Source organism: Natrialba swarupiae (assembly GCF_008245225.1).
Lineage (GTDB): Archaea > Halobacteriota > Halobacteria > Halobacteriales > Natrialbaceae > Natrarchaeobius > Natrarchaeobius swarupiae.
Genome location: NZ_VTAW01000014.1, coordinates 1 through 57671 on the forward strand (window position 1 = coordinate 1; position 57671 = coordinate 57671).

46 protein-coding genes and 3 pseudogenes (1 of these 49 running past the window's edge) are annotated in these 57671 nt (G+C 53.7%); 22 read left to right on the forward strand and 27 right to left on the reverse strand.

Annotation, left to right across the window (positions count from 1 at the left end; all coding sequences use genetic code 11):
* Positions 1 to 257: 257 nt before the first annotated feature.
* Positions 258 to 896 carry a winged helix-turn-helix domain-containing protein gene (locus tag FYC77_RS11755; protein WP_149081697.1) on the reverse strand — a complete coding sequence of 213 codons (639 nt, stop codon included), beginning with the start codon at positions 894 to 896 and terminating at the stop codon, positions 258 to 260.
* A gap of 321 nt (positions 897 to 1217) precedes the next feature.
* On the opposite strand from FYC77_RS11755, the gene FYC77_RS11760 reads away from it, so the two are divergent.
* Both FYC77_RS11760 and FYC77_RS11765 read left to right on the forward strand, forming a co-directional pair.
* Positions 1218 to 1541, forward strand: coding sequence for a hypothetical protein (locus FYC77_RS11760; RefSeq protein ID WP_149081698.1), 324 nt, complete (start codon positions 1218 to 1220; stop codon positions 1539 to 1541).
* Positions 1542 to 1591: 50 nt separating this feature from the next.
* Positions 1592 to 1843 (forward strand): helix-turn-helix domain-containing protein, encoded by a 252-nt coding sequence (locus FYC77_RS11765; protein ID WP_149081699.1) that lies wholly within the window; start codon positions 1592 to 1594, stop codon positions 1841 to 1843.
* Positions 1844 to 2516: 673 nt separating this feature from the next.
* Here FYC77_RS11765 and FYC77_RS11775 read toward each other — a convergent pair.
* The 4 genes from FYC77_RS11775 to FYC77_RS21040 all read right to left on the reverse strand — a co-directional run bounded on the left by FYC77_RS11775 (position 2517) and on the right by FYC77_RS21040 (position 4519).
* On the reverse strand, positions 2517 to 3191 hold the full coding sequence (locus tag FYC77_RS11775; RefSeq protein WP_149081700.1) for a DUF7521 family protein: 675 nt from the start codon (positions 3189 to 3191) through the stop codon (positions 2517 to 2519).
* Complete coding sequence (locus FYC77_RS11780) at positions 3188 to 3544, reverse strand: winged helix-turn-helix domain-containing protein (RefSeq protein ID WP_149081701.1); 357 nt, start codon at positions 3542 to 3544, stop codon at positions 3188 to 3190. Before FYC77_RS11780 ends, FYC77_RS11775 begins: the two co-directional genes overlap by 4 nt.
* Positions 3545 to 3696: 152 nt before the next feature.
* Positions 3697 to 4119 carry a hypothetical protein gene (locus tag FYC77_RS11785; RefSeq protein ID WP_149081702.1) on the reverse strand — a complete coding sequence of 141 codons (423 nt, stop codon included), beginning with the start codon at positions 4117 to 4119 and terminating at the stop codon, positions 3697 to 3699.
* Between the two features lie 7 nt (positions 4120 to 4126).
* A complete protein-coding gene (locus tag FYC77_RS21040) occupies positions 4127 to 4519 on the reverse strand; it encodes a DUF4870 domain-containing protein (protein WP_149081703.1) in 393 nt (130 codons plus the stop codon).
* 100 nt (positions 4520 to 4619) lie between these two features.
* Between FYC77_RS21040 and FYC77_RS11795 the strand changes: the two genes are divergently transcribed.
* Positions 4620 to 5615: an ABC transporter ATP-binding protein gene (locus tag FYC77_RS11795; RefSeq protein ID WP_149081763.1), complete on the forward strand. Its 996-nt coding sequence runs from the start codon at positions 4620 to 4622 to the stop codon at positions 5613 to 5615.
* Complete coding sequence (locus tag FYC77_RS11800) at positions 5612 to 6505, forward strand: ABC transporter permease (RefSeq protein ID WP_149081704.1); 894 nt, start codon at positions 5612 to 5614, stop codon at positions 6503 to 6505. Before FYC77_RS11795 ends, FYC77_RS11800 begins: the two co-directional genes overlap by 4 nt.
* A 269-nt stretch (positions 6506 to 6774) precedes the next feature.
* On the opposite strand, the gene FYC77_RS11805 is transcribed toward FYC77_RS11800, so the two are convergent.
* The 9 genes from FYC77_RS11805 to FYC77_RS20465 all read right to left on the reverse strand — a co-directional run bounded on the left by FYC77_RS11805 (position 6775) and on the right by FYC77_RS20465 (position 15664).
* On the reverse strand, positions 6775 to 7002 hold the full coding sequence (locus FYC77_RS11805; protein ID WP_149081705.1) for a hypothetical protein: 228 nt from the start codon (positions 7000 to 7002) through the stop codon (positions 6775 to 6777).
* Positions 7003 to 7168: 166 nt separating this feature from the next.
* The gene (locus tag FYC77_RS21175) at positions 7169 to 7321 is read right to left on the reverse strand and encodes a DUF7837 family putative zinc-binding protein (protein WP_449406746.1); all 153 of its coding nucleotides are present in this window, start codon (positions 7319 to 7321) and stop codon (positions 7169 to 7171) included.
* 273 nt (positions 7322 to 7594) lie between these two features.
* Positions 7595 to 8815: a Fic family protein gene (locus FYC77_RS11810; protein WP_149081706.1), complete on the reverse strand. Its 1221-nt coding sequence runs from the start codon at positions 8813 to 8815 to the stop codon at positions 7595 to 7597.
* A gap of 178 nt (positions 8816 to 8993) precedes the next feature.
* Positions 8994 to 10373, reverse strand: coding sequence for an ATP-binding protein (locus tag FYC77_RS11815; RefSeq protein WP_149081707.1), 1380 nt, complete (start codon positions 10371 to 10373; stop codon positions 8994 to 8996).
* 980 nt (positions 10374 to 11353) lie between these two features.
* A complete protein-coding gene (locus tag FYC77_RS11830; RefSeq protein ID WP_149081708.1) occupies positions 11354 to 11680 on the reverse strand; it encodes a hypothetical protein in 327 nt (108 codons plus the stop codon).
* Between the two features lie 369 nt (positions 11681 to 12049).
* Positions 12050 to 12922: a hypothetical protein gene (locus tag FYC77_RS11835; RefSeq protein WP_149081709.1), complete on the reverse strand. Its 873-nt coding sequence runs from the start codon at positions 12920 to 12922 to the stop codon at positions 12050 to 12052.
* 121 nt (positions 12923 to 13043) lie between these two features.
* Positions 13044 to 14096, reverse strand: coding sequence for a restriction endonuclease (locus FYC77_RS20710; RefSeq protein WP_238386916.1), 1053 nt, complete (start codon positions 14094 to 14096; stop codon positions 13044 to 13046).
* A gap of 78 nt (positions 14097 to 14174) precedes the next feature.
* The gene (locus FYC77_RS20460) at positions 14175 to 14906 is read right to left on the reverse strand and encodes a hypothetical protein (protein WP_202911821.1); all 732 of its coding nucleotides are present in this window, start codon (positions 14904 to 14906) and stop codon (positions 14175 to 14177) included.
* Positions 14903 to 15664 (reverse strand): hypothetical protein, encoded by a 762-nt coding sequence (locus FYC77_RS20465; protein ID WP_202911822.1) that lies wholly within the window; start codon positions 15662 to 15664, stop codon positions 14903 to 14905. The genes FYC77_RS20460 and FYC77_RS20465 overlap by 4 nt, the downstream gene beginning before the upstream one ends.
* A gap of 495 nt (positions 15665 to 16159) precedes the next feature.
* Between FYC77_RS20465 and FYC77_RS20715 the strand changes: the two genes are divergently transcribed.
* The 4 genes from FYC77_RS20715 (at position 16160) to tcmP (ending at position 22548) form a co-directional block, all read left to right on the forward strand.
* The gene (locus FYC77_RS20715) at positions 16160 to 16426 is read left to right on the forward strand and encodes a winged helix-turn-helix domain-containing protein (protein ID WP_238386918.1); all 267 of its coding nucleotides are present in this window, start codon (positions 16160 to 16162) and stop codon (positions 16424 to 16426) included.
* A 336-nt stretch (positions 16427 to 16762) separates the two neighbouring features.
* Positions 16763 to 20491 carry an Eco57I restriction-modification methylase domain-containing protein gene (locus FYC77_RS11865; RefSeq protein ID WP_149081711.1) on the forward strand — a complete coding sequence of 1243 codons (3729 nt, stop codon included), beginning with the start codon at positions 16763 to 16765 and terminating at the stop codon, positions 20489 to 20491.
* A gap of 351 nt (positions 20492 to 20842) precedes the next feature.
* Positions 20843 to 21538, forward strand: a complete 696-nt coding sequence (locus FYC77_RS11870) for a hypothetical protein (RefSeq protein WP_149081712.1) — start codon at positions 20843 to 20845, stop codon at positions 21536 to 21538.
* Positions 21539 to 21678: 140 nt separating this feature from the next.
* Positions 21679 to 22548 carry a three-Cys-motif partner protein TcmP gene (gene tcmP, locus FYC77_RS11875; RefSeq protein ID WP_162354513.1) on the forward strand — a complete coding sequence of 290 codons (870 nt, stop codon included), beginning with the start codon at positions 21679 to 21681 and terminating at the stop codon, positions 22546 to 22548.
* Between the two features lie 3 nt (positions 22549 to 22551).
* Here tcmP and FYC77_RS11880 read toward each other — a convergent pair whose 3' ends face one another.
* The gene (locus tag FYC77_RS11880) at positions 22552 to 23601 is read right to left on the reverse strand and encodes an SPL family radical SAM protein (protein WP_149081714.1); all 1050 of its coding nucleotides are present in this window, start codon (positions 23599 to 23601) and stop codon (positions 22552 to 22554) included.
* A 142-nt stretch (positions 23602 to 23743) separates the two neighbouring features.
* On the opposite strand from FYC77_RS11880, the gene FYC77_RS11885 reads away from it, so the two are divergent.
* Entirely contained in the window at positions 23744 to 25087 is a 1344-nt protein-coding gene (locus tag FYC77_RS11885; protein ID WP_238386921.1) for an SPL family radical SAM protein, read from the forward strand.
* A gap of 427 nt (positions 25088 to 25514) precedes the next feature.
* A complete protein-coding gene (locus FYC77_RS11890) occupies positions 25515 to 26846 on the forward strand; it encodes a restriction endonuclease (protein ID WP_149081715.1) in 1332 nt (443 codons plus the stop codon).
* Positions 26847 to 27318: 472 nt separating this feature from the next.
* Here FYC77_RS11890 and FYC77_RS11895 read toward each other — a convergent pair whose 3' ends face one another.
* Positions 27319 to 32007, reverse strand: a complete 4689-nt coding sequence (locus tag FYC77_RS11895) for a bifunctional RecB family nuclease/DEAD/DEAH box helicase (RefSeq protein WP_149081716.1) — start codon at positions 32005 to 32007, stop codon at positions 27319 to 27321.
* A gap of 257 nt (positions 32008 to 32264) precedes the next feature.
* On the opposite strand from FYC77_RS11895, the gene FYC77_RS20470 reads away from it, so the two are divergent.
* A complete protein-coding gene (locus tag FYC77_RS20470; RefSeq protein WP_238386931.1) occupies positions 32265 to 32333 on the forward strand; it encodes a transposase in 69 nt (22 codons plus the stop codon).
* A 313-nt stretch (positions 32334 to 32646) separates the two neighbouring features.
* Here the strand turns inward: FYC77_RS20470 and FYC77_RS11905 are convergent, their stop codons facing one another.
* The 3 genes from FYC77_RS11905 to FYC77_RS11915 all read right to left on the reverse strand — a co-directional run bounded on the left by FYC77_RS11905 (position 32647) and on the right by FYC77_RS11915 (position 37185).
* Positions 32647 to 35049, reverse strand: coding sequence for a helix-hairpin-helix domain-containing protein (locus FYC77_RS11905; protein WP_162354514.1), 2403 nt, complete (start codon positions 35047 to 35049; stop codon positions 32647 to 32649).
* A 366-nt stretch (positions 35050 to 35415) separates the two neighbouring features.
* Complete coding sequence (locus FYC77_RS11910; RefSeq protein ID WP_149081718.1) at positions 35416 to 36324, reverse strand: alpha/beta hydrolase; 909 nt, start codon at positions 36322 to 36324, stop codon at positions 35416 to 35418.
* A gap of 231 nt (positions 36325 to 36555) precedes the next feature.
* The gene (locus FYC77_RS11915) at positions 36556 to 37185 is read right to left on the reverse strand and encodes a TetR/AcrR family transcriptional regulator (RefSeq protein WP_162354515.1); all 630 of its coding nucleotides are present in this window, start codon (positions 37183 to 37185) and stop codon (positions 36556 to 36558) included.
* A gap of 246 nt (positions 37186 to 37431) precedes the next feature.
* Between FYC77_RS11915 and nrfD the strand changes: the two genes are divergently transcribed.
* Both nrfD and FYC77_RS11925 read left to right on the forward strand, forming a co-directional pair.
* Positions 37432 to 38796, forward strand: a complete 1365-nt coding sequence (gene nrfD / locus FYC77_RS11920) for an NrfD/PsrC family molybdoenzyme membrane anchor subunit (RefSeq protein WP_149081720.1) — start codon at positions 37432 to 37434, stop codon at positions 38794 to 38796.
* A 213-nt stretch (positions 38797 to 39009) separates the two neighbouring features.
* Positions 39010 to 39549: a DUF7342 family protein gene (locus FYC77_RS11925; RefSeq protein WP_149081721.1), complete on the forward strand. Its 540-nt coding sequence runs from the start codon at positions 39010 to 39012 to the stop codon at positions 39547 to 39549.
* Between the two features lie 489 nt (positions 39550 to 40038).
* Here FYC77_RS11925 and FYC77_RS11930 read toward each other — a convergent pair whose 3' ends face one another.
* Complete coding sequence (locus tag FYC77_RS11930; RefSeq protein WP_149081722.1) at positions 40039 to 41382, reverse strand: RNA-guided endonuclease InsQ/TnpB family protein; 1344 nt, start codon at positions 41380 to 41382, stop codon at positions 40039 to 40041.
* A 45-nt stretch (positions 41383 to 41427) separates the two neighbouring features.
* On the opposite strand from FYC77_RS11930, the gene FYC77_RS11935 reads away from it, so the two are divergent.
* Positions 41428 to 41655 carry a hypothetical protein gene (locus FYC77_RS11935; protein WP_149081723.1) on the forward strand — a complete coding sequence of 76 codons (228 nt, stop codon included), beginning with the start codon at positions 41428 to 41430 and terminating at the stop codon, positions 41653 to 41655.
* A 171-nt stretch (positions 41656 to 41826) separates the two neighbouring features.
* Here the strand turns inward: FYC77_RS11935 and FYC77_RS11940 are convergent, their stop codons facing one another.
* Entirely contained in the window at positions 41827 to 42294 is a 468-nt protein-coding gene (locus FYC77_RS11940) for a hypothetical protein (RefSeq protein ID WP_149081724.1), read from the reverse strand.
* Between the two features lie 671 nt (positions 42295 to 42965).
* Between FYC77_RS11940 and FYC77_RS11945 the strand changes: the two genes are divergently transcribed.
* Positions 42966 to 45119, forward strand: a complete 2154-nt coding sequence (locus FYC77_RS11945; protein ID WP_162354516.1) for a DEAD/DEAH box helicase — start codon at positions 42966 to 42968, stop codon at positions 45117 to 45119.
* Positions 45120 to 45150: 31 nt separating this feature from the next.
* On the opposite strand, the gene FYC77_RS11950 is transcribed toward FYC77_RS11945, so the two are convergent.
* Both FYC77_RS11950 and FYC77_RS11955 read right to left on the reverse strand, forming a co-directional pair.
* Entirely contained in the window at positions 45151 to 45432 is a 282-nt protein-coding gene (locus FYC77_RS11950; RefSeq protein ID WP_149081726.1) for a PadR family transcriptional regulator, read from the reverse strand.
* Positions 45433 to 46253: 821 nt separating this feature from the next.
* Entirely contained in the window at positions 46254 to 46832 is a 579-nt protein-coding gene (locus FYC77_RS11955; protein WP_149081727.1) for a hypothetical protein, read from the reverse strand.
* Positions 46833 to 47096: 264 nt separating this feature from the next.
* Between FYC77_RS11955 and FYC77_RS20720 the strand changes: the two genes are divergently transcribed.
* Positions 47097 to 48200, forward strand: coding sequence for a winged helix-turn-helix domain-containing protein (locus FYC77_RS20720; protein WP_238386923.1), 1104 nt, complete (start codon positions 47097 to 47099; stop codon positions 48198 to 48200).
* 93 nt (positions 48201 to 48293) lie between these two features.
* On the opposite strand, the gene FYC77_RS11965 is transcribed toward FYC77_RS20720, so the two are convergent.
* Both FYC77_RS11965 and FYC77_RS11970 read right to left on the reverse strand, forming a co-directional pair.
* Positions 48294 to 48788 (reverse strand): zinc ribbon domain-containing protein, encoded by a 495-nt coding sequence (locus FYC77_RS11965; RefSeq protein ID WP_149081728.1) that lies wholly within the window; start codon positions 48786 to 48788, stop codon positions 48294 to 48296.
* The gene (locus FYC77_RS11970; RefSeq protein ID WP_149081729.1) at positions 48785 to 49150 is read right to left on the reverse strand and encodes a hypothetical protein; all 366 of its coding nucleotides are present in this window, start codon (positions 49148 to 49150) and stop codon (positions 48785 to 48787) included. The genes FYC77_RS11965 and FYC77_RS11970 overlap by 4 nt, the downstream gene beginning before the upstream one ends.
* Before the next feature lie 159 nt (positions 49151 to 49309).
* Here FYC77_RS11970 and FYC77_RS11975 point away from each other — a divergent pair, with 159 nt between their 5' ends.
* Together FYC77_RS11975 and FYC77_RS11980 are read left to right on the forward strand one after the other, a co-directional pair.
* A complete protein-coding gene (locus tag FYC77_RS11975) occupies positions 49310 to 50311 on the forward strand; it encodes a hypothetical protein (protein WP_149081730.1) in 1002 nt (333 codons plus the stop codon).
* Positions 50308 to 50618: pseudogene (locus FYC77_RS11980) on the forward strand (calcium-binding protein); the annotation flags it as partial. The gene FYC77_RS11975 and the pseudogene FYC77_RS11980, both read left to right, overlap by 4 nt.
* Positions 50619 to 50691: 73 nt before the next feature.
* Here FYC77_RS11980 and FYC77_RS11985 read toward each other — a convergent pair.
* A pseudogene (locus tag FYC77_RS11985) lies at positions 50692 to 51393 on the reverse strand (RNA-guided endonuclease InsQ/TnpB family protein); the annotation flags it as partial.
* Between the two features lie 251 nt (positions 51394 to 51644).
* Here FYC77_RS11985 and FYC77_RS11990 point away from each other — a divergent pair.
* The 3 genes and pseudogenes from FYC77_RS11990 to FYC77_RS12000 all read left to right on the forward strand — a co-directional run bounded on the left by FYC77_RS11990 (position 51645) and on the right by FYC77_RS12000 (position 56424).
* Positions 51645 to 53495, forward strand: coding sequence for a methyl-accepting chemotaxis protein (locus FYC77_RS11990; RefSeq protein ID WP_149081769.1), 1851 nt, complete (start codon positions 51645 to 51647; stop codon positions 53493 to 53495).
* Positions 53496 to 53651: 156 nt separating this feature from the next.
* A pseudogene (locus FYC77_RS11995) lies at positions 53652 to 54117 on the forward strand (DNA polymerase domain-containing protein); the annotation flags it as partial.
* Positions 54118 to 54996: 879 nt separating this feature from the next.
* The gene (locus FYC77_RS12000) at positions 54997 to 56424 is read left to right on the forward strand and encodes a Cdc6/Cdc18 family protein (RefSeq protein ID WP_149081770.1); all 1428 of its coding nucleotides are present in this window, start codon (positions 54997 to 54999) and stop codon (positions 56422 to 56424) included.
* A 256-nt stretch (positions 56425 to 56680) separates the two neighbouring features.
* Here FYC77_RS12000 and FYC77_RS12005 read toward each other — a convergent pair whose 3' ends face one another.
* Positions 56681 to 57004 (reverse strand): hypothetical protein, encoded by a 324-nt coding sequence (locus FYC77_RS12005; protein WP_149081731.1) that lies wholly within the window; start codon positions 57002 to 57004, stop codon positions 56681 to 56683.
* Positions 57005 to 57142: 138 nt separating this feature from the next.
* Here FYC77_RS12005 and FYC77_RS12010 point away from each other — a divergent pair, with 138 nt between their 5' ends.
* Positions 57143 to 57671 carry the 5' portion of a MarR family transcriptional regulator gene (locus FYC77_RS12010; RefSeq protein WP_149081732.1) on the forward strand. Its footprint extends 395 nt past the window's final position, so only the first 529 of its 924 coding nucleotides appear in the window; it begins with the start codon at positions 57143 to 57145; the stop codon falls past the right edge of the window.

Here is a 57671-nt window from a genome sequence, read left to right on the forward strand (position 1 = left end):
TTAAAGTGACTATTCCTGATAGTAGTGACCACACTGTGATAGGTCGGAGCTAATTTCGAAACCGTGCAACGGGCTATCGTTTTATAGACGAATTTTTCGATGAAGTTTCACCGGGTGTTGGTATACTTGTTTCTTCAAAGCTGGAAGGTAAGTCATGGGATGATACTCAATTGACGGATACTCCCTATGGTCCAAGGGTACACTACTACCGTACCGGGGATGGTATTGACTTCAAAGAGATTAAATGACTGATTCAATCAGATATGAATGACGATCGATTCATCAGAATATGTTATAACTCTGGAACCATTGACAATTTGGAGTTCGATGTTGGGATGGGTAGTTAGCTGCTGTTTGATTGCAGTAGTGTACTGCTGGATATCTCGAAAATCAGTATCGGAAAGGTGTTCGCCAATACGGGTTCCTGCATCACGAAGTTCTTTATTCGACAGACTGCCATCTTGCAGGAGCGACCAGAGGAGATTATGGAAAACCGACTCCAACACCTCCTGTTCTTCAGCAGTGCCTGACTGATTGATTTGTGAAGCTGCCGTTTTAATATCTGGAGTTTTAAATTCGATCTGCACTGCGAACTCAGCTGGGATCTCCTGTTGGGGTTGACGATCAGGAGAAGCTAGCGCCTCGGATGCAGTAAGTAACTCTTGTTTGTCTAGGGACTCGGCCTTTTTGGCTGCAGATATCGTCCTCTCTTCGATCCTGGCATGTTTGTACAGGCCTCGATGGATACGAACAACATACTCTTCCTCGCGAAGACGTTTCAACCGCTGGCTGATGTACGATTTATCTCGAGAAAGTTCGTCAGCTAAATAACGTGGTGTACATCGCCCTTCTCGAAGTTTTGCAAGGACCTGACGATCTGTCGCATTCAATTCCATACGGTGATGGCTTACAACGAGATAACAACTAATTAGTTGTTAGATTTTCGGATTGCGATGAGGTATCTAATGACTAATTAGTTGTTAGATATCTATACTATCACCCTCTTCCGCGACGACAACTATACCCGGGCACCGCCTAGTTGACGGCCTTTTCACCACTCTATTCATTCTCCATACACTCTGGGGACCTAGCAGACTCTCATAGCATCAGTTCTCAAATAGACCAGTTTCGAGTAGTGTTACAGGTATCGTTTCTGCCCAACTTAACCAACAAAACTTTGCATCAAGGACATGTGTTGGTTAACAGGAGGATCGCTGATGCCCTACGAACCACCAACCCCACCGGCTGACCTCTCTACGGAGTTCGTCAACAGCCTCAACGAGTCCTCCCCGGACCGGCTCCAGGACATTGCCCGCTACGCCGAAGCGTTGGCCGAATACAAGGTGCGCGAAGCCCGTCTCGAGGAAGAGTCTGCTGAGGACGACATTGACGACCGACCAGACGATCTTCCGGAGGACGTCCCGATGAAGGCCACGATCACGATCAAAGAGATCAACGACAATCGCTACTACTACTGGCAGTGGAGAGAAGGAGACACGGTGACCTCGAAGTACAAAGGACCGGTCAACCCGGACGAATGAATTCGACTGGGACGACACCCACTCTACGTTTCCTCCGTAACTGGGCATAAGTGGCAGGGGAAAGAACGAGCAACCAGAACCGACTCGTCGAGGATCCGAACGTCGTCCGCGAAACGGTCCCCAAGGACTACTACGAGACAGTGCTCCATCACGGCCAGCTCTACCCGAATCTCGACACACTGGTTGACAAAGACTTCGTCGAGAAGAGACAGGCCAATATCGCACAACCATCTGGTCACCTGTCGGAGCGCTCTTCTGGACTCGAGGAAGTTGTGCCCACCAACGGTTGCAGCGTGGTGTAACACCCCATGACTTACCTGTGTGCCGGCATGCGGATGCATGATGGCAGCACCAGATGTTCACCAGCCGCTGTCGGCGATCGGATGTGAGGCGTGCAAGTCTGCCGTCCAGTCTGACGGGCAGCAAGACGTAGCGTTTCTCCTCCTGGATCAGCTGACGATCCCTGTCCTCAGCTGTGATAGACACCTCAAGCAGTTCTCGTCAGTCTGTGGATTAGCGTCCGGGGACACAGCCGATCTCCTGCATCATCGACCAGCCGGCGGAGTATCGTGTCCCGGTTGCCGTCTCGCGCCGTACAATTCGTCACACCCCATGATCAGGTCCAGGATGGGGTTCTCATCCCGATGGCGTGTCCGGAGCATCAGTCAAAGATCGTTCAGCGGTTCCATACAGGGCTTCAGACGCAACAGCAGTTGAGAACTGATCTCGATACCACTTCCTCCCTGTAAGTCGTTGGAGTTGGTGCCACCGGAATATATCGACGGTATTTCCGAGGCTACCTCTGTTCTTGCCTTTCCAGTAAAACAGCGTACTGTCCGGTAACTGGTGGGACAGGCCATGATGAATACAGACCAAGAGTTACCGAAGCGACTATCGATATGTCCGAATTATGACTAAATTCGCCTGCTGACTATAGAGCATAGGTTCAGCACAGGAGACAGTATACCCTTCTTGTTAGTCCCGAGTTAGCGACCGGAGGATCAAGACGAGGCCTGTGAGTTCGGTAACCCCCACCACGGCCAACACCCCTGCATCGGATGCCTCCGAGAACGTATCAACCATGATAGCCCCGACAAAGGATCCGACAGTCAACAGTAGTACTCCGGCAGCAAGCAGCAACATTGGACGGCTGTTGTATCGTCGGTAGCCTCGATATGCCTGTGTAGCGACGAACCCGCCGATGACTGCTGCGAGTCCGTTAACTCCGTCTTCTGCGGTTGTCGGATCCACAACCGTTCTTTCGACGGCAATGATTGGTGTAAGGAATACAAAAATCCCTCCAAGCATTACTGCTCCCAGGATGCGGACATCTGCGTGTTCAGGTCGTCCATAGACCGCGTAGAGGATAAATCCTAATCCGACGATTTGAATCGTAACTGCAGCAGTATCCGTGAGGGGAGACACTGCACCCGCCGTTGGGAAGACAATCCTCGCGAACGTATGCACCGCAAACGCCAATGCGATGCCGGCCGCCAGGAACAGTGCTGGCCGGTCACCCGATTGTCGATATCCCTGGGACGCAACATATGTGACCCAAATCCCAATAATGATCGTCGCCATTGCAAGACTCATTGCGAGTAGTCCCGCCGCGAGCGAGCCGCCTTCTACGGTGAGTTCTGACCCATTCATCGGAGTCCCTCGTAGAGGTTAGTGAAGCGTTCAATCGCGTCCTCATCAGTACGATCAACTGATACCTCATAGCTACCATCCGTCAGTTCGATCGTTAGCCGTTCGAGCCTGGCAGAGAATAGACGATGGTGATGGCCGTCTGGATCTAATTTCTGTTCAGATTCAAGCAGATTATGCTCTTGGAGACGTTCAACACGGCGATAGACTGTTGGCGAGGATGCGTTACACCGGTCAACCAATTCTGCAGCCGACAGTGGCTGTGTACTTGTTTCTGCAAGGATCGAACGGGTATACTCGTCCTCTAATAACTCGCCGACCGTTTCGGCGGTCATGCCATCTCTATCCTCTGCCATCCTTCGAGTTAGTGTTGTTTCGGTGTCGGAAAATACCTCGGTCCCGAGGTTCTGGCTCAGAAGCCGTGGCTTCCGTATCAGTATCCACCACAGAGACGAACCACTCCTGACAGCAATAGAAGTAACAGTTCTACTGAAACGATACACAGGACTCACATCAACTGATGCTTCTGGTAAATATAAACGATCGTGATCACCCAGAGAAACGCAGTGTATCCATACACGGCATCACCACCTGGGTTGACAGATCCGAACTGATACGTTGCTATCAAATACGTCATCAGCCCACCTCCGATCGGTGTGCCGAGATACAGACTCAAACTCGGTTTCCACGGAATCTCCGCACTTCTGATCGACGTAATCTCCTTATACAGTATCCCGAAGGTGACTATCGACGTCAGTAGAAGCATCAGCACCGACGAAAAAAGGATTCCGAAGCCGAAATCTGAACTGGGTGTCCCGACGACTGCTGACCAGACGACGGTGCTGAAGAACATCGGGGCCATAATAGCGTATCCCACGATCAAGTTCCGGCGGGCAGAACCGCTACTTAGGAACTTCAACGTCTCACTCATGATGGTACTACTGGATTGGGGAGTTGATGACCGTAGGAGCAAGCGGATACTCCCATTCATCGCCACGGATTGCTTTGACTGTCGCCCAGAGACAGAAGATGATATTGAGAAACGCTACTGTAACGCCGATTGCAGCACCAATAATTACGAAAACATCGGAGATGGCTCCGAGTCCAAACGCTAGCACAACCGCCACGAGGCCCATTCCGAAAGCGAATACGTGCCAATTCACGGCGTTTTGAGCGTTCGCGCGCGTGAAGGACGCAGTCGAAACCAGATAGACGAGTCCTGGTCCGACGAACCCGAAGAACATCCCCAAGACGTGGACCAGAATCCCAGCGATTGTTGTTCGATTAGCGTCCGGTGGCGATCCATCAGTGGCCGAAAGGGTACGAGCCATAGTTGAGTGTCATCTCTTGGTATAATGAACGGGGAGTTCCACCTTCTCGTTCAGAAGTCCTGATTGGGTGACTATTCACTCACCCCTCGTTGAGCCAGTGATGGCAGGAATTGAGATTACCGGTCTAACGAAACGGTATGGGGAGCACACCGCCATTGACTCCGTTAATTTGGTTGTTGAGAAAGGGGAGGTCTTCGGTTTTCTCGGGCCAAATGGTGCCGGGAAATCGACGACGATCAATCAGTTACTGGGTTTTGCCCACCCCAGTGAGGGTAGTGCATCCGTCCTTGGCCACGATGCGACGGAGGAGCTGATGGCTGTCCGCGAGCAGATCGGAATCCTCCCTGAGGGATACGATCTGTATCCTCGACTCACCGGTCTCGAACATCTCCAGTTCGCTATCGACTCGAAAGACGGTACTGATGATCCAGCGGCGTTACTTGATCGCGTCGGCCTCGATTACGAGGATGGACAGCGACGTGTCGGGGAGTACTCGAAAGGAATGAAACAGCGGCTTGCGCTGGCGATGGCGCTTGCAGGCGATCCGGACCTTCTCTTGCTTGACGAACCGTCGTCGGGTCTCGATCCGACGGGTGTCCGCCGGCTCCAGGAAATCGTTCGTGAAGAGCAAGCGGCTGGGACAACCGTGTTCTTCTCTTCGCACGTGCTGGGACACGTAGAAGCCGTCTGTGATCGGGTCGGCATCATGCGTGACGGCCAGTTAGTCGCAGTGGATACGATTGCAGGGCTCCGTGAGACCGCGAATGCGACCGACCGACTTAAACTGACGCTCGATCCTGTTCCAGATGTCGATTTCACATCCATTCCGGGCGTCGTCACCGCTGAAATCGAGGAGCCGGTCGTGGATATCGCGTGTGTAGCTCCCAAAGCGAAGGGAACCGCCGTCATTCGCGCCGCCGGTGCTGGCTCGACGCTCCTCGATATCCGCACGGAGGAACCGTCACTCGCAGATCTCTTCGAAGCGTACACAACCAGCGAGACGATCCCAAGTAGTGATTCGTCTGGGAGCAATTCGCCGTCAGATAACTCTGGGACCAGCCCTGCCCAGCAGACAATTGAGGAGGGAGCAGAATGAGCCTCCGACTGGTCGTCAATAAGGAGTTTCGAGATGTACGTCGTTCCCGAATGTTATGGAGTATCCTTGGACTCGGGGTCGGGTTCATGGTGCTCTTGATGATGATCGTGCACCTAGCAGCTTCGGAAAGTCCCACCGGAACGGAATTCATCGAGTTTTTTGCTGGCATTGGCGGTCAACTGATCTTCCCAATTCTGGCGCTCATCGTCGGATATATGGCATTGGTCGGCGAGCGGCAGTCGGGGAGTATTCGTATCCTTCACGGCCTCCCACATAGCCGACGAGAGATCCTTATTGGGAAATTTATCGGGCGAGCCGGGGTTATTGCCGCAGCCGTGATCGGGAGTTTCGTGGCTGTCACTGCACTTAGTGTCCTCCTACTCGACTCCGTCGCAGTCGTCAATCTCGTGCTTGTGGCAGGTGCAACGACGTTGTTTGCAGTGACGTTCGTCGGGATTGCTGTCGGTATCTCAGCATCGACTGAGAGCCGAGGACGAGCGATGGCCGGTGCTATCGGAGCCTACTTCCTGTTCGCGGTGATCTGGGAACCACTGGTTGCCGGCATTCACTACCTGATCGAAGGCAGCCTCGTAGGGTACCAAGCGCCAGCATGGTACTTCCTGTTGCGGCGTCTCTCACCTGCCTTCGCCTTCACAGACCTGGTGTCGGCGATTCTAGATACGCACGTACCGGCGCTGTTCTCGTGGCCAGTCGAGCAGATTCCGGCAGAGGAATTCGAGCAAGAAGGAACATTGCTGCTGTCGAATCGAGTTGCAGGCGAGTTGCCGTTCTATCTGGAAGGATGGTTTGCAGCCGTTGTGCTCTGTGCGTGGATCGCGCTCGCACTCGGGGTAGGCAATCGGTTGTTCCGATCCGCGGATCTCGCATAACATACCTGACACTCTTCATTTACCCTCTCCCGACCAGTCCACAGTTCCACTGGCCAATTCATTCATTCTGAATATTGTGAAGTAAATGATAGCCAACTGCTGACTTCACTCTCTGTATTCATCATGACAAAGTTCACCATATTTCTTCCCAGACATTTGTTGAGACGCCGCAACCAGTAGATCTCGAAACAGCGGTCACACAGACAATCGAGTCGGAGCTTGCGATGGACTAAGACTGGGGAGGTGCACAGACCTGAAAGAGAAAAGAGTCAGGTTTCCGGGTGATCGTAGCGATGGAACCGATACTTGCCTGTCCGCATTACCCAGTACCGTCCGTCAAACTCGAGCAGATCGTTGTCGCTCTCCGCTTTTGAGAGCAGCTCTGAGATACCCGTGTCGGTGATGCCGCGATCATGTGCTAGGTCCGTGATATCCTCGATGGTGGCTCCCGGGTTCTCCGCCACAACGTCCAGAATTCGGTCGTATTCTGCTGGCATGTGTCAGGAGATCCGGTGCTCGACGATCGCCTCTGATTCACAGGCGGGACAGGTCTCGGTATCACTATCGACAGTGGTTCCGCAGCGCCGGCACTCGTAGACGACTTCTGTCTGGGATGTCCGGGCCAGCAACCGATTCATATCGTCAAATAGCATAGAATCGCGGTTATTGTGGGTTCACGACGTCTCGGCACTCCGGACACTCGGCGTATACTGCCGGTCCCGTTTCTGTTTCGTACTCGAGGATCACGTCGATCGTCGCGATCTCAGCATGGCAGAACGGGCATGTACCGAGAGATGGTGGGTTCGCCGTGGACATGAGTTACTGAAAGTGGTGTGAAAGGGGGGAGCGCGTGTGACTGCGACAGGGTATGGTGTGTCCGCCCCTCTACAATCAGTATTGAACCCAGAGCAACATATAAGCAACCCAACCGCAGTGGAACTGAAACCACCGGTATCAGAACGCGAGGGGCCGTACTCTTGGCATATGGCGGGTTAGCCGTCGCCAGTGCCTCGTCGGGCGATCGAAAGACCGTCACGACAGCGGACGCTGCAAGACCTACTGTCACGATTGCCACTGGTAAGGGCAGCGTTACTGTAGTACTTCAGCTGGTGACGGTAGCTCAGCAGCGTCCCGTTCGACGATTGCCATAACATCCGTGGCGACGAACTCACGGTTTCGTTCTCTTTCCTCGACCTGAATTAGCACGTCGCCGTCGACGAGCCTGTCGACAGCCGTGTTTGCAGCCGGGTACGACATATCGATTCGTTCTGCAGCCATCGGAACTGTGAGATACGGCTGTTCGAATAGCACCCCGATGAGTCGCTGCACCGACTCCGGTGCGGATTTGTACGCCTCCTGATACGCCTCGTACTGATCGAGCAGGAGTTTGGCCCGACCGAGTACCTCCTCGGCCTGATCACACATTCCCGAAACGAAAAACTGGATCCACTCCTCCCACGCTCCTTCTTCACTGACCGCCAGTAGTCGATCGGTGTACTCCTCCCGGTTTGCTTTGATGTACGAACTCATATAGAACAGCGGCTTCGTGAGCGCATCGGAGGCAACGAGCATGAGAATCGCGAGCAATCGTCCGACTCGCCCGTTCCCGTCTTTGAACGGATGAATCGTCTCGATCTGATAGTGAACGAGCGCTATGTCGACGATGTCCGGGAACCGAGACGGCGTCTGCACGTAAGCAAGCAGTGCCTCCATCATCGACTCGACCATCTCGGCTTTCGGTGGGACGAAGCGAATCGACTGCTGCCACGGTTCGGTCGACTCCTCGATCCACGCGTAATCGGGGCGAAACTCTCCGGGCAACGGATCGTCCTCATCACTCTGGCCGGTTTCCATGACGGTTCGATGGAGTTCCAACAGCAGATCGAGAGTGATGTTCTCCCTCGAGCGCCCGCTCTCGAGCAATCGCTCGCTCACCGATTGCAGTGCTTCGACGTAGTTCATCGCTTCTTGTACGTCTCGGCTGCGTGCAGACACGTCACCACCGGCAGTCGCCCGATACATGTCGGTCGTCGTCACCTGCGTTCCTTCGATCTGCGAGGACTGTTCGGCTTCTTTGTAGAGCAGGGGTTTGAAAACGGTATCCGCTTCCTGAACCTGCCCTCTGAACCCATCCAATCGTCCGAGCGCATGCATCGCTCGCTCGGCGAGCTGTATCGTTTCGTCCGAGAGCGTGAGCTCCGGGGGGAGATCGTCGGGGCGATAGAATTTCCCGAAGGGAACGCCCCGATCAGTCCGCACCGGCATGTAAACGCCGGGAGCGTCTGTCGGCAGATCGTACCCCCGTTTCATTGTACATTGATTTCGACAGCGTTGCTAAATAGATTCGGGGATCGCTTTCACAAGACTACTCTAGTCAAAGTGATTCCGGAAACGGTTTGCTAAGGCCAGTGTGTTCAAACTCGAGTCGATCTGTCTAGCTAATACAGCACGGAAACAAACTCTGGAAGCGGAATCGCTGAATCAGGCGCTACGGTCGCTCAGTGGTGACCAGGTCGGACAGGTCGAAGAGACGAACGTCATCCCGCGTTTCAGCGACGTGGTTGAGATCATCAGTGTATCCCGAACGGCTGAACAGTACGTACAGCGGCTCCCCGTCAGCGGGTCGGTTTGACCACTGCACTTCGGCTGCTGTCCGTTTGAGGTCGGACAGGACGCCTTCACTGACGGGGGTGGAGGTGAACTTACACTCTCCAGCGACAAGTCCCTCCGCTGTCAAGCCGAGGACGTCCAGTTCGTGTTCCTTGAACCACCACTGTCCGACGTCTCGGAACTGTCGGTCGACGAGAGTTGGGAGTGCTCGCTGGCAGAGCCGTTCGAACAGCGAACTCACGTAATCCGCGAGTTCTGGCTCGACAAGCTCTTCATATGCGTTCTCACCGAGCATCCGAAGCTGATCCTGATTGCCGTAGACGAATCGGAACCAGAACCGGAACAGCGGTGCAGCAATTCGATACCGGCCACGTTTCGACGAGGTCGGCGATTCAGTTACGGGAATGTGTCGCTCGACGAGGCGGAGCCGGCGAAGCTTCTGAAGGTACGTGCTTAGTGAGCTCGACTCCACGCCGGCCATACCTGCGATTTCGTTTGGAGTTCGGCGGCCATGGGCGAGTGCGCGGAGAATGCTGAAGTAGGTGTTTGGCTGTCGGAGTTCGGTTCGGAGAAGGAACTCTGGCTCGGAGTACAAGAGTCCTCGTTCCGAGAGGATCGACTGCTGGACGTTCTGCTCTAACTCTTGGTCAGTATCGATTGTCTGGAGATAGTACGGTGTCCCACCGTATATCGACCACGCGGTGATAGCGGTTTCAGGGTCGTACCCCGGGAAGAACTGGCGTGCGTCAGCGACGGAGAGTGGTTTGAGGTCGATCGTTTCCGTTCGTCGCCCATATAACGGCGCACTCCCCGAGAGTACCTTCTCTTCCATGACGCTAATCGAGGACCCGACGAGCACGAGGGTCATTCCAGTCTCCTGTAACTCCATATCCCAGACCCGTTGTAGCCGGGAGGGGAGCGACTCATCCTGGTCGATGAGGAACGGGAACTCGTCAATGACGACAACAGCGTCTTGGTCACCAAGTGCCTCGAGGAGTGCTTCCCAGTCCCGGCGAACGTTTCGCAGTGAAGGGAATTGTGCAGTCGCTGTGTCCACGAACTGCTCGAGCTGGTTTTGTGCGGTAGACTCGACTGCTTGGTAGTAGACGGCGTCGTCCCGATCAGCGATGGACTGACGGACCAGTTCACTCTTCCCCAGACGGCGGCGTCCGTAGATCACGACGAAATCTGCCGTCTCGGACTCGTAGCAGTCCGTGAGTTGATCGAGTTCGACCTCCCGATCAACGAATTGCTCCATACACCTGATCGAACCTGCTTCTCAATAGAACTCACGATTTCGGAAATCGCAATTTCGGAAATCTGTTTTCCTTTCCTTAGAGGAGAGTCGACCACGTCGGAACAGAAGAGACTCAGCCTCCTCTCCCTTTGCGAAGTGTAAATGGATGTGTCTGCTCTCCCCAAGTGCGGAAGATGAGACAGCAGGCATCGGGGTGTGTGAACCAGCCGACCGTGACCCACGGCACCGCTCAAGGCCACTTGCCGTTGGTGTTGCGGGAGTGTCCGACTAATCCACGGGAAGTCACGGGCCACCGCGCCCGTGACCGTTCACAAGGTTAGTGTCCAGAACAATCAGTGACGGTGAAACGAAAGACAGGGAACAGCCATGAACTACTTGAGATAATATTATCATTTTCAGCCATGGTCACGTTTCCACCGGGAGAGTCGCAAGACGTCTGCGCTATTTGCCGAGAGCCGTTCGAAGAATACGATCCAGAGTTTGCTCAGAATTATGCAAACCTCGTCTGCGAAGCATGCGATAAGAAGGCTGTTACAAAACACGGATCACGTGACAGGACAAAGCCAGCAAGCGAGACTCACGGAAATCCCGTGTATATTGATGGACAGAAGTGTTGGCGTCGTTATCGGTTTGGCGGATACATTACTCGTCTAGACGAGCACGACTGTGATACAATCGAAGAATTTCATCAGAAACATAGAGAAGAATTTTCCGATTAGTTATAGTCGTATCGTGGTAGCTCATCACTCCGGTTTCAGTTCTCGATCAATTCCGTGGTACTTACATTCTCGCTGGAACGTTCGGTCAAACTGGACGTTTCGGATGGGAATCAGGCAACACCCACACCGAGGACAAGACTTGAAGCGGCCTGCTTACGAATCTACAGGCGGAGTAGGCCGGCTGCCTCGGGGCTTGACCCCGAGGCGGTTCACACGACGGGGAAGACGGGACAGACCAGACGCAGCGTCGTCGGAAATGCACTACTCCGGGTTTGGTTGCTCAAATGCCTCGGTGTCGACAGCATCCCAGTCAACTCCATACGGATAGGGAAGAATTTCCGTCCAGACCATGAGATATCCCTGTTCGCCCGGTTCGATCCAGTGTAGCTTCTCAACAATGACCTCTTCCCCATCGATGACTTCCGGTGCTGCATCACGATATGGAACGGCTCGGCTATCATCAAGCAATTTCAGAAGATCCTCCTCGACCACGCCAGTTGAGTCGAACGTCTCGATCGTTCCGTCTTCAGCGACGGTGGCGACGTGTTCCTCCGTTTCGAGGTCGAGAATGTCGATAGTTCGGACCATTTCCCCTTGGCTCCTACTGCGCGCTACATCGTGACAAGGACATTAACCGTTCTGATTTTCAGTAGCATTTAGGTCCATTACTCACAGAAGGAGTTGATGGGGTCAGAGATTCTGGAAAGAGCGTGACCAGGAGCTGAGTGACCGATTGTGGTCTCCAGTGACAGTTGTTGTCTTCAGAACATCCTTCGATTTCTGTCCGATAGTCTGACCACCGACAACCACTCGAGGAACACACCTACCGGTAACCAACCCGCATACACCCGCGTACGTCCTGTGAGTTAGGTTTCTGAGAGAGTTACGAAGTCCCTCTCGAGGTCACATCTCCACCACTGTCCCCGGTCATCCGAGGACACCAGCTGTCACCGGCTTCTATGCATCACCCCCCGTTTCGCCAGGAATCTCAGCATCTGCAGGAAGGATCAACCGTCGCTCGGTGTACTTGAGGCCGTTCTTGCGCTCCGTTCGCTTCCGAACAGCGAGGCGGTGCTTCGAAAGATCCAGCATGGCGTCGATTACCCGCGAGACCAATTTCTTCGCGTAACTCTCGCTGATACCGGTTTCTTGCCGACGAATCCAATGCTTGAGATCACTCGCCTTGACGTACTCGGCGATCTCTCGGCAGCCGTTCTCCCAGGGGTTGTCACCGACACTGTCGTCGACCCGTGCCTGCCAGAGCTTCGCCGCCAATCGTGTCGGCACCGTATTCGCAGCTGCACGGCGCATCTCGTCGTGCATCCTGGCGAGTTGCTGAATCGGCAGCAAGTCACCGTAGGCGAGCGAGACGTTTCCCCGGTCGAGCGGGTCCGCACTCTCAGGAAGTCGGAAGTACGTCTCACCATCGTCCTTGGTGAGCCGCTCGAGGCGGCCATCGGGAACCTCGACGTCGTGTTCGTCGACGGTCTCTTCACGCAGGTGGGCACCTTTCTCGAGTTCGCGGGATTGCAGTTCCGTCACCCGCTCCTTGTTCGCGCTCGCCTTGTTCAGCGCTGCTGCAGTCGCTCTCTCGAGGCGCTCACACGCTTTCTCGGTCTCGTCGAGGTGTTCGTCGTGCTGGTCGAGTCGGCGCTCGAGATCGGCAATGCGTTCGTCTTTCCGGTCGAGTTGGGTCTCGAGATCTGCGATACGCTCGTCTTTGCGCTCTACCGCTTGCTCGAGGTCGCCGATCCGCTGTTCGAGGGCTTCGAGGCGATCGGCGAGGGGGTCTGGAAGCTGTTCGCTCGGTGTGGTAGCGGATGAAGTCATCGGTCTCGGTGTGGGAATCGGACAGGAAGCTGGTGAGCAATCGCTGCTGTAGGGTTCTGGGACAGGGGCCCGAGCCCGGGTCAACGATGGCTACCGGGCTCGTGACGTACCTCTGCTGTTCTCAGTGGCCGGCAGCCGGGTGGGTGTCGTCTTCGATATCGTCGTCATCGATCGGCTCGTACTCGCAGTCCTTGCCGACGGGTTCGAACCCGGGGACGTAGCTGAAGTGCTTGCCCGGTTCCCGTCGGAGCAACCACGGGAAGTCGCCGCGGTTTTCTCGGACACGGTACTGGAGATCCCACTCGTGGAGGTCTGCGGCGGGTTTGGCGACTTTTGGAGCGGGGAGTTCCCCTCGCTCGAGGTCTTCGAGTTCGAGGACGCGGACCTCGAGCTGGCGGGCGAGTTCCTCGGCGCGAGTGGTCAGCTCGGTCGTATGGCAGAGGACAGGCATGGCTCGGCAGGCGAAGGCGACCGTACAGAGTCTGAAGATCGTCCCCGGCGTGATGGTGCCGCTCTGCCAGTCCTTGCACTGGGCGACGATCCAGTCGGTCGGTTCCTGCTGTTTCTCCTCGCGAAGGGCGACGACGTCGATCTCGAGGCTGAAGAGCGTCTGGCGGGTTTCGGCGCGGTAGCCCCAGCGCCGGAGCGCCCGCTGGAGCTGGTACTCGAGCCAGCGGCCATCACCGTGGCCCCGTCCGTCGACGTGGTCGTAGCCGGCGTCGGTTCTGATGTCGTCGAAGTCGGTCGTGACCTCGCTCTCGTCGTCGACGTCCGGCAGCAGATCTCGGACTGCCGTGATGCTCTCGAGGGCGGTTTCGAACTTGTCTTCGGGGGAGTCACTGTAGCGGTACTCGTCGGGGTGTTCGTTCCGCGCACACTGCAGGAGACGACCGAGCCGGCGTTCAATCTGGGTGAGGGCGTCCTCGTAGTCGTCGAACTCGTCGGGTTCGCGCTGGTAGTTGGTTTCGGCACCTGGCTCTGGGCCGGGAAGGATTTCCCGGGCTTCTTCAAGCGGGCGTTTGGTCGTATGGAGCAGGCGGCGGACGGTGTGTCGCTCCTCTGCCGAGAGGTCGTGCTCGAAGGCGGTTGATTCGCGAAGCGATTCGACGGCTCTGATGAGCGGGATCAGCTGTTCGTAGTACTCGTTCGGGATAGGCGTCTCGTCAGTTGTCATGGATCTGGCGGTGGGTGGTGGCGGTGTAGTCGATCGTCGATTCGGCTGTGGTCGGCGTCGTGACCGTAGACTGGCAGCTCATGGTGACTGTGAGTCCGAGTCCGGCTCCAAATTTGACTCGAGAGTGCCAATCGGGCTCGTGGTGAAGTGCTTCCGGGTAAGCGGTGTTTCAGCGAGGGTCGTCAGCGTGGGTTGGCCCTGCTGCTGGATGTGATGGTACAGGCCGTCTCTTGTGACTGCCTGCCAGTCATCGGCGTCTAACTCTCGATAGCGGAGTTCATCGTCGACGGCGACGACGACCCCCTGTTCGGTTGTGGCAGTCGCATCGAAGACGAGTGCCGGCGGGTCAGATCGGTGCCACTGTCCCCGGAGTTGTTCGAGGAGTGCCTTGAGCGCCGGAGGATCGGTTGGGGTAGGGGCCTGGGCTTCAGTTGGGGCACGGATTGCGACGTCTTCGACGGTAGAGCGACCGCACGGTCGCCAGCCTGTCCCCTCCCACTCGAGTTTCCGATAGCTCCACTCCCCGTCTTCGCTCTTGGGTTCGAAGACGAGGCGGCGAGGCGGTGTCCCATCAGGATCCCACTGGAGTGTGATCGCGTCGGACTCCCTCGTGGCAGAGGCTGCCTGCTGGTGTCGGAGCGCGAAAAGCACCGGGTTGAGCGCTGAGCGAGCGTTGTGCAGTTGCTGGAGTGCGTCCGCCTGGCGAGAGGTCGCAATGTCGGTGGTGGTCGACAGCTCCTCGATCAGCTGGTGGATGTCGGTGTCGATCTCCTCGAGGGCGGTGATGAACTCCTGCAGGTCGTCGCTCATTGCGTCTCACCCCGCTGTTTCAGGAGTTCGTCGACGGTGTGGGGTCGTTTGGTGAGTTCGGCTGGGCGGTCGGCGTCGGCGTTATCGAGGTGTATCGTGAGCTCCGAAATCGGCTCCCGACCGGTTTCACGCCACTCACCCTTGCGGATTTCGTGGGTAATTCGCCAGGCTTCGCCGCCGGTATCTGGGACGATCGTGATTCGACGCCGTCGGTTGTTGATCGTCGTATACTCGAGGACAAGCTCGAGATCGTGGTCGGAGTCGGGGGCAGTATCGTGGCCGCCGTCGGTCGCGAGTCGAGGGTCGTCGTCGGCGTCGACGAGCAGGAGCCCATCCCGGTCGTCGATGGTCGCGAGGTCGTAGACGCGCACCTCGTCGTTTGGATCGACCTCGAGTTCGTCGGTGACGTCGGGGCCAGCCGCGATACGAGCGCCATCGTATCGTGTACACAGCGTATACTCGGCGAGTGGATCGGTGGTCTCGGACGGCGGGACGATCGCGACCCCGTCCTTGTGGGTGATGGCGTGGACAGTTGTGGAAGGCCAGTGCTGGCTGTCGATGGCTGCCGTCGAGATCGTGACTGTGTGGTCGGCGCTGACGGTGTAGGTCCCGCGGTAGCCGTCGCCCGTTTGGGTGACGTATTTCGAGGGCGAGGTGGTCTGGTCGAGGTTTGATTCGTGTGGGGGCGTCCGGCAGTCGTTGCAGAGGCGACGGTTGGTCATTTCCTTCCCGCAGCGGAGGCACGTGTCCCCGCTCATTCGCGGTCACCTCCGGTCGGCTCGAGGAGGACTGCGTCCTCGCCGGCGACAATGATCTCGTCGTCGGTGGTTTCGGCGTGGCGTTTAGGTGTTTCTGCGGGGAACTGTATGGATGGGCGAGTCTGGGGTGTACAACCTCTCGTCCGTTCGCCCGCGGTCTGACGCGGGTGCGTTTTCTTGGTGGTGTTCTCGTGGCCAGTCGATCGGCCAGCTGTACCATCGTCTAGTGGGCAATATTCATTGCCCCGTGGGCTTTCATTTCGCATGGTCGGAAGCCTCGTGCAGAGGGTGACCCGACCCCGGCGTGTCTCCAGCACGCTGGACCTTTCAGGTCCAGAAGGGCCAGGTCAACAGCCACTTGACACTGACTACTAATATAATTTACTGACGAGTCGTCAGTGGATAGCACTATAACACAAGCAATTATGCACGAGTAGCCAGAAAGCACGCATAACCAGTATTCGTATGTCTATTGCTTCCAACTCCACAAATGAGATGCGCCAAGAAGCCGAGTGGATGGTCCCGTCGGACGATAAAATCCTTGAACTTATTCGTGAGTATGGGAATCTAACCCCAACAGCAATCGAAGATCTCGGTGGCCCTAGCGCTGGCCACGCCCGAAATCGATGTCCTGTGCTTGCTAAATATGGGTTGCTAGAACGGATCTCTCGTGGACTCTATGGAATCACTGAGGAGGGGGAAGCTTACCTCAATGAGGAGCTCGACGCGAGCGAACTCGAGCCGACTGAGGACTCTGAGTAAGATATCTACTCAGAACGCAGTTACCCGGATGGTGAACACAGAGTCTATATCTCGTACTATCTGGGAATGATCGTATCTACGGTCAGGATGAAAGATATGGCCAGCATCCTCAGTATCGTTCTTGGCCGGCTATTTTGATTATACACACGATTGAGCCATACTCGTGTGCATATTCGGGAAACTGAATTTCGCGACGTGCGACCCCTGGATTAAATTCATCCAGAGCCTGTATCTCTGTAGACTATCGAGATTTCAGTCTCCCATGAGCTTTAGATGAATGGAATCGGGAGTTAGTCAGTCATAAGGATTATTACTATCTTGTTACTGTTATCCTCTATGTCTATTCGAGATCTTTCGTCCGACGATCATGAAGAACTCGAGCAGGTAGTTGAAGATCTATACACCGTATTTCAAAGAGACTCTATCGAATTAGACGAAGTTGATGACTTAGTAGAACATCAATTGGTCTTCGAGTACTTGGATGATTTGAGGCAAGATCCTCCTGCACAGCCTGAATCAGCTCTCAAGGACAAACTGGTCAATAGTGCCTCGATCCTCGGTCGATCTCTGTTTGGCCGGATGAGTCCGGAGATTACTATTGATGCCGACCGAGGTATTGTTGACTACAAACTTGAAGCAGATGGAATGCCAATTTTACTAGAAATCAAACCGCCATTCAAAGCCAACCGACGGGAAGGGTCCACTGAGGAAATTGATAAGGTCGATCTCGATTGGAAAGATCACGAGGAGCAGATAAAACGTTATAGGACGGACAACGAATATCTTATTTTCACTGACCTGAATAAGTGGTATTTTTTCAGTAAACAGCGTAAGGGTGGTCCGATTACAGATGAGCCATATGAACTTGAGGAGGTATATGAAGGACTAGGTCAAGTTGGAAATTTCCGCGAATACCTTGAGCGAGTTCAGCATCAAGCAGAACGAGGTCAATTGGGCGAGGACTTCTTCGATAGTTTGGACTCCTGGACAAATGAACTCCAATCACTGGAATTCCAAGACTGGTGTAATGAACGTGAACAGACAGAAGGAGTGATTAAATTCATAAATAAATTCATATTTATACAAACATTGGACGATCACTTTTTAATCGACTTCAATTGGATTGAGAAACGATGGAAGCAGAAGAAACGAGATTGGGAAAGTATCGGTAAGAATCGAGTATTGGAAGAATTTCTCAACGAAGTTAACCAGTGGTTTTATGCGTATTATGATACAGAACTTTTCGAGGAAAATCTGTTAAACGATTACCTCGAGCAAAGTGATGAGAACATTGAAGAACTTTATCGACGGCTACCACGTGTCCTTGGCCTTGAAAAGTGGCAAAAAAGTGCAATTGGTTACAGGGGGATCACGAATTTCCCATACCGGCAAATAGACGAAGACATCTTTGGACGTGCCTATGAGCGGTATCTCGCAGAACGTCGTGAGGAGGAGGGTATCTACTACACCCGAAAGCACGTTACCCAATATATGGTTGAAGAAGTGGTTGGCAAGCATATTGATGAACATGTTGACGAGTTCCGATCTGCGATCGAAGAGGAGGACTTTGACCGAGCAAAAAATGCACTTAATGAATTTATTGATTTTAAGGTTGTGGACCCTTCGTGTGGTTCCGGCTCATTCCTGATCAAAGCGGTTGACGCCATATGGGAGTGCTACCAGGAGATTATCGAGATTCTTGATAATCAAGAGTACCTTCAGTTTGAAGGGACTTTAGAGATTACCGATGAACAACGGACGAACGCCGAAGCAATAAACGAACTGTACCGTATTCTCAATTATGATAGCGAACGGGACCTGATTTCAAAGGTTCTACTTCGTCATATTTACGGCGTTGATAAAGATGCAGACGCACTGTCCGTTGCAAAGGTGAATATCTGGTTGGAGAGTATTAAGATGCTCTCAGATGACTTCCGTTATGATCAGATTCCGGATGGGGGTGGCTATGTACTCCCCAATATGGAGATTAACCTCCAGCACGGCGATTCGCTGATTGGGTTACCGTTTGATAAAGCCAGTTACGAGTTGGTGAATGAGCACAATGATAAGCTCCAGGAATTGTCTGATCTGCGCGAACATTATATCGACGACCATATGCGTGAGAATGCCGCGACAGAATTAGTTAATCTGCAAAATGATCTAAGAAAAGACCTCGACCGTACGTTTGAAGACTTCACAGAGTCAAACTCTGATCTAGATTCTAACGTAGCTGATGAGACAATCCCCTTCCATTGGCCACTCGGGTTTTTTCACGCCTACATCGATGACGATGGAACGCCTTCGGAATCCCCCGGATTCAATTGTGTAGTCGGAAACCCCCCCTATGTGAACGCGATCAACCGAGGACGATACTTTTCCGATCCCGAAGACGACTTCTGGAGGTGGGCATTCAACTCTGCTGATCGTGCCTTCGATCTATATTTACCCTTTATCGAACAGGGTCTGAATCTCGCAGTTGAGGGAGGAAGTGTCTCATTTATTGTACCGAATAAGCATTTGGCGATCCCCTATGCGGAGGCTTTCAGAGATTTCATCGTGGAGGAGGACAACTATCTTCGAAAAATCACGGATGTATCCCAGCTCGATGTTTTTGAAGACCCAAGTGTATACCCAGTTATTCCTCATTACGAGAAAAATGCTCTTGGGTCTGAGGCGACTGTTACCCTCAACAAACCACCAAGTCAGGAACTGCTTGGGGATGAGGAGTATAACTTTATCCACGATCATGGTACGTTAGATAAGCTTGATGAGAATATTTGGAGTTTCCTCTTGTTACGAGATACATCACTATTTTGGAACATTTTTGAAGGGTGTGAACAACTTCGATCTGAAGGGACTGTACAGGCGTCAAGCACTACGAGCGAGTCAGAAGAGTTCACTATCGCTCTTAGTGAAGATGAACCAAACGAGAATAAAAAGAAGTTCATTAAGACTGGTGGAGTCGATCCTTTCGTCTCCACGTGGGAGTTTGAGGAGGTACGCCACCGTGGCCAGGATTACGAACAGCCAGTATTAGATACGAATCATGAGATTATTACAGATCTTCGACGGGACCAGTACAACAGTCCCAAACTCGTCTTTGCGAAGGTATCAGACCAAATTGAGGCATTCCCAGATGTTGATGGGAATTATGCCTCAGTGGATACGAACTTCTTCTACAACAGTAATGAAGAGATAACATATTATGCTGGGCTTCTGAATAGTTATATCTCGAATTTCTTGTATACTGGTCTATTCGGCGCACTCCGTATGAGTGATGGGGACTTCCAGTTCCAAGCGCCCCAGCTGCAATTAATTCCGGTTCCTTCCCCAGAGACTGTCGAAGATGAGGACATCCGTACCGTCTTAGATATTGTCGGTCGACTCATGGACCGAAAACATCATCGTGAGCGATTAACCACTATTTGGACAAAACAAGCCGAAAACCTCAGTGACACCAATCGATCGTTAGCAGAGATTCTTGAACAGGATAAAGAGTTTATCCAGCAGGGGAACTTCGATTTAGCATGGACAAGCGATGTGGGATTCTATCCTGACGAAGAACAGGATGCACTCAGTGCCGAGTTCGATAAGTTTGTTGTTAAGGGAGGCGATGACAATAGAACACTCAAAATCTATGGTCGTGAAGACAGGACTGATGAGGAATTATATACAATCGAGTTTAGAGATCGCAACCTGTGCGATCATGTCCTTCTATCCATGCGAATCAACTTGTTCGATACTCGAAAACACGTCGACACACTTGATGACATTTTGGAGAAGACCCAGGTCCCGATCATTCGCCGAGATAGCGCACAAACAACACCAAACATCTTAGATCAAGTAGAACGGCGGTTCCTTGACGCTGCCCAGTCGAACTACTCGAATGTCGATCCAGATCCAAATCTCTTGACTCTCGAAAACCAAATTGACGAATTAGAGATGAAACTCAATGTTATAGTCTTCAAGCTTTACAACGTTGACAAAGATGAGGCAAGCAACGTTCTTGATGATTTAAACACTCCTATCAAAAAGAAAGATGAGTTAATAAATCAAGGGTGGTAACTCACTCGAGTTGGCGAATAACATCTGAAACTGGAGATCGCGCTGATCCGTTATCTCGGTTGCGAAATTAAATGCTCACTCTACTTTCTCCGATCCTTCGTGCTCTCGAGCAAGTAACGAGAGACCGCAGACGATCAGCAGATCACCTTGAGGATGGTACATGGCACTAAATTTGCCGGCTTCACTCATAACCCCTCACAAAAGTGGACTTCCGTTTCGTGTGCTTCAACTGGAGATCTGCGAAGGTGGGGATGGGGCGCTGTAATTTTTTGGCGCTGTCCCCTTGGGGACACCCACTGCCCACCCCATTCCGACACCTACTCTTTCCAACCACAACCACCCACAACAAAGATGCCTCGAGCGGGTCCACTCAAACAGATCCTCCGGACACTCACGGTCGCCGAACTCCGCTCTCTGCGCCGCACCCACTGCCCACAGGTCACCGAGTATGACGGCAACAAAACCGCTTTCGTCGACCGGCTCCGCAACTCACTGAAACGCTCGATTGACGAGGGGGACCTCACGTATGAAGACCTCGTCGAGTTCCTTCGCAACGAGTTCGAATCCAACAGCCCCGAACGAGCCACGACCTGCATTCGCCACACTTTAGAAGACCTCACGATCTCCCCGTGTGCCGGCTACAGGGACGGTCGCGCCGTCAGGGAACGCTGGATCAGCTCAGAATGCTACCAGGAGCTCCAGTACGAACTCGCGGACCTGCCGTACGAGATCACGCAGGAGGCAACGTTCGCCCGCAATAGTATCGATCTGCTCGTCAGCCACGCCCACGACGATCGCAACTACCTCATCGAGGTCAAACTCGCGGGCAACTACAACAGCCGCGAACGCTTGCTCTCCCAGCTGCGCAAGTACCGGAAGAAGGTGCCGTACCTCCGCCGGTCGTTCGTACTCATGGTTGCCCAACAGGAACGCGATCTGCCCACGAACAAGGAGTCGGTCAAGCACGTGATTCAGGAGGCCGAAAACGAACCCCAAACCGAGGTTGTCGTCAGATCGCCGGCTGGGCTCGAGTACAGCGCCAGATAGCCTATGCTATTCAGCAGGACGTTCTGAGATCCATCCCCTATTTGAGGAACATACAGAACGTAATAACTACCTCGTTATTATACGGATATCAGTCACCAAGCCCGAACATTCATGTCACTATGGTCTATAGTTATATCAACATGTCAAACCATTTCTCCGGCGGGGACCTCAAAACTGCGGCAAAACTCGTGATATTAGAGGAATATCTAGATGTGTATACGACGATTCTAGATTCTAATTGGGAGTGGGGCGGTCTATGGTATGTTGACACACACTCTGGCACAGGAAAAACGCACATTGATGAAAAGGGGATAGATATCGATGGATCAGCTATTCGGGCGATAGAAGATTATCAAGAATCGTTTGACAAATTCTACTTATACGAATTAGATGAAGATCATTTCCACACTCTGCATGAAACACTAGCTAAGAGATTTGACCTCACCTTTGACGTAGGACCAGTAGACACACCTGATGAAGATTTCTTAGTTGCTCGCTGTGATGATCCTTACATTCGTATTATGCAAATGGATTCTAACGAAGGAGTGAGTTTCTTGGCAGACCATGCCAATAATAGGGCACATTGGTTCACTTTCATTGACCCAAAGGGACTAACAGCTAAACGGTCCACCCTTGACACCTTACTTGATAGAGGGAATGTAGATATATTGTTGAATTATCAGACAACGGGTGTTATGAGAAGTGCTGCGGCTGAGCATGCCCATGGGGCAGTTAGGCGAACAATGGGTGACGATGACTGGCCTGAAGCAGGTTCAAGAGAAGAATATGTACAGATATATAAGGAGAAACTCGAAGAAAACAAAGAAATTCAGCCTGTTCTAACGAAGGGGCTTGAATCTCCAGATGATAAGCGGTGTAGGTTTGATTTGATTTTCGCCTGCACAAATGATGGTGCCCGTAGTGCTATGGAATCGATCATGGACCAAGATACTCTTTGGGAGAAAGCTCATGATGAGTTTGGCCAGTCAGGATTAGGCGACTTCTTTTAGGCTTTAAGACCTCGCATGCGGGATGTGTGGAGTTCGTGAATTTGGCGTCTCACGTTCCGCAAACTTCTCCGGCGATTGGCGATCTCGCCAAGATTGCAGCCACACTTGCTCCTCGTCAGAAACATGCTTGATCAACTGTTTATCCGGCCAGAGATGTATCGGTAATCCCAGTTCTTCGCCGATTTTCTGAACCCATCGAAGGTGGTTCGTCGCATACTCGGCCCACCGATCCCGGTCTCGTAACAGATCCAGATCTGCCGCTAGCTTCTCTTCCCCTGCATCTCGAGCAGCTTGTACTGTCATTTCGAAGTTCCCACCACGAGGATTGATTGGTTCGTGGAATACAACGGCAGGGTCGCACTCAGCGATGCGCTCCAGTTGTTTGCGAAGATCGGCCTTGTCCTGCGTTGGATAGGTCGGACTCATACTGACGAACGTCTGGACGCCGTTCTCGTTGAACTTCTCGAGCCCACGAAGCCGGTGCTCGGGGGCCGGTGCACTCGGCTCGATCGCACCCACCTGGTCGGCATCCATACAGGGAATCGAGGATCCGATCGTGACGTGCTTCCCAGCGTCTTCAAAGACATCAAGATCCTGTAGGGCAAGAATTGGGTTACGAGTAAGAACCCGTGTATACTTTTCGTGGCCCGTGAGAGCAGCCACGACGTTCCGCGTAATCTCACCAGCACGACCATCCATGTAGCAATCAGTAGAGAAGGAAACTCCGACGACACCCCGACCACGCTCTGTTTCCCGCCAGGACCGCTTTCGATCTAGGTGGTCATCTAACCGCTCGCCGAGCCCCTCGCGATAGAGGACATATTTTCCCCACTCCTTCTGCCCATTCTCGACATCGACTTCCTCTTTGAGCATATCTGGCCGCGTCCGAATATTCGGCGTCGACGGCACGTAGCAGAACTTACACCCATGCCGACACCCAGTTGCCACATTGACAACGTAGTCACAGAGATGCTTGCTGTTGAGGCCCGATTCACTGAGGATCGCTTTTGTCGGGTCTTCTCCCGTCCGGACCTCGTCGTGACCACCAGACATAGTTATCTTATCTTGTTTACTTTGCTTGACGTACAAAATTGTTGCCCCCTACTCACCAACTACTAGCTCCACTTTCACTTTCACCATACGTGGCTCATCTCTTTTGAGATCCAGCAAGAAGAACAGCCAAGAGGCGATTGCCATGGAGTTCAGCTGGGAGACTGGCGACAGCTGGTTCGAACGCACCTATGCCGTCTCACACAACGATGAGGCGATCGAGACGTTCGACAGCCAGCCCACTCTCGACGAGCTCCGAGAAATCGAACGGCAGCATGGTGACCCGACCGATCGGTTAGATCTGTGGCAAGCAGGCCTACTCTGTACGAACTGCAACACCGAAATCAACGACCGATTCGCTGCTACACCAGCAGGCGATCTCCACTGCTGGGAGTGTGCAATGGGTACTGATCACACCGACCAGCACGGCCTCCGCGTCAATACCGATCCGACGAAGACAGTTCTGAGTGAATCCTACCTCCACACCAAGAGCCTCTGTGACCACGTGATCAACGTCGCGACCGGCTGCCGGCACGGCTGTGAGTTCTGCTACGTCCCAACTACACCGGCGATTGGCAACCGACACAAGATGCTCGCCGATCAAGCGGACGTCGACGACCCACAAGGTGACTGGGGTAGTTACCTGCTATACCGCGACGACCTCCCGGAGCGACTCGCCCGTATCCTCGAAGATCGTGACTCAAGCGATCGAAAACAAACCGACCGCGGTCGGGGTGTCGTTATGCTCTCGAGCGGAACCGACTGCTACCAAGACCGTCGCACCGCCCAGATCACTCGCGGAGCGGTTACCGAACTTATCACCCACGATATCCCAGTCCGAATCCTGACACGCAGCCCGGCGGTCGTTCGTGATATCGATCTCTTCCAGGCAGCCGGCGACCGTCTCACAGTGGGTTCGTCGATCCCCTCGTTCGAAGCCCCACTGGTCAACGCGATCGAGCCGAACGCACCGCCGCCGATAAAACGGTGGGAAGCACTCGATCGGCTTCAGCAAGCCGGTGTGCCGGTCTTCGCTTCGATGTCCCCCACATATCCGACGATGGACGAAGATGACTTCCACGAGCTACTGAGTTACTTCCGAGCGTTGGGCGAGATCGTTGTTTTCCACGAGCCAATCAACCCACGAGGGAAGAACTTCCAGCAGTGTCTCGAGGTAGCATCCGACGCTGGCTACGAAGATGTTGCAAAGGAACTTCGACGGATGCGTGACGACCGGCAGTACTGGGTCGAATACGCACTTGAACAGCTCAACACGGTCCAGCAGGTGGCAACGCGATTCGACGGGCTGCAGGTCCACTCATGGCCCGACGATGAACTCATTCGATCGACGAGTGGTCAACTCCGATCACAACTCGAGGCGATGCAACAAGCCGTTTCACCGGAGTCGTTCGGACCAACAAAGCCAGACACTTCTGCAGCGCAGTCTGAACTCGCAGAGGATCACAAGACGTTCCAACAGCTGATATAGTCTCGAAGACCTGCTGGGAACAGTTCACTATTGCCAGCCCCACTCAAACAGCTACTTTGTGGCATAATTGTCGTGACTCAACTCTTTACGCCGGACTCGTTCCCGCCACCCGCCGAATAGGAGAGTGATAGGACCACCTTCGCTGACTGTCTCCAGAATATAGTCAAATCCAATATGTAGTTGGGACCGGCACTGTCTAGATGAGAGTTTGAGGAAAGAGCAGGTGGTGGCGAGAAGTGTTCAATGCGACTCGCCAACCTGCTCAGAGAAAGCTTAGACATGGACACCCGGCCAGAATCCCACGTATTTTGACTGATTAATTTATATGTCACCATATATCCCCCTCATTTAATTGATGTTAGCTGTCGAGATAATAGAACTCAACTAGGTATTTGTCCCTCTACTGGAAATCGTAGCATACGTGAAAATGACTGGGATCGTGATTTTTCCTGCTAGCCGCCAAGATGCCTATGATGACTACAAGCGCTCACTCAAGCAGGGACACCCTCTCGAGGACCTCGAATCGCACCTATCCGATGAGGAACTCGAGGACCTCAGGGCGACGTCGGAAGACGGACGAGCACATCTCTGGGGGAGCTCTGTTGCAGGGAAGTGGCAAAACGTCGAGCCGGGTGACATCGGATTTGTGTACCGCAAGGGAAAATTCGTCTCTCGTGGCCGTGTCCTCCGCCTGAGTGAGAACCACGAATTAGCTGCGCACCTCTGGAAGGATGGCGTCGATCATGATCGGTGGGATGCAGACAAGCCGTGGAAGTACCTCACGTTCCTCACCGATATCGAGGAGATCGAGGTCGACATCGAGGAGTTCAACGAACTCATCGGCTACGACGAAACCTATCGTCCGCAGGGATTCACGAGGGTCTCCGACAACCGACTCGATCGACTCAAAGACGAGTATGAGTCTGTTGAGACGGCACTGGCCGAACTCACAGAAGCCGGTGAGAAAGTCCACCATGTCGATGACACGGACGATGAACAGACGACCGATCTTGCCAGCCGCCTCGAGACGGCCAGTACCAATGGGGACGATCCCGATGAATTCGAAAAACTCGTCGCGAAGGCGTTCACTCGACTGGGGTGTACGACCAACTGGATCGAAGGCGGCGGTGACACCGATGTCGAGATCGAAGCGCCACGTCATATCGTCGTCGAGGCTAAAACTCGAGGCAGTGGAAAGCTCAATTCGCTCGAAGCTACCAACATCGATAAACACCGACGTCAGCGTGGGGCTGACCACGCGATCGTCGTCGCACCCGGGTTCACCCCGAAGGTAATCGAGAATGCGACGACAAACGAGTTGACGACAATCGCCGTCGACGACCTGATCGAGCTACTGGAGCGCAGAGAGCAGTATGCGATCCCACCTGAGCAGACCCTCGAGCTACTTACCCGGCCAGGATCCTTCCAGGACGACCGGCTCGATCTTCTCGATGAGAACATCCAGGATCGGGTCAAGGCCGGAGAGACACTTTTGGCGGTCATTCGAGCTCTCGAACGGGCTGACGGTGTGGTTGAGACCGCAGCCGATGTCCGGTGGATCGTCGTGGGGATGCAAGACTCGGATGACGTTCCCAGTGAACGGGATGTCAAGAATGCGCTCCAACTCCTAGGGCATCCAAGCATCGGCGTCGTCGAACAGACCGAGGAGGGATATCGGATTGTAACGAGTTATGAGAATGCAGTCCAACTCGTCCGCTCGATCGGTGAGGTCGTACAACCTCCAGAAGAAGAAGTATAGGGTGGAGGCCTCCTGATCAATTCCACTCGTGGCGTCCCCGCTAAACCGTTATCCAGATTGCACCGGTCACTGACAATTGTCATGGCAATACGACCAATCTGGCCGACGAGAGATGATATTTGGACTTATTCCGCTTTTCCCCTGGGACCTCGTGCTGATGCTTTACAGGAAACATCAGCCGTCGATATACGGATAGGGATTCTCGGGCTGGCCGCGATCAAGAAGTTCGTCTAATGTCTCAACGGAGGAGTCAAAACCTTTAATTTTTGAAGTCACACTTAGTCTATAACGATCCTCATCGTCGCGCTAATCCTAGCGAGAATTTGCTATTTCGTTGGAATCAGTAGAAACGCTCTGTGCGGATAGTTATGTATCTCAGTTTCTGAAAAGCGAGATCGGTTCACTGAATCAGACCCATTTATGGATATCTCAACAATTGTGTCAGATTATATATTTCAGTGAATTATGTCAACTACTCTCTGGTTGGTGTTGAGTTACTGTATAACGAAACGAGAACGGAGTCGAGATTATCAATAGGAAGTGTAGAATTAAATTGCGAGAGGTTGCCCTCCCAGATGGGTGACGTATCACTACTAGCATGGCCAGTATACTCCGAGATCCCTTTCCAAAGCGTTGCTTCATCGTACACATCGGGATCGGAGGGGATGTGTTCAATAACAGACTGAGCGACGACGACAACCAATTTTTCACGCGCTCGAGACATCGCGACGTTCGCCCGATTCAGTGAGAGCAAAAATTTGTCTTCGACGTTGATGTAGTCGGGATCAGAAACGGTAGCTGACAGGATAATCACGTCCCGTTCGTCACCCTGGTACCGTTCAACGGTATCTGCAGTGAACAAGTCGTCTCCATCGGCATTGGACGCTTCCGATTCCGAAGGAGTAACAGCAGTCTCAACAGCCCCTCGCTGGGCGTTATGCGGGGCAACGACTCCTGTAGATTTCCCATTCGGGACAGCCTCGAGGATGCTATCGATGATCGTGATTTCCGCAGGGTTGACCTGCTGTGATTGATCGTCATCGTAGACGATGAGCGTAATTCCGGGGTCACCAGCGATTGCTAACCGTGCTGGTTCTGCTGCCGTCTGAACGGGTGTGATCGGGTCACGATCAGCAACGGATTGGTAGTCGATGTTGTCGAGTTCATAGACGTGTGCTTGGAGTAGGTCTGTGATTTCGTCGGGACAGCGCCGGCCATCGGAAAGTCGAGTAATTCCGATCCCAGTGTCAGTTCGGTCGACGTCGACGTCGACGGTTTGTTTGAGGTCGCCACCAGCCACGTTGTCGTCGCCCGCGAGGAATCGAAGGTAATCGAGCGCCGAGACGTACGCCCCGGTCACGTGGACCGTCTCTCGAGTTTCATTTTCCCAGTCAGCTTGCTGGACTGGCGGCATTTGTCGGTGGTCCCCGGCGACGAGGACTTGCCCTCCTGCTTTGAGGTTCGTTCCCGATAAGAGGAACCGGGGGACAGTAAGCATCGACGCTTCGTCGATGGCTAGAACGTCCCATAGGTCGAGCGAAGCGATTTTGTCGGCGTCGGTCGTGTCCAAGAGCTTCTTGGCGAGTCCCCACGATCGTGTTGGAGTCGCGAAGACGATTGTCTGGCCGGCTTGAGAACCACCGGTCATAGACTCTGTCTCGGCGGCTCCAAAGTTTGTGAGGCTCGTCTGGCCAGCCGATCCGGCACGGAGACCAAGCCGATTTGCGAGTGTATTGAGTTTATCTTTATCCTCTGGGTCAGAGTAGTTGAGGTACGTCACTCCTGGTGGCTGCTCGTCAACTGGTGGTTCGTCGCTCGAGAGTCGGACGAGTTCGATATCGTCGTCGGACGTTACAGTCGAGCGATACTCGTCGATCACTTCCGCTGTTGCCTCGAGGACCTCGTCGATCGACTTGTTCGACGGACCGACAACTAATGTAGTCAGTGGAGTACCGCCGTGGGAAGCAGCGATTGCTCGCGTTGCGATCGCTGGCCCCTCCGCTCCACCGGTTTTCCCAGTCCCCGGTGGCCCCTGGAGCAACTGGAACTGATTAGTTGTCCCCTCGACGAACACAGCCTGCTCATTACTCGGGAGTGTCTCAGGGCCATATTCTACTTCCAACCATTCGAAAGCGGATTCCATATCCGGCTCTGCAGGGAGAGTTGTCGTCTCCGGCGCTGGATCAGTTTCAAACCGGATCGCTTCAATGACGTCGTGAAGGTTGTTCTTATCTGCGTGTTCGAGGGCTTTCAGGCAGCGATCGACTGTTACGCCACCTGCTCGCGGATCGAGAAGGAAGCATTGTCCACGTTTAACGAGAACCTTGCTGTCTGAGGCCTCGGCTTCGGTTTCGTCGGTCGTCCAGTCGTGGTTGAACACCTCGAACGAGCTGCCCGAATAGAAGTTCTTGAACTCAAGTTCCACTTGATCGTTCTCGAGATCTAGGTCGATGATCGTTGCCTGCGGGGACTTTCGGATGTCCCGTGGCCTTGTCCGAGGTTGTTTCGACTTTCGTGGGAAGTAGGGAGTAGCGACCACCCAATCCCCGCCTGTGGTGCCACGTTCTCCTTTCTTCCGGCAGCGCTGCTTAACTTCCTCCCCGTCATCGTCAAATAGGCCCTGATACTCGTACATTAGTTTGCCCGTGACGTGGAGCAGTTCTGGGTCCTCATCGTCAACCTCTGCCTCTGCGACGATGATCGGGATGGTTCGGCCAGAGAGGATACGTTCTTCTGGTGGTTGGTGCAGAAGACCGTCTTGATCATCAGCTGCGGCTTCTTGCTCGAGTAACAGGTAATCGATACAGCCTTTGGCGAGCGGGAGGGAGTCTTCTACGTCTTCCTTTGGATCAGCGGTAGCAGGTTTAGCCACTGTTTCCTTCGGAGCGTTGGGGCGCGATTGCTCGGTTTTGTGATCTTGCGTGCTAAATTCGAGAACTGGACCATCTGGAGAGAGGAATTCTGATGGAGAGACTGTAAACGGCTGCTTTTCCACGTAGTAGCTTTTCTTGTCGATACCGCGTTCGACATGCTCGAGAGCGTCAGCAAGATGTCTACAGAGGGCTTCGATATCTCTGGGTTCGATCTCGCGTTCTTTCAGATTTGCATCGTGATACTGGATTTCGTCGAGGATGGACTCGGCAAGGGCTTCGTTCCCATCGAAACTGTCTGCCCAGTGGTCGTCGATTCGACCGACAGCTGCCCACAGGAATCCAAGCGGGATTGCAGACCCGGATCGGAGTCGCGTTGAGTACGTCCCGTCGTGTTCGCTCGAACTATACGTCTCGTCAGGGTGGATTTCGATACCGGATTGCGTCTCGGTGTACGGAACGTCCTTGTAGAAAAACCGACGTCCGAATACCTTTTTTAGATTTACGTCGGTCTGGCCATCGGCCCAATCATCTGGTCCAGTAGGCTCTGGTGTGTACGTCCAGTCTGTCCGGGGTTTCGAGTAGTCGTATCCGGATGAAAGTTGTTCGAGGGTATGGAGTAAGGACGATGAGGGCGTTTTCATCCCGTAGTGGTTGGTCACGACCGGCTCGACGACAGAGACCATCGACTGGTCGATGCTGTCTCTGAGATTCAACAGGGACCGGAAGCGCTGTGCCTCCTCGAGATCGGAGTGACGCTCGAGCAGTTCGACAAGTGCCTCGTACTCGGAACTCGAGTACACGTAGAAATGGACAGGTGGAGTGTCTGTCGAATGGATACCGTCTTCAACGCTTTCGACCGACTTCCGAAGGGTGGTAAGTACGTTCTTCAGAAGCTTCTTTTCTACCCTGGCTGAGTCTTCTGAATCTTCGGGTGCATCGTCGGCTACGTGCCCGAATCGTTCGGATTCTACCTCTGAACTGGTTGCTGTAACACGGCCACCGAGTGCCATCAGCCGGTCTCGAAGGTGGTCTTGTTGGACGGTCAGGTAACATCGGATGAGTGTTCCTGACGGGTAGGCGATCGACGAATCATCGTAGGGGTCGTCATCGGGGAGGGGCGTATACCCCGTCGAGACGAGTTCTTGAGCGTATTTCGAGGTGTCGACAGCGGTTGAGTTACAGTTGAGTTCCCCACCGAGGATCTGGGCTCGCTCAACGAGTTTGGATAGGCCCCCGGTAAGATTCGTCTCGAGCAGAAGCGTCTTCCAGAGATGCTTGTCCTTCGGCTTGACACTGTGATGGTGGGTCATATCCCGTTTATCTGGCGGATAGGCGAGGTCTGCAACATCCCCGACTGTTTCGATTCCGTGTGAGCGGAAGACTTGCTGTTGGGCAGGTGGGATTCCCAGCAATCGGATATCCTGTTCTTCGACTGCATCTGTATAGCATGCCTCGCTGTAGGGGCAGCTAATACACCTAGAATCGAGAGTGTGATCGACATCCTCGAAATCGGTGTAGTAAGTCCGGTGAAGACTCCCTCCACGTTGGCATAATCTCCTTACATCTGTTTCGCGGGATGATCGAGGGAAGGATGGGAGAGCGACTGGCGTAATCTCCTCGAGAGACGTGTTTCTGGTGATAACACCGGTAGAAATTGATTCGATCTCTGATGCTAGATCGGCAAGTTCGCTTGAAAGAAGCTGATCGAAAAGGATCGAATAGGTAGCTGTTTGAATCTGATGTGCCGTTTTCTCTTCTTTTGCTGCTTTAATATCGTACAGCCCAACGTGACAGCCGGTTTGTGTTGGCCAGAGGAGGGTAATGTCTGCGTCTCCGACGACTGTCCAGACACCAATGACCCCTTTGAGGCGAAGTTGAGAGAACGCTATTGGATCCCCATAACTGGGTTTTGGGGTGGCTGAGACTGCTTCTTGGATGTTTTCCTCAAGTGACTCGACGATAGCATCACGTGACCGGTCTTTGCAGTCGATCAGTGGTGTTGCCAGATATGGCTCGAGCTGATCTTCGACAAGAGTCTCGAAATCTTCGCCTGCTTTTTGCAACAGCGGGTTCAGTGGCTCAAATGCCTCCCGATACTCTTCGCCGTCATGTGTGGTGGAAGCGTTCTGATCGGTCGACCTAAACGCGAAATAGCGGTTACAACCCTGAAAGGAAATATACTCGTTGAGAGCTGATGGGTCGAGACTGTCTGATGGAGTTGGGAGCTTGTCTTGGGGGCACGTTTGTGGATCTATGCCCGCCGAGAGTGTATCAGAGCCTGTTGACATCTGACCAAATTAGTGTATCTCTGTATATAATTCTGTTTTTATCAGTATGATTCAACCTTACACCGACCTCCGGCCACTGCCTTCATCGGTATTCCAAAGAAATCGTTGCCGAAGCCAAGCGCCACGGCTGTACGTACATCGCCTTCGAGGACCTGGAGCAGATTCGAGCACGTATCAGCGACGACAAGAAGTTCCAGCAGTGGGCGTTCCGCGAACTGTAAGAACAGACCGAATGCAAGGCGGAACTGGCTGGCAGCGTGGTCGAAACAGTCGAAGCATCCTACACTAGCCAACAATGCTCGAAGTGTGGCGTTATGCTCGAATAAAACAGAGATGGACAACAGTTCCAGTGTTTTGACTGCTCGTACTCGGCAAACGCCGACTACAACGCGGTCGTCAGAGTAGTCTGACGGGCAGCAAACGCGAAGCGCTTGCGACGGCGAAAAACGTTGCCTGGAAACTCGCATTCAAACTCCAGCGAGGGCAAAAGTCCCCCGCTGGGGGGCGTTCTGTCAGTTCGCCCTGAAGTCGGGGACGAAGATCGTAAACGCTACTGGAGTGATGTCCGACGCCTACGTGTCGGAAAAATGAGAGTCCACCGACAAGCCAACGCCTTAGCCGTTGGTAGCTGACATCGCACTAACTAGAGGGTGCCTCTGCGAACTTCCTGTAGTTGTTCCGAATTGTGACCGCAGTGAGTCCCGCTGCATCGGCAATCTGGTCCTGCGTTACCGAATGATCAGGTGACTCCGTCATCGCCACATAGAACGCAGCCGCGACTTCCGACATTGGATTCGATCCGCCGTCTAGCGGGGTTTCGTCGAGTAGTTCACGAACCTGTTCACGGAGTTTGGCGTCATCTTCCCGACCTAACTGGCGAGCCAGATAGGGGACGTACTCCGGTGGATCGACAACGAGATCAGATGCATCAAGGGTATCCGAAACAGTCGTTTCCTGAATCAGTCGGTGGAATTTCTGTCGAATGGATTTCGGGCGCTCGTCGAGCACCTCGGCGATGTCCGCGAGCGGTCGCGGGGTTCCAGTTTCGATCGAAGCGATTCGGATTGCTGCACCGAGCGAACACTCATGAGCTGCACCAGGGACGACCCCCGCCGCATGCCCCTTTGCGTACAACTCGGCTGCACGGTAGGTTACAGTCGGAGTTAGATGCAGCGACGTCGCAGCTTCGACGAGAATCGGTGTCAACTCCAGGGCTAACTGTTCCTGATAGTCCCGATCCCGCGGATGGACGTACGTTCTCACAGTGTCGCCGTAGTTGATTCGCTTCGCTATCTCAGACTCGTCGATTTCGTCCGTCCCGTCCGCCGGCTCCGACTTAACCGCTGGCTCGTCGTGGGGTTCGAATTTGGGTATATGTGCACCCCGGTCACGGAGTGCCTCGACAGCCTCCCAGAATGCTTCTCCTTGGGGATACTCCTGCTCGTCCAAAATGATGCCCTCCTCCAGCGCGACGACCTGAAGTGCATTGAGAGCGATCATACCCTTTCGATAGATCCAGATGTCATCAAGGACACCGAGCCGTGTGCCGGACTCGCTGTGAACCCATGACGGATCATACGAGTAGGTCCCATCTCCGTGTTCCCGAGTCTGCGTACTTCGCATCTTGATGTCGGACGGGCGGACCTGATTGATTGCGTCGAACACGTCTTGAATATCGTTCGTCGTCTCCAGTTCGCGGAGTTCTTCACGCCCGCGCTCAGGCCCTCCAGTCGCTCGATCGGGCGTCTCACTACTGATCGACGCGAACTCATCTTCCAGTCGTGTCAGCAACGACTCGGCGTTCGTCAACTGCGTCGGGGACCCCTCGAGATGATCACCGGTCATCGCAACGAATCGGTTTCGATCGTAAACCTCCAGTGTCTGGTCACCGGTTTCGTCGAGAGATCCGGTAAGTGACTTAACGTCTTCTGAAAGACGACCGCTGGCAAAGACGTGCACACCGGTCCCCGAGGTTGAGATTGCAGCGTACGAATCGGCTTCGTCGACCAGATCTCGTGCAGCGCGACTTAGATCACCGTTGACCACGACATCATCAAGATCCAGGAACACGACATCGTCGTCGCGGGTAATCGCGTACGCCAGATGGAGGTCGTGGGGAAGCTTCGACTGCCAACGTACCGCCTCTTGGAAGGACGTCCAGTTCATCGGATTCATCGCGTCAACGTACCGGAGTGCGTCCCCGGTCTCCCACGGCGCACGCGGGATCTTCCGACCGTCGTCCGTCTGCTTCCAGAGGAGCCACTGATCCCGATCAACCATCTCCTGTGGAAATCGCTTGCTCTCGAGGAGATTCCCCTTCCCGCCGTCAGGTAGATCACTGTCATCGCTCGTCTCGTCGGCTCTAGTGATCCTGCCAGATTCACCGTCTTGATCACCTACGATACCCGCTGTTTCATCACCGTTATCAGTCTCCGTTGAGCCAGAAGCCACAGAAGCTCGGTTAGTGGTGGGTTGACCAGATCCACCTCGGGTCGAATCCGCCGCTGGGTCGGAAGAACTCTCCCGCGTTTCCGGCAGCCTATCAAGTTTCTCTTGAGCAGTCTCCTTGAGACTCTGCGCGAGTTCATCACCGATATACCGAGCTTCGGTCAGTTCATCGACGGAAGCCTGAGCTACGTCACCGATTCGGTCGAAACCAGCCTGCAACAGGTAGTGGCGGTACCGTATTGCGTACTCGTCGAGTTGGACCACGGATCTATCGACATCCGCACGGAAATGGAGTTCGAGGGTTTTTTCTGCCGATTCAGGTGGAACCAGCGCTGCAGCAAGGTCAGCATAAGCATCCGCTACCTCGGTCCGGTCTGCGTCCACGGACTCGGCGATTTCAGAGATGAAAGTGTCCTCCCACCCACATTGTTCTCGAGCCGTAGCCTGAATACACCGCGCCACCGTCTCACTGATTTTCGGCGTTTGACGGAGCTGACAGGCGGAAGCCGCCGCGACGTCAGCAGCGCCGTCATATCCAGCCGTTCGCAGCGCTTCGGCTCGAGTCTCTCCGATTCCTGGTATGTCGTCCAGCAAGGTGTCCGACGTCTGTGAATCAGTATCTCTTGGTCTGGTACCGTTCGAATCCGGCTCCTGGGGAGTCGAATTCGGGCTCTCTTTGTGGCTTTTGCGAAAGTGCCACGAGTTCCGATATCCTAGGGTTTCCCAGGTGTGATCCGTGTCTTCCTTACCAGAGATATGGTGAATGACTTGACTTATCGTCCCATCAAACGAACAGCCAGACGCTGGACACAACAGATCGTTGTCGCCCCCCATTCTGATCTTTCCAGTATGTCGTTCGTTCGTGAATAATAAAATATCGGCTAGATCACATCATCAATCCCAAGTCGTTTCAAGAGAGACTACTCGTCGGTTAATCGCTGAACCGCCTTCTCAGCACTATCACTCCCGGAGGTGCTGACAAAGAAACGATGTCTGTCGATCGACAAGGCAGTCGAACGTTGGAGGGGTGTACACGTCGAAGTGACCGATGGACAACCGAAGACATTCAACGTCGTTGAGCTTCGCGACGAGCCGCCGGACCGTCCAAGAGGGAATAAGCCGGTCTCGCGTCGCCTCAACGACGAACGTCGGACAGGTGACATCTTCCGCCTTTGAGATAGGGCGATAAAACGGGATGGTCGCAGCTACCCGACCGGGGACCTCGTTCCGGAATGTCTCGTCCGCAGGGACAAGCGCCTCGACCGCGGCTTTCGCGTTGGGCGTATTTAACACCCCAAATCTGTCCTCCTCATTGACGATTGGGACGTAATGGGGAGTTCGCTTGACCACCGCTCGCGGGAGATCCCGGAGCGCGCCGACGGTAGCGGGCCGGGCATACGACACACCCCCTCGCCAGAGCATATGAGCGACAGACGCGAGGCCATCGCTGAATGGTACCTGTGTGACGACTGCTGTTACGTCTTTGTCTCGTGCCGCGGTCATAATTACGTGTCCGCCACTGAGAGATGTCCCCCAGAGCGCGAGTCGGCCCCCGTCAACATCTTCTCGAGCGCGAACGTGATTGACAGCCGCCTGCCAGTCTGCGAGTTGTCGGTGAGGACTGACCAGATTTCGCGGTTGGCCGTCGCTGTCGCCAAAGGTACGGTAGTCGAAGACGAATGCAGCCAGCCCCTGTTGGGCAAACCGCCGTGCGTACGCAGGCAATCGCCACGTTCTCTCACCGCCGAACCCGTGGGCTAGTACCACAATAGGCGGCTGAGTGTCTTCGTCGGGGAGATAGAGATCACCGCGGCACATCTCGCCACTACTTTGGAATCGAACCGGTTTCGGGTCGACGGACACGCCCATACTGACCGATCGTTCGGTCAGTGACGATATAAAGCCTCCTGTCGGTTTTGTTCAACCATTTATTACACGATAAATCTCCCGAAGGGAGCGTAGAGAGCCCACTACTTGGGCCTTTCACGGGATAAGCGGGCAACTATTAGATAGAAGATCCGGTGGGTGAATGATAGACACTCACAAGAACTGATAATAGAGACATCGTCGCAGGGGTGAGGTGACTCGTCGCCAGTGGGACTATTCGTGCTGCTTAATCTCCTCGAGATACGCGTCTGCAGCGTCGCGAACGGCAGCCATCCATTCGGTGTCTTCTTCGCACGACCGGAGCAGGAGCCCGCCTTCGAAGAAGACAAACAGCACGCTAGCGGTCGCCTCTGGATCGACATCGATGAACGTACCGTCCTCGATTCCGTCCTCGATCAGTGCCACGAGGTGGTCCCGCATCACTTCGTCGGTTACCGTGACGTACGTGCGCATTTCCTGGTCTCGAACCGCCTGCGCGCGCATCTCGAGGATAGTTGCAATGTACCCCGGTGCGAAGACATCCTCGAAGAGGACACCGTCATCGGCCTCGCCCAACAGTACTATATCCAGCAGCCGAGAAAGGGTCTCCTGAGCATCACCCTCATATTCTTCGACGAGGCGCTCAAGGTACCAAGAGAGAAACTCCTCCGAGAACTGCATGAGGAGGTCGTACTTGTCGTCGAAGTGATAATATAACGTCGACTTGCTTAGTGAGGTCCGGTCGGCGATCCGCTGGATTGACACCCCTGCGTAGCCACTGTCGCGTAGCACTAGGTACGTCGAACGGAAAATCTCCTCGATGCTCGTGGAGGGGTCGGCGAACGGCTCGTTTACAGCGGTCATCCTGACCGGTTGTTCGGTCAGGGGATGCATAAACCCAAGCAAAACGATTAATAGCACACCGAATGTTCGTTCAGGTATGGACCGAACGTTCGGTCAGTCGCGTTGGACACGGGCTTGTTGTCGAATACACGCAGCGTCTCAATTCGCCCATGTGGCTCAGTTGAGTATGTTGGGAACATGTCTAGTCGAGGCAGGACTCTTTCCGGAAAACCATTCGGTCCTTGAGCTGGGTATGAGGGTGGACCGATGAGCACGAAACTCCCAACCACCGAGGACATCGTTCAACCAATGCAACAGACGACGAGGTGGTACTACCTCACGTTCGCCACGGCTGCAAGTGCTCTGCTCCTGTGGCTCGTTGCGTGGGCCTACCAGCTCCAACAGGGGATGATCGTCACCGGCCTCTCCGACTGGGGCTCTGGTGGGGGCGTTACATGGGGGTTATACATCGGCGCAATGATCTGGTGGATCGGCATCGCTCACGGAGGAATCATCCTCTCGGCGGCGGTTCGCCTACTTGGGATGGACCGCTACATGCCCGTCGCCCGAATCGCCGAAATGTTAACCATCGCGGGTCTCTCCGCGGCGGGGTTTTATGTTCTCATCCACATGGGTCGACCTGACCGAATGGTCACGAGCATCGTTGGCCACTACCATATTACGGTCAACAACTCGCCGCTGGTGTGGGACATGACCGTCATCACAGCCTACTTTGTCCTTACCGCGACGTATCTCGGACTGACGCTCCGATACGACATTACACGGCTGCGTGACCAGTTGCCGAGCTTGTTCGAGCCAGTCTACAAAATAATGACGATCGGATACTCCGAGAAGGAGGACGAAGTCATCGAGCGGATGGTCTGGTGGATCGCGCTGGCGATTATCATTATGGCACCCCTGCTGCTTCACGGCGGCGTCATTCCGTGGCTGTTTGCTCTGTTGCCGACCTACCCCGGCTGGTTCGGCGCTATCCAGGGACCGCAGTTCCTCACGATCGCGCTGACGTCGGCGATCAGCGGTGTGATCCTGGTTTCCTACGCCTTCCGGCGCGCATACGACTGGGACCATATCATCACCGACGACATCTTCCGCGGCCTACTGCTGTGGCTCGGCTTCTTCTGCCTGCTGTTCCTGTGGCTGCAGCTCCAGCAGATCACCTCCGGCAGTTTCTTCCCGGGCACCGGCCTCGAGCAGGCGACGGCGTCGAAGCTCTCGCATCCGATGTACGTCGGTCCGATGCTGATGGTGCTTGGCGTGCTGGCGTACATCTTCGCGACGACGTTGCGTCCGTCACTGTTTAGTAAAGGGCGAACGATCGTCGCCAGTTTGTTGGTGCTGATCGCCACGCTCGTCGAGAAGACCTATTTCGTCGTCGCCGGCCTCTGGTACCCCACGTTCAGCATCTACGCAGCCACGCCCGGCGAGTACTTCCCGAGCCTCATCGAGCTGACCTCGGTGCTGGGCACGATAGGGATGGTGACGCTGCTCTTCCTCGTGCTGGCAAAAGTCGTACCAGTAATCGAACTCCACGCTATCGAACACCTTCGAACGGAGAGCGGTGAGACGGCCCCCCAAGAACCGAGAGCTAGTGTTCCCTCCGACCGGGAGTAACGGCGGTCGACAGATCTGTCGCCCGGTGACCGTCGCCGCTTGTGTCCAAACAGAGCAAGCCAGACGGCGACTGTGAGTATTTGCGCCGTGTCGACCTCGAGATTCGGACTGGACTCTTTCCCGCTCTAGATGGGAATCTTCAATGATAAGACATTAATCAATCTCGAATATAACGAACCATTCTCAATCTATAAGGGTGCACAGGTCAAACTAATGAGCAAGCCCATGGACGACTGGACTGAAACGATGACCGCTCGCGATCGGATCGAGGACGTTGCTCTCACACTCCGCGAGCCGCGGTCAGTTAACTGGATCAAAGAGCAAGCAGAAGTTGGCTCCTGGGAAACGGCGAAATCCCATCTCGAGTCACTTGTCGACGCTGGGCAGTTGACTGTCGTTACAGTCGACGGGGATACGCGCTACAAAATCGATCCGATGCGCGCATATCTCGATCACATCCAGGAGCTCGTTGTCGAGAACACGAAAGACGAACTGCGAGACGAACTCGAAGCAATCGCCGCAGAAATTGCAGACTGGAAGCGCGAGTACGACGTCGATTCCCTCGAGGAACTCGAGGCATCGCTCGGCGAGGAACTGCCGCCAGAGGAGATCCGAGATCGCCGAAAGGTCATCACCTACTGGGAAGAGAATAACCACCACCGACAGCTAATTACGAACGCTCTCGGGTTGTACGACGATCTCTCGGCACAGAGTCACGCCTCGGATTCCAATCACCCCCAACACGCGGATTAGAATGGGACGGTTCACTAGCGGTGGGAATCCGTACGACAAGCGGCGTGTCTACGAGCGAATTCATCAACGACTGAGTACGCAACCGGAGTTCTCTGACGTCCAGTATCTCCCCTCCAAAAACCGACCCCGCGAGATTCATGCTGACGTTGACGTTTCGCAGTTTCTCCAGCAGTCGTATCCGTCGACGACCGCTCGAGTCGAAATCGAATTCATGTTTCGGCAAGACTGGAACCACTACTGGATTCAGTGGGTCGAACCCGAACGTGGCCTTTCCTGCGGGTGGCACCAGGACAATACTCATTCGGACTTGGGTCAGTGTCACTTCCAGATTGATTATCCAGATGGGAGCGTAGATCGAGAGGAAGCCACGTTTCTAGATGCTCATCCGCTATCAGTCGTCGAAACTCGACTCCAAAGTCTTCCAACAAAGCTTATGACATCCTCCGCGCCGTGAACGGCGCGGTTTCCTCCGTGGGAGTCTCAGCCGGTCTACGACTCGCCGGAGGCAACATTCCCGTCACGGTGGACGGTACTCGGGTCTGTGCGCTGTTCTTTGGGACTTTCGTGAGAGCGTGGTGACTCCGACCATTCATGGTCGTCCCACTCGAACCGCACGGGCCGTGCCATCGGCCTGACTACCTGTTCTGTCTGCTGTCTCAGGAACGTTTCTGACGCCGTGAGGTCGGCGTGTCCCTCGAACCCACACGGGCAGGTGAGTGTGTCCTGATGCCGTGTTGTTCGGTCTGTACCGCCGCACTGCGGGCACTCTTGACTGGTCCACGCTTCCGACCGGACCTCCACCGAGATTCCGTATTCCTCGGCGGTACAGACCAGTCGCTCGGTGAATTGCTTGAACGCCCAGAAGTTGTGCGTCTTCGCGTTGGTTTCGACAGACCAGTGCGTTTCGAGCACGTCGGTCAACCCACCGATATACACCGTGTCCACTCCTTCGGCGTACAGCCGTTCGAGCAAGTCACGACACAACGCTTCCTGAGCGTGGTCGCGGCGGCGAGTCCGTTTCCGGTACAGCCGCCGGATACGCTCGCTACTGTATTGCCCTTCCCGTAGCTTGGACTGCAACCGGGCGATCTCTCGCGTCGTGTCGCGGAACCTGTGGAACAACTCGTGGCCTTCGTACAGGTATTGTTCGCCGGTCGTCGTGGTACAGGCGACGAGATTGTTCGCACCGATGTCCAGGGCGGCCTTCTCGTCGGCCAGTGGAGTTGCCTGTTCGTCTGAAGAAACAGTCACGGGTTGCGAAGCCCTGAACGTGCTGTCAGTCTCGTCGTACCACAGGTCCAACCGGCCCTGTTTCTCGTAGTCGGGCCAATTCGGGTCGCCAGCGATTTCCAGCCGGAGACGCCCGGTGTGGTCGTATCGGTCTTTCAACTCACTCCCGACCAGTATCTCGATCCGGGAGCGATCGCCCCATTCGACGGTGTACGACGTGTTACGAATGACGGTCTTGAGTTGCCGCCCATCGTCCTCATTGCCACGGAATCCCGGCGGTTCCGGGTGTTCCGTAATCGACGTGTTCGACTCATCGTGATACGCTTTCTTGTTCTCGAAGAACCCGCGCCACGCTTCGCTGTTCTTTCGTATTACTTGTTGGGCGGTGGACGCACCGAGAACGCCTTTGTATCGGCCTTCGAGTCGGCCCGTATCGGCGTCCCACACGTCTTCGTCCTTGAAGCCGTCCTCGTCGTTGTACCGCATGAGGCGTTCGTAGTTGACTTCGTTCCAGAGAGCGGCGGAAGCGTCCAGCAGGTCCCGTAGCAGCTGCTCCCCGGTATCGGAGAGCGGTCGCACGGCAAACGTGTTGGTGCGCTTCATGCCACAATTCTTTCACGTCTTTACGTCAAATAAGTCTTGTGAGACATGACGACTGAAGCGCCACTAACCTGCTACATCTGTGGGCAGACCAACGACGATTGGATGACAGTTGACATGATTGGGTTGTTTGAGGACCAAGAGGCAGCCCGCGAACGCTTCAAAGAAAAGCACGACACGGAACCGGAAAGTTACCTGTTCGTCTGTCCGGCATGTGAAGATGAGAATCCCCACCACGCCGAGAACTCTTACGAGAAATACGGGAAATACCAATGAGGCCAGCAATCGACATTTCGCACGGCTTGCACGGACGGCTTAAAGACTACGCAGAAGCGAACGATGTGGATCTCTCGGAAGCCTATTCAAAGGTGTTGGAAGCCGGTCTGGAAGCGTTGGAGACTCAAGAACAGCAGTAATACGGCGGTTTCTCACCGGATCGTACGCGATTCACTCTCGCTGTTGAAAGGTAGAAATCTCTATTGAGTAGGCCCCTTCAAGGAAGCAAGAGAAAATCCCGACTACTTGAGTGATAGCTGCGGAGCCGAATGTCCCCCCCTGGATCTGACGTAGCAACGACAGACTGTCGTCCTGCACATGAAAAGTGTACTCAAACTGGTGTAAGCCTATTGGCTGGAAGTCGTTTGTTAGATAGTCGATGTCATCATAGACGAGAGGCGTATTTGTGAGGGAATTATCGACGCTGGTCTGAAAATCATTATCATCAGATAACGCTTCGAGTGCGGCACGAACGTCTGAAACATCGAGTTCTCGCAGGTCTTCGAATCGATAAGCGGCATCATCGACAAGGACGACAGGCCCTTCAATATCGAGAACGCGAAACTCGCCGATTGGTCTGAGGGAAACTGACTCTGCCTGAATTATAAAAGAGAAGTCGAGATTCGAGTCTTCAGTCACACGTTAGGGAGCAATTGGACTACTCGACCTGAGCTTCATACTCATCCCAGAGGGTATCAATATCGGTACCCGTCTCATCAGAGATGTGACGCAATAACTGCGCCCGGTTTTCGAATCGCCGAAGTTGCCCCTTCGCGCTCATACTGGAACATTGACGGCGGTAGAGTAATAAATTGAGGGCTGCTCTTCGTCTGTCGCTCTTTCTTGGAGTGTCGATGATGAGATGTATCGATAAGTGTTCAAGGATGTCCTTATCGGCAGTTATGTTCAAACACTGCAGGCAGGATTAGTACACCTGTGCTTCTGATCCGTTGTTTCCGACTCACCGAGATCGCCTATACGAAACTCGTATCAATGTTTAAACTTCAAATCCTTATCTTACTGTCTAACTATATCCTGCACCGTGACAAAACAGCACTAATAGCGAAAGAAAAGCAATCAGAAAGTGCGCAAGGACACTAGGTTAGCCTAATTTCACGGCTTTTCACTTTCACTCTGCTTTTGAAAGATTTATTGGTATATCTGCCGAACACCAGCATGCCCGCTGTCGAACCACAAACGCCCCTCCTAAACCGGACCCCTTGATCAAATAAATGAGTGTTATCCAGGCAGTTGCGGAAGAGTTCCGCACGTACGAGCCTCGTGTACTACATCTCAACCGGAAATCACGAATGGAGAACGACACATGGGGAATCAACGATGAAATCCCGACGGACAAAATCCTCGCGAACTTCCAACAACACTCCGAACTCCGGCAAGACAACCAACAGCTATGGATCCCGCTCCACGAAGAAAAGAGCGCCGAACTGACCGGCGAATACGTTATACTCCGCAAGCACTACGACCGGCCAACGATCTTCTACTTCGACGTCGCCCGCGAGAAGCTTACCCCGGTCCAGACAAACACGCTCGGTCGGGTGTACATCGGGTACCGAATTCGGTTCTGGCACCCAGATTACACTCCGCCTGAAACGCCCTCGTTCCTGACCGACATCGATTCAGAAGAGGGTGGTCTCGATGGCTCTAGAACCGAGATCGCTGCGGACAATCCAGCCAGTGAAGACGAGATGGATCAACTCTACGATGACCTCGTGGAACTCGTCGAAACCAACGATGACAGCGAACGGGAAGAACGACGTAAGGAGATACACGATACATCGATCGATCGGTTGGAACGGCAACGTGTCGCCGTATCTGCACTCACTGCCCGTGGCGCAGTATCTGCAGAACGCGATAAAATGACCCTTCGAATCGAATCGGAAGCGAAAGGGAACAAAGACCTTGATTTGAGAAGGGATTCCGACCTCCGATACAACGTTGAGGTGGTTGTCGGGAAAGATCGCGAAGAAGATGGACTCCCATTCGACGCCAGGATCGCCGACGTCTTTGAGGACGGGTTTCGGATCAAGCCCGACTGGGGGACCTCTGATGCTCCCGAGTTCGCTGCTCTTCACCTCAAAGAAGGGGTTGAGGTTTCGATCGTCGAACTTCATGACCCACTCGCGAACGAACGGAAACGAGAGGCCATCGACGAGGTCTGGCGAAACAAACAGAAACGAGAAATTATCGGCGGGAGAGCACTGCTGAACTTCGATTCAGCGCTTACTGTCGACTTCGACCGAGATCGACTCAATAATTACCAGCAACAGGCAGCAGAAGCGGCTCTTCGATCGAAAGACGTGTTCTGCATACACGGCCCACCAGGAACCGGGAAAACACGGACGCTGGCCACCATCATCCGCGAAGCAGTAAAAGACGGGAAACGGGTGCTGGCCTGTGCCCATTCGAACCAGGCGGTAGATAACCTGTTAGCTACAGATCAACTGTATCAGGCTGATCTAGACGGTGAACTCCGAATTGCTCGAGACGGACACCGCATCACCGATGAGAGGGTTCGTTCACGGTTCATGGGCCGAAGCAAGCGCCACGCCGACATCGTCGGAGCGACCACCAACCGGGCTGCCAACTTCCGCAAGAACGAGTTTGACCTGTGTGTGATCGACGAGGCCACTCAGGCAGATATCCCGTCGACACTTATCCCGTTCTATCGCTCAGAGCAGTTGATTCTCGCTGGGGATCACAAGCAGCTGCCACCGCACTGCTCGGACGAGGATATGCGGCGAGAGAACATGCACCGTCCGCTGTTCGAGCGGCTACTGGACCTATACGACGAGAACATCTCCGTCACGTTGCGCCGCCAGTACCGCATGAACGGGACGATCGCCGGCTTCTCGAATCAGGCATTCTACGACGGCAAGCTGGAAGATGCTGACCAAAACGCGGGTTGGACAGTCAACGGAATGCCGCCGATGGTCGGAATCGATATCCGCAGTGAAGAAGACGATCATGGAACAAGCAAGAAAAACCACGAAGAGGCCCAGGCCGCTGTTGGACAGGCGAAGCGCCTGTTAAACAACGGTGTCGATGCTGATGATATCGGGATCATCGCGATGTACAACGGGCAGGTCACCGCCATCAAGACAGAACTACAGCGACACGAGATCTACGGGGTGAAGGTGAGTACAGTCGACTCATTTCAGGGCAGCGAGAAAGAAGCGATCATCGTTTCGTTCGTTCGCAGTAACTCGGATATGGATGCCGGGTTCTTAGAGTTCAAAAACGAGGGACCGCGCCGGCTCAACGTAGCGCTTACCCGGGCAAAGAAGCGGTGTGTACTCATCGGGAATTGGAAGACGTTGACCACACCGAGGAACGGACAGGATCCAGCTGAAAGCTGTGCAGACGTGTATCTCGACTTGTATTCGTATATCCAAGATCACGGCAAGCTGGTCTCGTCACCAGGAACGAACGTAGTTACGCACTGACCCCGATCTGCGTAGCCCAACTCTAAGCTGCTTAGAGAAGATCGTCGACGTACTTATCCTCCCACTCCCTCCGGGCTTCGATCTCACGCTCTCCGCGGCGCGTGACCGAGTACACGTTCGTCCGGCGATCGGCTTCTCCCTTCTCAATGAGTCCTTTGTCGGCGAGTGTATCTAGGTTCGGGTACAACCGACCGTGGTGGATCTCTTTCTCGTAGTAGTTCTCGAGTTCGTCCTTGATCGCCAACCCGTGAGGCTCGTCAAGGCCCGCCGTTACGGTCAACAGGTCACGCTGAAAGCCGGTGAGATCATACATGTTCGGATGACTATTTTCGAGGTTGATAAAAAGACTACTATAGATTCGATCAGTGCGAGTCCTCGGCAGCCATCCGTTGGCGTTCGTGCTCATGAGCAAGCACATCGAACGGACCTGAACAGACGCGAATTGCTCGGTCAGTTGGCTCGTCGGTCTCGCCCTATCGGTTCGTTATCACGGATAACCTCTCGGCGGAGCCAGTTGATGAGGGTTCTCTCGTTACCGAGCGAAACGGCGGTTCGATCTGCTACCTCCCGTACTGGCTCTTTTTACTCATCTACTGACGCTCTCTGACGAAGCGATCACGTTGTCCTGTTTTGCTCCGATTGACAGCAGATACAGACGCTTTCACGGAAAAGCTCCGTCAAACTGATCTGGAAATGGACGCTGCCAGGTAATATGGGTTCGTTCATGTGGTTTGCATGGATATAGAGCGTGTCATACAATAGTTCTCGAGCGGTCCATTTCACGCGCTCATCTTTGAATAGAAACTGAAATGCGATGTTTCCTGAATCAGGCATGAGATGAAGCAGTCAAAATCACTGCGTAGAGGGTGTGAGTCGTATTCTATGACACGCTGTGGATATATCGAAACCTCCCCAAACAGCATGTTGACGGCCTCCATAGAGAGGTTCCCGTGGAATCGGTAGTTCGTGGGGACATCGCCCTCCGTGTTAACCAACGACAGCCAATTATCCATAGTTTTGTTGGTTAAGTGGGAGATAGTTCTCTTACCTCTCTGTTTTCTAGGCTCTCGCCACCGTTGAATGGGTCGACCCAATTTCCGATATCTCACGGAACTTGACCACAGTGAGAGCGATTTATAGGAGTTCCTCAACGAGATCCTCGATTTGTTGTTGGTATTCTGAGATTGTTTGCCACTCATAGAGTTGATCGTAGTACTCGAAGATTTCGAAGACACCGAAAGTCTGCATCCAACTATACTGCTCTTTCTCTCGGTCGGGAGAATATGTTCGTTTTAGGATGTGCGTTTTGTCGATATATGACCGCGATTCGATCAAAAGGCCATGTTCGATGAGCGCGCCGCCTTGGTCATGTTCACAGACGCCAAGGATATGGTGTGAGTCGTCGGCGATAAGCTTGAATTTGAGAATCGGGTGCAAGATAAGGTCGGTCTCGGGAACAAAATCATCCATTCGGTAGGCCACGGCGCTGTTGCCTGTTTCTTGATTAATGTGGGCCTTGAGATCGTTTACTCGGTCGACGTCGTCCTCGGCAAAGCTCCCCAGAACGAAAAATCGATTATCTGCGTCTGCGGCGATATCTGCCCAGTCGGCTCGAAGGTGATTGAGTGCCTCGAACTCCTCCGGCGTTAACGTCCGGTAGTGATGCCGTTGTGCTCGAGCCTCGAGGTCTGTCTCTGAGGAGCTGTCCGGCATTGCTAACTCGTTCGCACGCGCATATTAAAACCCTTTCGACCACAACGGTCTAAACCAATGTGGTTATCGCCGAAGCATTTATGCCGCCGGCGACTATACGCTAGCGTGAACACAAGCAAGACAACCAGTACCGATCGATACCGGTCGAAGTTCCCATCCCAGACCGGTATTCCGTTGATCCCGTCCTACATCAAGGAGGGGAATACGACCACACAGCGATAGCTACAGCAGGCTTCCAATCGACTGTAGCTGTCTACCCCAACCATGGCATACGACACAACGCATCGGGAGCAGCCCGATACAACCGATGCAATCGACAGTACGGTAGAAAACCAGCGACAGCGCCTCAATGTTGCTACGCAGGAGACGCGGTTCGTCCTGATACAGAATATTCTCTCTCATCCGCAGCAGCTTCCCACGCTCAAAGAGCTGGACTACGTGAATCCCAGCAAGAGCAAGAGCACTATTCGTGAACATCTTGAGGTGCTGATCGAGCACGGTCTTGTTGAAGAGCGTACGCTTCCGAAGGGTGAACGCAAGCGCGATCTCCCATGGCGCTTCTACGGCCTCACTGATGTTGGTCGCGACTTGTTGGAAGAGATGGGGCTGCTTGGAGCTGAGGGTACGTTGCAGGATATGTATGAGATGCTGGAAACAACGGATGAGATCGACAAGTATGCTCAGGCTCCTCGTCCTGAGGGTGACAGTGAAGACGAGGATCTAACTGGTAGTGGTGCTCTCGCTGCCTATATTCGGGATCAGAAGGGAGATCTCCCGAGCGTTGCGGATCAGATCGCTGTTGCTACTGTCTTGTACGAAGAAGGAATTGGACCAGATTCAAAGGGCTTGACTCGAAATGAGATCGCAGAACAGTTGACTTTCGACCATTCGTTCAGTACAGCTCTTAACCATCTCGTGGACCTTGACATCCTCGAGGAATTCCAGCCGCCTGGCCCATCGACGTATGCGATCAGTGAACGGCGAGACAAGATCATCAATGGAGAGGTAGAGAAGACAGTTGAAGAAGAGATCGAACGTCTCATTGATGATATGGTCGACCGACTTGATAGTCCCATTCGACCTGGTAACGACGAGTATGCTGGTGACTCTGTAATTCGTGCAGATGGTGGTTACCGGACGCTTCGATTTATTCTGGCCGAAGAGTTCGACATCCAACCAGACATGGTTGAATCCCACCTCCGCGAAGGGGACCAGTTGTCGAAACTGAATAGGGCTGTTGACGCGATTGAAGAGAGCGAACTGGACAAGGGTGATGACTACGGTCGAGTCGTTTTCCGCCGTGCTCCTTACCGCTATCGGCTTTCCGAGTTTGCAATGTCTCTTGCGGAAGAAGGCGTGAGTTCGTGAGGCACAGATTTTCTCTCTTGTATATTAAGTTTTTAGTACTTTTCTGTTTAACTATCTGGTTAACTATTCTGTTGACTGAATTGATAACTCATCTTACGACAGATCGTTTCCACAGTTCGGACAGAAGTTCTCATCGCCGTCCAACAGGCCTAGGCATTCGACACAGATACGGTTACTCGGCGATGTAGTGATGTCTTCGAGAAAGTCCATTGCTGTCTGTGCTTCGGCTCCTGGTCCGTACCCGTCCGCATATCCTGGAAGGGTTGATGCCCACTGGACGGTTCCCTCCTCATCAATGACGGCGACGTTGCCGGCGATGTCGAGTGTCCCGTAGCGTTTGAATGCTTCCGACGGCGTCTGTTCGATGACCGCATTCAGCGAACGATTGCGCTTGAGATCGCGCTCGTAGACCTCTTCAGGTGTGAGACGCCGTACTTCACCGGGGAAGTCGGGAATCGGATCATGCTGTTCATCGATCCGATCGATCTCGACGGTAATGTCGTGGTCGTCATGAAGTTGCGCTAGCAGACGTATCGCGTGGTTGTGCATCTCTCGTATCTCCGCGTCTGCGTAGTAGCGTATCTTCATGATTCGGAGTCGTCATCTTCTGCACTCGCAATACGGTCGGCGAGACTCTCTGCAAACCAGTCGTTCGAAATATCAGTGGCATGATTGATCATTTCTTGATGATCCATGTCGGTGTTGTCGAACGACTCGTAGACCCGCCATCGTTCCGCAGGCGAGTCGAACACGAGTACGTGCGTCACTCCTTCCATATTCAGGAGAAACGCTTCGATCGTTCCCGGTGTCGAGCCGGGAAACCCCATTGCACCGTGGATTTTCGGATGGTTGCTTTCGCCAATCCGCTTCACGATGTCATCCGTGATCGGCTGATCCGGTAGCGACGAGAGAAATGAAGACGTCGTTTCGGAACCCGAATTGTCGGCCATACCGAGCGTTCGTGGAGGGATCTCTTGAATCCACGTCAGTCGATACAGTTGTCGTTCGGTAGGAATGTGCCACAACGAAGGCGAACGAATGAGAATCGAATGTTGACGAAGCCGGTTTGTCCCTCACGGTTTAGTAACATCCTCCCCGAGAGGTACCGTATGGCTCCGTTCAGCGTCTCGTGGCACACGCTTCTCGAGGAACTCGACGAGCTCCCGGAGGGAGATACGTTGCTTACGCCGCTATCACACGACCGCTTTCGCGTTACTGACATCCAGGAACAGCGGGTCGTCATCGAGTTCCTCGACCATGAGATCGACGAGACACGACCACTCCAGCGTGACCAGTTCGAAACATTCTATCGACGAATCACTGAGGAATCGGGAGGGTTCGAACTCGACCGACTCCCGCCGGACGCCGATCCGTATCCGGCAGTCCTCAGTCTTCATCCGCGATTCGAAATCAACGAAGATCAGGGCGTAATCGTCGAGAAAGAAGGTGCCAAAACAAGCCAGCTGCTCGACACTGAGGACGTATCCGAGCCCGACGAGCAAGAGCGGACCGAACCAGATCTGGACGTGTACGCCGACGCATTGTTGCTCGTCGACGCACTCGAACGTCACGAAGTAGACGTCCTCGAAGAGATGGACACGGATGCGCTGGTCAATCTCTACACGTTGCTGTCCGATGTCCAGCGTAATGCGAACGATCTCCGTCAGGATGTTGCGGACGTACTGTTACAGCGACTTCATCACGATCGACCGGTCAGCGGACCATTTGGTTCCGTTCAGCGGACGACGAGACGCAATCGAACGCTAAAAGACGACGAGGTGGTACTCGAAACGCTCGAAGAAGCCGGAATCGACCGCGGTCGGGTACTTAGTGTGGATCGAAATAAAGTCGACGACGCACTAGACGTCACTGAACTCTCCGAGAGCGATGTCTACGAGGTTGAAGAAAGCGAATATGTTCGCAAGGCGGAGGTCGACGAAGAACAAAAAGAGAGTCGCCTTCAGGGCCTCAAAGACCAACTCGCAGCCACGGAGGGAGAAGAGGCCGAGGAACTCCGACAGGAGATCGAGGATCTGGAAGCTCGTATCGATGAGTTGACTGAGTTCAAGTCCGGTCAGGCCTACCACACCCAGGCAGGGGGTGGGCCATGACACAAACAGACCGAAATGAAGAACGCGAAGAGCGAATCAAGACGAGGATTACCGTCTATACATATAGCCCCGAAGAGGCGGCGATGGGCTGGTATGCGTATCTGGGTGATCTCCTCGATTTCCCTTTTGAAGCTCGCTGTGTCCAACAACGAGAAGAATCCCCGCTAAGGAAGGCGAAACGGTGCGTGTAGTGAGTATGTCATCGACGGAACCAACTCTCAGTCAGATATTCGTGACGGTCGAATGGATGGGTCGAGAACTCGGCGTCCCACTGGAGCAATTGGGGCTAGTTGATCCCAACGAGGACACTAAGCAAGCCAGTCAACTGCCCCGCGCACGGTGGCGCGGGGCTTGTCAGTGAACTCGGCCTCTGCCGACGGTTAGTCCGACGGGACAAATCCCCGGTTCGGTGTCACCGTTCCTGACTTCAGGGCGAGTTGACTGTCGCCCGTCCGCCGAGACGACTGTAGGCCCCGACGGACAAACCGCCACCCAACATTCTTCGCACCGACGTAATCTGCATTCTGAGTCGCACCGCAGGACTCACACTCAAACTCCGCCTGTCGCACTCGGTTCCCCTCGCTCGTATGCCCACACTCGGGACACCGCCGACTCGTATTCTTCGAGTCTACAAACCCGACGCTAATCCCGTCGGCTTCAGCCTTGTACTCCACGAGATCAACGAGTTGCCGGTGCGCCCACCGGTGGAACTCTTTCACTGGCGGCGCACGTTCTCGAATGTGTTTTAGATTCTCGAACGCGATGTATTCGCAGTTGTGCGTACGTGCTTCTTCGAGAATCTGGTTAGCGACTTGGTGAAGTTCGTCACGAAGATACCGTGATTCCCTTCCGCTCATCTGCTGAATCGTCCGATGAGCAGATTATGTACCGGTCTGCTGAAGGGTGCTGTGAATCCGCTCGAACTCTCGGTGCTGGTGTCGAAGTTCCCTCCCCGACGCGAAGTATGTCGTGCTGGTGGTGGCAATGTTGATGATGCCGAGGTCAACGCCGAGAACTGTCCTGTCCTCGTCGTCATCCTGTTTTTCGACCTGTTTCTCGGGCTTCAGTTTGCGAAACCCGAGGAGGATGTCACACACGAAAAGACTTTTCGTAGAGCAGTACGTGTTCGAACAACGCCAGCCAGTTCATTCCAGGCCCCCTTGCTACACCTTGAAAGCAGTGGCTCAACTCTATGATTATGGAGAATATCATAGGTTGTACGACGAACACTACGATACGCCCTGACTCGCAACAGGGTGATGCGGAGCGGGAGGGCAACACTCTCAAAGAAGTCATCCACTACATTCCTGACGGCACATCAATACCGGAAGAAATGTGGGCGAACCGGCACCGGAACATTCTCTTACTGATAGCTGTCCAAGTACCTCTCCTCTTAGTACTCGGTGTCTACGAAGGGACTGAATCCATCACTGGCGCAGAGATCCCAGCAATTCCAATATGGATGCTCGGCGGCTTCTTGATTGTCATTATTGGTACGACGTTGCTTTCAACATGGGGTCGCCTAGGGCGGAGGCAGCGAACCACACTTGCAGCATTCAGCGCAATGACCGTCTCTATGGCGCTGGTGAAGTTCTCAGGCGGATACATCGAAGCACACTTCCATTTCTTTGTCTTCCTCGCGGTACTCGCTCTGTACGAAGACTGGCTCCCGTTCGCGGTCGGAATGGGATACGTCGCGATCGGCCACGGAGGCTTCAGCCTCATTGATTCAAGTCTGGTCTATAACCATCCTGCAGCAATCGAAAACCCGATTATTTGGGGAGGCATTCACGCCGTGTTTATCACTGGGCTCGCGGGCGCGCTTATAGTGAACTGGTACTCGATCGAGAAATCTCGCGAAGAGGCTCAACATCAACTCGAACTAGTTGCCGAACAGAAGGCAGAGATCAGAAATGCCGAAGAGGCAAAAGCCGAGGCCGAGAAAGCGAAAGCTGAAGCAGAGGACGCAAAAGTAGAAGCAGAGAAAGCGAAAGCGGAGGCCGAAAAACGCCAGGAAGAAGTCGAGCAACTCAATCGGCATTTAGAGACGAAAGCAAGCGAGTACAGCAAGGAAATGAATCGGGCTGCCGATGGCGATCTTACCGCGCGGTTGAACGCTGACAGTGAAAGCGAGGCAATGGAGCAGATAGCTACTGCGTTCAACGAAATGATGGACGAGATCGAGGCGACGATGGAGGAGATCCAGTCGTTCGCCGAGGAAGTCTCAGATGCAAGTGAGGAGACGATGGCCGGAGTGAACAAAGCAGAAGAACTCAGCGAAGACGTGACAAAGTCGATCGCGGAGATCGCCAATGGCGCGGACGATCAGCGCGAAATGCTCGAGGAAGTGTCCGGAGAGATGAACAATCTCTCTGCGACTATCGAAGAGGTCGCCTCTTCCGCAGCAACCGTCGTTGATACGTCACGAGAGACAGCAAACATTGCAGAGACTGGTGAAGAGACTGCTCACGACGCTATTGAGAGCGTCGATGAGTCCCAGGAAGCTATCAATTCCACTGTGGAAAGAGTACAGGAACTCGACGAACAGATGAAAGATATCGGTGAGATTGTTGACCTCATCGGCGATATCGCAGAACAGACCAACCTTCTCGCCCTGAACGCTAATATCGAAGCCGCACGAGCAGGAAACCGCGACGAAGCGAATAACGGGTTCACCGTGGTTGCTAACGAAGTCAAACAGCTAGCCGAAGAGACTCAGGAATCCGCACGGGCGATTGAAGAGATCATCGCCGGCACGCAGGAACAAACCGAACAAACCGTTGCGGAAGCCCGTACCGCTGAGGAATACATGGAGGACACCGCCGATGCGGTCCAAGATGCAGTTGATGCGTTCACCGACGTTGCTGAAAACACAGAGCAAACCGCCGATGGTGTCCGCGAGATCAGTAAGGCGACTGACGACCAAGCCGCAAGCACTGAAGAAACCGTCTCGATGGTCGAGGATGTGGCGAGCATCAGCCAAACAACAGCAGAAGAAGCGAGCGGCGTCTCAGCGGCCGCGGATGAACAACTCTCTGCGATGTCACGAGTGACCAGCGAAACGGGACCACTCGCCGATAATGCTGACCAGCTCCAGCAACTCTTTCGGAAGTTCGAAGTCAGTGCCCAGTTGCCCACTCAGTCTGCAACACCGACAGTTGGCAAGCCCGACAAAGATGGTTGATGAACTACTTCGACGGTCTCGCGTCGCCGGCCCATAGCTCGATCCTCCCGTCGATCTCACCCATGATAGCAGCTGAATTCAGAACTACTGCTAAGAATTACTGGAGATAGACAACTCTGGAACACAGGTATTAGAGGTATGCTCTTGAACACAGGTATTAGAGGTATCGAGGCCCGCCAGCGATCGACACCACTGTTCATCGAGGACGTTCAGCGGTCATGTCTCGAAAAATTCGCCACAACTCGTTCTCCAGAGGTTGTTCTTCGTCGTCTCGGGAAGGCAATCGAGAGACTTCACGCGGAAGAGGTCCCGGTAAAGGAGCTCGTCGAACGGAATCGGGTTTCCAAACCACTCGAATCCTATACGCAGACCACACGGAACGTGGCGGCACTGAAACGTGCCTGCGACCAGGACCTTACGGTCCATCCAGGACAGGATATTGAGTACGTAGTCATTGACGATGAGAAGTCTTCGTGGAATCGTGTCGCCCTAGCTCATGAAGAGAGAGACCTACGACGCCTCGTACTACGAGACGCAGCTCGTCCGAGCTGTCGAAAGCATACTTTCCCCTCTTGATTGGGATCGTAAGGACATTCGACGAGAGTATGATGGTGATATGTAGTCGATATTACGGACTGGACCTGACGAACCCTCTCCCCCCTTTTTCGAGTTGTAAGTCACTGAGGTACAAGCTTTTCAATACACCAAATAGCAAAAGTTGAATTGAGGAAATAGGTTAGAGACGCTCTGTAAGGACGCTATTCGCAAAAAGATCACGAGCGTGCTTGGTGTGGTATCTGAGATTCCGATCATCTACAAAATGTTAGATGATCTAATCTCATAGCCTAGTACGGATACGGTTAGCAGACATACAACATAAACTTTGCTACTTCTAGATAGACATTAGAGGAACCAAATATCAGGCCATCTATTGCGTGTATCCGCTACAATCAGCAGTTCAATTGTCTCTTTTCCTGTTTACCCCTCCCCACCCTCACGGATTTACAACTCGAAAAAGGGGGGAGGGGGTAGAGCATCCGAGATCAACGAACTGGCTCCAGTGACTCTCGTATTTGTCGATTGGTATTACTGGTATTCCTGAACTGGTCCTGCAAGTGTCGCTCTTTCATGACAACTCTGGATCTTACAACTCGAAAACGGGGTGTGTGAGATAAATCTTGTAACCATCATTCATGTAACTCAGATCATGTCTTTCCTTTGATTTGACTTATTTGTACTTACAACTCGAAAACGGGGGGAGTTGGATAACCAACTTGGTTTGCTACCGCACCTCAAACTCTTACAACTCGAAAACGGGGGGCGATAGATTACGAAGACGGTATTTACCCCACTCCGGGAATGCATGGTTGTAGTCGTTAGATTGCCTGTTTTCGATCGGTTACAACTCCACAAGGGTCCACATTTTTATACCCGGAGTTCGAGAGGATTCATAATGGGACGAGAGGGACGTAGAGCACAATCGAATCATCCTGAGGATGAGATGGATGATGAATCATCGACGGATCAGGATGCAGACTCCCCTGATACGTCACAAATGACATTCGGAAAGGGCTCGGATCCCACTGATTCGTCTCAAGAAACTACGAACGACGACAGTGGCGGCATCTCAATTCGGGACCGACTACAAACCGAGTCGTCCGGTGGAGTCTTCGCGAATAAAGACCTTGTCCGGTCAGATACCATCATCGACGAGGATCGTATCGTTGGTCGTGATGACCAACTGGGCCGTGTCGTCGACAACCTAAAACCGGTTCTTCAGGATGAAGGGATCCCTGATATGCTCCTGAGCGGACCATCTGGGACGGGCAAGTCGTTGATCATTCATGCAGTCTGCAAACAGATCGTTGAACTGTGTGAATCACAAGACAAGACCTTCGGCGTTCTTTCTATTAACTGCGAAGGACCGAAGACTGCAGATCGGGCTGTCTATCGGTTAGTTAAAGCTGCTGCCGACGATCTCGGTGTTGAACCTGGAGTTCCCCAAACCGGCGTTTCAACGGATCAGAAACTCGAGCGACTCTACGAACTAATGCGAGAGCATTACGAGGGAGTGATCTTCATTCTTGATGAGATTGACATGCTTGAAGGACCGTATCAGGAAGCAGAATACAATTCTCTCATCTACCAACTTTCACGAGCGCGTAAACTCGCTGACTTTGATGGTCCTATCTCGCTTACAGCCATCACAAACTATGCTGATTTCATGAAGGAACTCAATAGCCGTGCTCAGAGCTCTTACAATCCTGACGATATTTTCTTTGATGATTATGATGCGAACCAGCTACGCAGCATTCTCAAAATGCGCAGGGATGCTTTCGAGCCAGACGCACTAGCGGGTGATGTCATTCCTCTTGTTGCTGCATTGGGGTCTCACACGCACGGAGATGCTCGAAAAGCGATCGATCTCCTTCGATGGGCTGGTGAGTTGGCTGAGCGACGTGGCGGTAATACAGTTACAGAGAATGACGTTCGGGAAGCTCAAGAAAAATATACTGAAAATCGCAGACTCCGACATATTAGCGGAATTTCAACTCAAAAGAAACTCGCTATCTACGCTGTCGCGGCTACCGGTCATTACACAAAAGAACGGCTTGAGTGGATTCCCGCTGGACCTGCTTTCAAGACATACCAGTTTATAGCCGATACAATGGATATGGATCAGTACAGTCGTGAGACCTTCGTCAACCATGTCACTGAGCAGAGTACATACGGTGTACTAGAATTTGATCGACGAGGAAAGGGTCGAGGAAGAGGCGTTCATATGTATTTTTCACTCTCCGAGGATCCAGAAACGATTATGGAAACAATCCGTGAGGATTCACGATTCGAAGATCTAGCTCACGAAAATGCGACCATTGGTGCTGTAGTCTCCGAGCGATTGACCCGATTCCGAAACCAAAATTACTGACTTCCAGATACGGAGGTCACATTCACGTCGAGTATGTGAGTAATTCCTTTGCACTGTATTCTCTGCACTTACAACTCGAAAACGGGGGGTTCGACTTGGGGGTTAGGAATTACAACTCGAAAACGGGGGGTTCGACTTGGGGGTTAGGAATTACAACTCGAAAACGGGGGGTGGCAATTGATTTTCTCGCTCTTTTCTCCCTTGGTGAAGTCCTCACTAAGAACTGACAGCATCGTGAGGGCCAGTCTGCTTGAGATCACTCGTCTGGATTGACCGGACCTTTGTATTTGGAAGTCACCTTATCACCTTCTCGCCACTGCCAGTAGTAGTAGCGATTGTCGTTGATTTCCTTGATCGTGATCGTTGCTTTGGCCGGTACGTCGTCCGGGAGATCGTCTGGTCGCTCTTCGACCTCTTCTTGATCTGCCGACTCCTCGAGACGGGCCTCTCGTTCCTTGTACTCGGCGAGCGCTTCAGCGTACGTCGCAACGTCTCGAAGCTGCTCCGGGTCCGATTCGTTGAGCGTGTTGACGATCTCCGTCGGGAGGTTCGCCGGTGGGGTCGGGGGTTCGTAGGACATCGGCTACTCTCGTGTTAACCAACACTGCCTACGAATCCATAGTTTTGTTGGTTAAGACGATAGAGACGGTTCTCGCGATTGCTGGCTGTAACACTACTCGAAACTTCTTTATAAACATATTTCGCATTATGTTATACCGTGCTCCGGCGCATCGAACTCGAGGTCCTCGCCACGGTCGACCGCGGCGACACGATCTCCGAACTCGCGACGAAGCTCGATCACAGCAAGAGTTACCTCTCCCGTGCCGTCGCCGACCTCGTTGAGAAGGGGCTCGTCTACACAAAACGCGACGGCCGACAAAAACGAGTCGTTCCGTCGGATGCTCGCGCCGTCGAACTCTACCAGGACCTCGTTCGCCAGCACTCCCACATCGACTTCCCCGAGCTACTGACCGGCAAGACACTCGAGGTGCTGTACTACCTCGACCAGCCGCGAACTGTCTCTGAGATTGCCGACCGGAGCGACAACTACCGCAACACAGTCAACCGGGTCCTCAAGCGGTTTCGCGACCGGGGTCTCGTCGGCGCGGACGATGGTCGATACAAGTTCAACGCCGACTTCGACCGCCTCCACGAGTTCGCACGCGAACTCGCACACCATCTACATCGCCAACGCCTCGAACCCGTCGTCCCGAAGGGCACGATTCTCTGGGAGGACTACGACGAAT

Coding starts and splice junctions, on each gene's coding strand:
- FYC77_RS11755 (WP_149081697.1), bottom strand. CDS start 896: ATGGAATTGAATGCGACAGATCGTCAGGTCCTTGCAAAACTTCGAGAA.
- FYC77_RS11760 (WP_149081698.1), top strand. CDS start 1,218: ATGCCCTACGAACCACCAACCCCACCGGCTGACCTCTCTACGGAGTTC.
- FYC77_RS11775 (WP_149081700.1), bottom strand. CDS start 3,191: ATGAATGGGTCAGAACTCACCGTAGAAGGCGGCTCGCTCGCGGCGGGA.
- FYC77_RS11780 (WP_149081701.1), bottom strand. CDS start 3,544: ATGGCAGAGGATAGAGATGGCATGACCGCCGAAACGGTCGGCGAGTTA.
- FYC77_RS11785 (WP_149081702.1), bottom strand. CDS start 4,119: ATGAGTGAGACGTTGAAGTTCCTAAGTAGCGGTTCTGCCCGCCGGAAC.
- FYC77_RS21040 (WP_149081703.1), bottom strand. CDS start 4,519: ATGGCTCGTACCCTTTCGGCCACTGATGGATCGCCACCGGACGCTAAT.
- FYC77_RS11795 (WP_149081763.1), top strand. CDS start 4,620: ATGGCAGGAATTGAGATTACCGGTCTAACGAAACGGTATGGGGAGCAC.
- FYC77_RS11800 (WP_149081704.1), top strand. CDS start 5,612: ATGAGCCTCCGACTGGTCGTCAATAAGGAGTTTCGAGATGTACGTCGT.
- FYC77_RS11805 (WP_149081705.1), bottom strand. CDS start 7,002: ATGCCAGCAGAATACGACCGAATTCTGGACGTTGTGGCGGAGAACCCG.
- FYC77_RS21175 (WP_449406746.1), bottom strand. CDS start 7,321: ATGTCCACGGCGAACCCACCATCTCTCGGTACATGCCCGTTCTGCCAT.
- FYC77_RS11810 (WP_149081706.1), bottom strand. CDS start 8,815: ATGAAACGGGGGTACGATCTGCCGACAGACGCTCCCGGCGTTTACATG.
- FYC77_RS11815 (WP_149081707.1), bottom strand. CDS start 10,373: ATGGAGCAATTCGTTGATCGGGAGGTCGAACTCGATCAACTCACGGAC.
- FYC77_RS11830 (WP_149081708.1), bottom strand. CDS start 11,680: ATGGTCCGAACTATCGACATTCTCGACCTCGAAACGGAGGAACACGTC.
- FYC77_RS11835 (WP_149081709.1), bottom strand. CDS start 12,922: ATGACTTCATCCGCTACCACACCGAGCGAACAGCTTCCAGACCCCCTC.
- FYC77_RS20710 (WP_238386916.1), bottom strand. CDS start 14,096: ATGACAACTGACGAGACGCCTATCCCGAACGAGTACTACGAACAGCTG.
- FYC77_RS20460 (WP_202911821.1), bottom strand. CDS start 14,906: ATGAGCGACGACCTGCAGGAGTTCATCACCGCCCTCGAGGAGATCGAC.
- FYC77_RS20465 (WP_202911822.1), bottom strand. CDS start 15,664: ATGAGCGGGGACACGTGCCTCCGCTGCGGGAAGGAAATGACCAACCGT.
- FYC77_RS20715 (WP_238386918.1), top strand. CDS start 16,160: ATGCGCCAAGAAGCCGAGTGGATGGTCCCGTCGGACGATAAAATCCTT.
- FYC77_RS11865 (WP_149081711.1), top strand. CDS start 16,763: ATGTCTATTCGAGATCTTTCGTCCGACGATCATGAAGAACTCGAGCAG.
- FYC77_RS11870 (WP_149081712.1), top strand. CDS start 20,843: ATGCCTCGAGCGGGTCCACTCAAACAGATCCTCCGGACACTCACGGTC.
- tcmP (WP_162354513.1), top strand. CDS start 21,679: ATGTCAAACCATTTCTCCGGCGGGGACCTCAAAACTGCGGCAAAACTC.
- FYC77_RS11880 (WP_149081714.1), bottom strand. CDS start 23,601: ATGTCTGGTGGTCACGACGAGGTCCGGACGGGAGAAGACCCGACAAAA.
- FYC77_RS11885 (WP_238386921.1), top strand. CDS start 23,744: ATGGAGTTCAGCTGGGAGACTGGCGACAGCTGGTTCGAACGCACCTAT.
- FYC77_RS11890 (WP_149081715.1), top strand. CDS start 25,515: ATGACTGGGATCGTGATTTTTCCTGCTAGCCGCCAAGATGCCTATGAT.
- FYC77_RS11895 (WP_149081716.1), bottom strand. CDS start 32,007: ATGTCAACAGGCTCTGATACACTCTCGGCGGGCATAGATCCACAAACG.
- FYC77_RS11910 (WP_149081718.1), bottom strand. CDS start 36,324: ATGGGCGTGTCCGTCGACCCGAAACCGGTTCGATTCCAAAGTAGTGGC.
- FYC77_RS11915 (WP_162354515.1), bottom strand. CDS start 37,185: ATGACCGCTGTAAACGAGCCGTTCGCCGACCCCTCCACGAGCATCGAG.
- nrfD (WP_149081720.1), top strand. CDS start 37,432: ATGAGCACGAAACTCCCAACCACCGAGGACATCGTTCAACCAATGCAA.
- FYC77_RS11925 (WP_149081721.1), top strand. CDS start 39,010: ATGAGCAAGCCCATGGACGACTGGACTGAAACGATGACCGCTCGCGAT.
- FYC77_RS11930 (WP_149081722.1), bottom strand. CDS start 41,382: ATGAAGCGCACCAACACGTTTGCCGTGCGACCGCTCTCCGATACCGGG.
- FYC77_RS11935 (WP_149081723.1), top strand. CDS start 41,428: ATGACGACTGAAGCGCCACTAACCTGCTACATCTGTGGGCAGACCAAC.
- FYC77_RS11945 (WP_162354516.1), top strand. CDS start 42,966: ATGGAGAACGACACATGGGGAATCAACGATGAAATCCCGACGGACAAA.
- FYC77_RS11950 (WP_149081726.1), bottom strand. CDS start 45,432: ATGTATGATCTCACCGGCTTTCAGCGTGACCTGTTGACCGTAACGGCG.
- FYC77_RS11955 (WP_149081727.1), bottom strand. CDS start 46,832: ATGCCGGACAGCTCCTCAGAGACAGACCTCGAGGCTCGAGCACAACGG.
- FYC77_RS20720 (WP_238386923.1), top strand. CDS start 47,097: ATGGCATACGACACAACGCATCGGGAGCAGCCCGATACAACCGATGCA.
- FYC77_RS11965 (WP_149081728.1), bottom strand. CDS start 48,788: ATGAAGATACGCTACTACGCAGACGCGGAGATACGAGAGATGCACAAC.
- FYC77_RS11970 (WP_149081729.1), bottom strand. CDS start 49,150: ATGGCCGACAATTCGGGTTCCGAAACGACGTCTTCATTTCTCTCGTCG.
- FYC77_RS11975 (WP_149081730.1), top strand. CDS start 49,310: ATGGCTCCGTTCAGCGTCTCGTGGCACACGCTTCTCGAGGAACTCGAC.
- FYC77_RS11990 (WP_149081769.1), top strand. CDS start 51,645: ATGTGGGCGAACCGGCACCGGAACATTCTCTTACTGATAGCTGTCCAA.
- FYC77_RS12000 (WP_149081770.1), top strand. CDS start 54,997: ATGGATGATGAATCATCGACGGATCAGGATGCAGACTCCCCTGATACG.
- FYC77_RS12005 (WP_149081731.1), bottom strand. CDS start 57,004: ATGTCCTACGAACCCCCGACCCCACCGGCGAACCTCCCGACGGAGATC.